This is a genomic window from Cryobacterium sp. M96, assembly GCF_002929845.1.
Classification (GTDB): Bacteria; Actinomycetota; Actinomycetes; order Actinomycetales; family Microbacteriaceae; genus Cryobacterium; species Cryobacterium sandaracinum.
In genome coordinates, this window is sequence record NZ_PJJS01000028.1 from 1 (window position 1) to 46,135 (window position 46,135).

42 protein-coding genes and 4 pseudogenes are annotated in these 46,135 nt (G+C 67.9%); 29 read left to right on the top strand and 17 right to left on the bottom strand.

The features are described 5' to 3' along the window. Window positions 1-251: 251 nt before the first annotated feature. The 11 genes and pseudogenes from CXY79_RS01625 to CXY79_RS01675 all read left to right on the top strand — a co-directional run bounded on the left by CXY79_RS01625 (window position 252) and on the right by CXY79_RS01675 (window position 11,069). A complete protein-coding gene (locus tag CXY79_RS01625) occupies window positions 252-620 on the top strand; it encodes a DUF4440 domain-containing protein (protein WP_104099425.1) in 369 nt (122 codons plus the stop codon). A 111-nt stretch (window positions 621-731) separates the two neighbouring features. Continuing rightward, window positions 732-1,967, top strand: coding sequence for a hypothetical protein (locus tag CXY79_RS01630; protein ID WP_104099426.1), 1,236 nt, complete (start codon window positions 732-734; stop codon window positions 1,965-1,967). Window positions 1,968-2,109: 142 nt separating this feature from the next. Continuing rightward, window positions 2,110-2,820 carry an ATP-binding cassette domain-containing protein gene (locus CXY79_RS01635; protein ID WP_134416535.1) on the top strand — a complete coding sequence of 237 codons (711 nt, stop codon included), beginning with the start codon at window positions 2,110-2,112 and terminating at the stop codon, window positions 2,818-2,820. Next, entirely contained in the window at window positions 2,821-4,911 is a 2,091-nt protein-coding gene (locus CXY79_RS01640) for a YhgE/Pip family protein (RefSeq protein WP_104099428.1), read from the top strand. A gap of 76 nt (window positions 4,912-4,987) precedes the next feature. Then, entirely contained in the window at window positions 4,988-5,581 is a 594-nt protein-coding gene (locus CXY79_RS01645; protein WP_104099429.1) for a TetR/AcrR family transcriptional regulator, read from the top strand. An 8-nt stretch (window positions 5,582-5,589) separates the two neighbouring features. Next, on the top strand, window positions 5,590-6,084 hold the full coding sequence (locus tag CXY79_RS01650; protein ID WP_233191138.1) for a DUF3151 domain-containing protein: 495 nt from the start codon (window positions 5,590-5,592) through the stop codon (window positions 6,082-6,084). Further along, the gene (locus CXY79_RS01655; RefSeq protein ID WP_104099431.1) at window positions 6,085-7,371 is read left to right on the top strand and encodes an adenylosuccinate synthase; all 1,287 of its coding nucleotides are present in this window, start codon (window positions 6,085-6,087) and stop codon (window positions 7,369-7,371) included. 227 nt (window positions 7,372-7,598) lie between these two features. Continuing rightward, entirely contained in the window at window positions 7,599-8,258 is a 660-nt protein-coding gene (locus CXY79_RS01660) for a GNAT family N-acetyltransferase (RefSeq protein ID WP_233191139.1), read from the top strand. Window positions 8,259-8,423: 165 nt separating this feature from the next. Then, window positions 8,424-9,476, top strand: coding sequence for a DMT family transporter (locus tag CXY79_RS01665; protein WP_369827918.1), 1,053 nt, complete (start codon window positions 8,424-8,426; stop codon window positions 9,474-9,476). Between the two features lie 211 nt (window positions 9,477-9,687). Further along, window positions 9,688-10,014, top strand: a pseudogene (locus tag CXY79_RS01670) (chorismate mutase); the annotation flags it as partial. A gap of 101 nt (window positions 10,015-10,115) precedes the next feature. Beyond that, on the top strand, window positions 10,116-11,069 hold the full coding sequence (locus CXY79_RS01675; protein ID WP_104099433.1) for an SDR family NAD(P)-dependent oxidoreductase: 954 nt from the start codon (window positions 10,116-10,118) through the stop codon (window positions 11,067-11,069). A 114-nt stretch (window positions 11,070-11,183) separates the two neighbouring features. Here the strand turns inward: CXY79_RS01675 and CXY79_RS01680 are convergent, their stop codons facing one another. From CXY79_RS01680 to CXY79_RS01690, 3 genes are all read right to left on the bottom strand, one after another. Continuing rightward, window positions 11,184-12,137: a hypothetical protein gene (locus CXY79_RS01680; RefSeq protein ID WP_104099434.1), complete on the bottom strand. Its 954-nt coding sequence runs from the start codon at window positions 12,135-12,137 to the stop codon at window positions 11,184-11,186. A 185-nt stretch (window positions 12,138-12,322) separates the two neighbouring features. Beyond that, window positions 12,323-14,632 (bottom strand): phosphoribosylformylglycinamidine synthase subunit PurL, encoded by a 2,310-nt coding sequence (gene purL / locus CXY79_RS01685; RefSeq protein ID WP_104099435.1) that lies wholly within the window; start codon window positions 14,630-14,632, stop codon window positions 12,323-12,325. A gap of 116 nt (window positions 14,633-14,748) precedes the next feature. Then, a complete protein-coding gene (locus tag CXY79_RS01690; protein ID WP_104099436.1) occupies window positions 14,749-15,210 on the bottom strand; it encodes a DUF3817 domain-containing protein in 462 nt (153 codons plus the stop codon). A gap of 152 nt (window positions 15,211-15,362) precedes the next feature. On the opposite strand from CXY79_RS01690, the gene mgrA reads away from it, so the two are divergent. The 5 genes and pseudogenes from mgrA to CXY79_RS01715 all read left to right on the top strand — a co-directional run bounded on the left by mgrA (window position 15,363) and on the right by CXY79_RS01715 (window position 19,354). Further along, a complete protein-coding gene (gene mgrA, locus CXY79_RS01695; protein WP_104099437.1) occupies window positions 15,363-16,388 on the top strand; it encodes an L-glyceraldehyde 3-phosphate reductase in 1,026 nt (341 codons plus the stop codon). A gap of 148 nt (window positions 16,389-16,536) precedes the next feature. Further along, window positions 16,537-17,055 carry a hypothetical protein gene (locus tag CXY79_RS01700; RefSeq protein WP_233191140.1) on the top strand — a complete coding sequence of 173 codons (519 nt, stop codon included), beginning with the start codon at window positions 16,537-16,539 and terminating at the stop codon, window positions 17,053-17,055. A gap of 121 nt (window positions 17,056-17,176) precedes the next feature. Then, a pseudogene (locus CXY79_RS01705) lies at window positions 17,177-17,449 on the top strand (IS1380 family transposase); the annotation flags it as partial. A gap of 359 nt (window positions 17,450-17,808) precedes the next feature. After that, window positions 17,809-18,141, top strand: coding sequence for a helix-turn-helix domain-containing protein (locus tag CXY79_RS01710; RefSeq protein WP_104099439.1), 333 nt, complete (start codon window positions 17,809-17,811; stop codon window positions 18,139-18,141). After that, the gene (locus tag CXY79_RS01715; RefSeq protein ID WP_104099440.1) at window positions 18,134-19,354 is read left to right on the top strand and encodes a type II toxin-antitoxin system HipA family toxin; all 1,221 of its coding nucleotides are present in this window, start codon (window positions 18,134-18,136) and stop codon (window positions 19,352-19,354) included. The genes CXY79_RS01710 and CXY79_RS01715 overlap by 8 nt, the downstream gene beginning before the upstream one ends. A 516-nt stretch (window positions 19,355-19,870) precedes the next feature. Here the strand turns inward: CXY79_RS01715 and CXY79_RS01720 are convergent. Continuing rightward, window positions 19,871-20,446 (bottom strand): annotated as a pseudogene (locus tag CXY79_RS01720) (wax ester/triacylglycerol synthase domain-containing protein); the annotation flags it as partial. A gap of 167 nt (window positions 20,447-20,613) precedes the next feature. Here CXY79_RS01720 and CXY79_RS01725 point away from each other — a divergent pair. Beyond that, window positions 20,614-20,979 carry a hypothetical protein gene (locus CXY79_RS01725; protein WP_104099442.1) on the top strand — a complete coding sequence of 122 codons (366 nt, stop codon included), beginning with the start codon at window positions 20,614-20,616 and terminating at the stop codon, window positions 20,977-20,979. 52 nt (window positions 20,980-21,031) lie between these two features. Here CXY79_RS01725 and CXY79_RS01730 read toward each other — a convergent pair whose 3' ends face one another. After that, window positions 21,032-21,583, bottom strand: coding sequence for a cob(I)yrinic acid a,c-diamide adenosyltransferase (locus CXY79_RS01730; protein WP_104099443.1), 552 nt, complete (start codon window positions 21,581-21,583; stop codon window positions 21,032-21,034). 457 nt (window positions 21,584-22,040) lie between these two features. Between CXY79_RS01730 and CXY79_RS01735 the strand changes: the two genes are divergently transcribed. Both CXY79_RS01735 and CXY79_RS16300 read left to right on the top strand, forming a co-directional pair. Then, window positions 22,041-24,848 (top strand): vitamin B12-dependent ribonucleotide reductase, encoded by a 2,808-nt coding sequence (locus CXY79_RS01735; RefSeq protein WP_104099444.1) that lies wholly within the window; start codon window positions 22,041-22,043, stop codon window positions 24,846-24,848. A gap of 21 nt (window positions 24,849-24,869) precedes the next feature. Continuing rightward, window positions 24,870-25,144: pseudogene (locus CXY79_RS16300) on the top strand (hypothetical protein); the annotation flags it as partial. Here CXY79_RS16300 and CXY79_RS01745 read toward each other — a convergent pair. Further along, a complete protein-coding gene (locus CXY79_RS01745; RefSeq protein WP_104099445.1) occupies window positions 25,077-25,727 on the bottom strand; it encodes a TetR/AcrR family transcriptional regulator in 651 nt (216 codons plus the stop codon). The pseudogene CXY79_RS16300 and the gene CXY79_RS01745 overlap by 68 nt on opposite strands. A 138-nt stretch (window positions 25,728-25,865) precedes the next feature. Between CXY79_RS01745 and pdhA the strand changes: the two genes are divergently transcribed. Genes pdhA through CXY79_RS01760 form a run of 3 tightly spaced genes read left to right on the top strand, consistent with a single transcriptional unit; the run spans window position 25,866 to window position 29,298 of the window. Further along, on the top strand, window positions 25,866-26,996 hold the full coding sequence (pdhA, locus tag CXY79_RS01750) for a pyruvate dehydrogenase (acetyl-transferring) E1 component subunit alpha (protein ID WP_104099446.1): 1,131 nt from the start codon (window positions 25,866-25,868) through the stop codon (window positions 26,994-26,996). Then, the gene (locus CXY79_RS01755; protein ID WP_104099447.1) at window positions 26,993-28,009 is read left to right on the top strand and encodes an alpha-ketoacid dehydrogenase subunit beta; all 1,017 of its coding nucleotides are present in this window, start codon (window positions 26,993-26,995) and stop codon (window positions 28,007-28,009) included. The genes pdhA and CXY79_RS01755 overlap by 4 nt, the downstream gene beginning before the upstream one ends. Further along, a complete protein-coding gene (locus CXY79_RS01760) occupies window positions 28,006-29,298 on the top strand; it encodes a dihydrolipoamide acetyltransferase family protein (protein ID WP_104099448.1) in 1,293 nt (430 codons plus the stop codon). The genes CXY79_RS01755 and CXY79_RS01760 overlap by 4 nt, the downstream gene beginning before the upstream one ends. Window positions 29,299-29,353: 55 nt before the next feature. On the opposite strand, the gene CXY79_RS01765 is transcribed toward CXY79_RS01760, so the two are convergent. The 7 genes from CXY79_RS01765 to kynA form a co-directional block, all read right to left on the bottom strand. Continuing rightward, complete coding sequence (locus tag CXY79_RS01765; protein WP_104099449.1) at window positions 29,354-29,686, bottom strand: cupin domain-containing protein; 333 nt, start codon at window positions 29,684-29,686, stop codon at window positions 29,354-29,356. A 10-nt stretch (window positions 29,687-29,696) separates the two neighbouring features. Further along, on the bottom strand, window positions 29,697-30,800 hold the full coding sequence (locus CXY79_RS01770; protein ID WP_104099450.1) for a tellurite resistance/C4-dicarboxylate transporter family protein: 1,104 nt from the start codon (window positions 30,798-30,800) through the stop codon (window positions 29,697-29,699). Window positions 30,801-30,859: 59 nt separating this feature from the next. Beyond that, window positions 30,860-31,558 (bottom strand): phosphoribosylformylglycinamidine synthase subunit PurQ, encoded by a 699-nt coding sequence (purQ, locus tag CXY79_RS01775; RefSeq protein WP_104099451.1) that lies wholly within the window; start codon window positions 31,556-31,558, stop codon window positions 30,860-30,862. Further along, window positions 31,558-31,827 carry a phosphoribosylformylglycinamidine synthase subunit PurS gene (gene purS, locus CXY79_RS01780; protein ID WP_104099452.1) on the bottom strand — a complete coding sequence of 90 codons (270 nt, stop codon included), beginning with the start codon at window positions 31,825-31,827 and terminating at the stop codon, window positions 31,558-31,560. Before purS ends, purQ begins: the two co-directional genes overlap by 1 nt. 39 nt (window positions 31,828-31,866) lie before the next feature. Continuing rightward, window positions 31,867-33,279, bottom strand: a complete 1,413-nt coding sequence (locus tag CXY79_RS01785; RefSeq protein WP_104099453.1) for a kynureninase — start codon at window positions 33,277-33,279, stop codon at window positions 31,867-31,869. A 173-nt stretch (window positions 33,280-33,452) separates the two neighbouring features. After that, window positions 33,453-34,457, bottom strand: a complete 1,005-nt coding sequence (locus CXY79_RS01790) for an amidohydrolase (RefSeq protein ID WP_104099454.1) — start codon at window positions 34,455-34,457, stop codon at window positions 33,453-33,455. Between the two features lie 178 nt (window positions 34,458-34,635). Next, window positions 34,636-35,490 carry a tryptophan 2,3-dioxygenase gene (kynA, locus tag CXY79_RS01795; protein WP_104099455.1) on the bottom strand — a complete coding sequence of 285 codons (855 nt, stop codon included), beginning with the start codon at window positions 35,488-35,490 and terminating at the stop codon, window positions 34,636-34,638. 136 nt (window positions 35,491-35,626) lie between these two features. Here kynA and CXY79_RS01800 point away from each other — a divergent pair, with 136 nt between their 5' ends. Continuing rightward, window positions 35,627-36,361 (top strand): TetR/AcrR family transcriptional regulator, encoded by a 735-nt coding sequence (locus CXY79_RS01800; protein ID WP_158250197.1) that lies wholly within the window; start codon window positions 35,627-35,629, stop codon window positions 36,359-36,361. A gap of 102 nt (window positions 36,362-36,463) precedes the next feature. Here the strand turns inward: CXY79_RS01800 and CXY79_RS01805 are convergent, their stop codons facing one another. The 4 genes from CXY79_RS01805 to purD all read right to left on the bottom strand — a co-directional run bounded on the left by CXY79_RS01805 (window position 36,464) and on the right by purD (window position 40,704). Further along, window positions 36,464-37,291, bottom strand: a complete 828-nt coding sequence (locus CXY79_RS01805; RefSeq protein WP_104099465.1) for a VOC family protein — start codon at window positions 37,289-37,291, stop codon at window positions 36,464-36,466. A gap of 298 nt (window positions 37,292-37,589) precedes the next feature. Next, window positions 37,590-37,973 (bottom strand): VOC family protein, encoded by a 384-nt coding sequence (locus CXY79_RS01810; protein WP_104099457.1) that lies wholly within the window; start codon window positions 37,971-37,973, stop codon window positions 37,590-37,592. 148 nt (window positions 37,974-38,121) lie between these two features. After that, window positions 38,122-39,042 carry a phosphoribosylaminoimidazolesuccinocarboxamide synthase gene (locus CXY79_RS01815; protein WP_104099466.1) on the bottom strand — a complete coding sequence of 307 codons (921 nt, stop codon included), beginning with the start codon at window positions 39,040-39,042 and terminating at the stop codon, window positions 38,122-38,124. Window positions 39,043-39,426: 384 nt separating this feature from the next. After that, window positions 39,427-40,704, bottom strand: coding sequence for a phosphoribosylamine--glycine ligase (purD, locus tag CXY79_RS01825; RefSeq protein ID WP_104099458.1), 1,278 nt, complete (start codon window positions 40,702-40,704; stop codon window positions 39,427-39,429). A 213-nt stretch (window positions 40,705-40,917) separates the two neighbouring features. On the opposite strand from purD, the gene CXY79_RS01830 reads away from it, so the two are divergent. From CXY79_RS01830 to purM, 6 genes are all read left to right on the top strand, one after another. Further along, window positions 40,918-41,277 carry a sterol carrier family protein gene (locus CXY79_RS01830; RefSeq protein ID WP_104099459.1) on the top strand — a complete coding sequence of 120 codons (360 nt, stop codon included), beginning with the start codon at window positions 40,918-40,920 and terminating at the stop codon, window positions 41,275-41,277. A gap of 119 nt (window positions 41,278-41,396) precedes the next feature. Continuing rightward, window positions 41,397-42,029, top strand: a complete 633-nt coding sequence (locus CXY79_RS01835; protein WP_104099460.1) for an NAD(P)-dependent oxidoreductase — start codon at window positions 41,397-41,399, stop codon at window positions 42,027-42,029. Next, window positions 42,026-42,478 carry a MarR family winged helix-turn-helix transcriptional regulator gene (locus CXY79_RS01840; RefSeq protein ID WP_104099461.1) on the top strand — a complete coding sequence of 151 codons (453 nt, stop codon included), beginning with the start codon at window positions 42,026-42,028 and terminating at the stop codon, window positions 42,476-42,478. The genes CXY79_RS01835 and CXY79_RS01840 overlap by 4 nt, the downstream gene beginning before the upstream one ends. A gap of 270 nt (window positions 42,479-42,748) precedes the next feature. Next, the gene (locus tag CXY79_RS16110) at window positions 42,749-43,147 is read left to right on the top strand and encodes a hypothetical protein (RefSeq protein WP_174720227.1); all 399 of its coding nucleotides are present in this window, start codon (window positions 42,749-42,751) and stop codon (window positions 43,145-43,147) included. Window positions 43,148-43,263: 116 nt separating this feature from the next. Continuing rightward, the gene (gene purF, locus CXY79_RS01850) at window positions 43,264-44,871 is read left to right on the top strand and encodes an amidophosphoribosyltransferase (RefSeq protein WP_104099462.1); all 1,608 of its coding nucleotides are present in this window, start codon (window positions 43,264-43,266) and stop codon (window positions 44,869-44,871) included. Further along, window positions 44,868-45,971: a phosphoribosylformylglycinamidine cyclo-ligase gene (purM, locus tag CXY79_RS01855; RefSeq protein ID WP_104099463.1), complete on the top strand. Its 1,104-nt coding sequence runs from the start codon at window positions 44,868-44,870 to the stop codon at window positions 45,969-45,971. The genes purF and purM overlap by 4 nt, the downstream gene beginning before the upstream one ends. Window positions 45,972-46,135 lie beyond the last annotated feature (164 nt).

Here is a 46,135-nt window from a genome sequence, read left to right on the forward strand (position 1 = left end):
ACGGCACGCTTGAGTGGACGTCGCCGACCGGGCGCACGTTCGTGAGTGAGCCGGCCACGGTCATCCGCTCGGCGTCGCCTGTGCCGAGACCCGCACCGGAACCGCGCACGCCTGCGGCTGAGTCCGAGCCCGAGCCCGATCCCGAGCTCGACCCGGCGCGGTACTGACGGGCGGCTCGCCCGGCCGCAGATCCAGAACTCAGTCCCGCTCCCAGAGGCTCAGTCGGTGCTTTGAGGGGCTAGCGTTGGGTCATGACTGCGATCACTGACGATCTGCCCGCCCGCCTCCTTCACGAAGAGCACGAAGGGTGGCAGGCGATTCTCGCCGGCCGCGGCGGAGACTATTACCGGCGAACGATGACCGCGGACGGACTGCTGATCCTGCCGGGCAGGATCGTCACCCGCAACGAAGCGATCGCCTTCTTCAAGGAGATGCCCGCCATCACGAGCTACCAGCTCCGCGAGCCGGCCGTGGTGCGCCAGAACGAACACGCCGGGGTGCTCGTCTACCGGCTCCTGGCCCACCGCGGCGACGAGGTGATCGAGGCGAACGCGGCCACGACCTACGTATTCGCCGACGGCGGCTGGTGCGTCGCGACGCACCAGCAGACCGCCCTGTAACGACCGGAGAGGGGCAGCTTTTCCGCTCCGCTGCGGACCGTCCGGCAGGGTTGTGAACGCCGGAACCCGGGGATACCGTGGTTAATAAACTGCCACAGAAAGGACTCCGCAATGGCTGATTTCGGTAATGAGGGGCTCGCGGACTTATACCGTCGATCCGGTTCGGTGTCGAGTGCCTACGTTGACGTGACCCAGGATGCGCAGAACCCCCGGCGAACCTCTTCCCTGCGCCAGCGCACCCTGCGGGAAGCGCTGACCGATGCCGGTGCCCCGGAGATCGACATCAGCACCATCATCGAGCTGATTGAGGAGCCGCCGGGCGTGGGCGGTTCGATAGGCAGGCTGATGTTCGTGCGGCAGGGCGTGGTCGAATTCAACGAGGTGCTCTCGGGGGAGCCGCTCGGCGAGTTGCTGGTCTCCTACGGGCCGGTGCCCGCTCTGATCCCCCTGCTGATCCACCGCCCACGGGACCTCAGGTACGTGGTGGCCGAGGCCGGGCGCGACGGCGGCGAGGTCACCCTCTACCGGCTCAGCCGCTCGCACCCGGTTTCCAAGGTGAAGGTGGAGGGCGACACGGAGTTTCTCACGAAGGTGGGTTCCGAAGACGACTTCCTTGCGAACGGGCGCTATCAGCACCGCACCGAGGAGGTGTGGAAGCGCAACGAGGGCCAGATCGCTGCCGCGATCGACGAGGTCGTGCGGGACAGTAAGGCCGAGCTGCTCGTGCTCACCGGCGACGTGCGTGCCCGCCAGTTGCTCGTCGACCAGCTCTCTCCCGCCAGCCGCGAGGTGCTGCACGTCGTTGCCACGAACACCCGCCCGGATGGTGCCACGCAGGAGGAACTCGAAGGTGACCTCAATCGCCACCTCGCGGCGATTCTCGCGCAGGAGGAGCACGACGCCCTCGAGCGGCTGGGGACGGGACAGGGCAGCGGCCTCTCCGAGCTCGACTTCGCGGCCGTGGTGCGGGCCCTGCAGCAGGGCCAGGTCGATGTGCTGATGCTGGCCCCGGACCGGATGGCGGGGACGACTCTGATCGCCCTCGACCGCGAGCCGTGGCTGGCAGCCACCTCGGCCGATGCCCTCGGCGCAAGTGAGCTCGGCTCGGTGCCGGCCGCCGACGCGCTGATCCGGGCGGCGATGCTGACGGATGCGCGGGTGATGGTGGTGTCTCCCGGGGAGCTTCCGGCGGAGACGAGCGCCGCCGCTCTGCTGCGCTGGTCGACCCTCCCGGCCCCGGCCGAAGCTCCCACCCCCGCGGAGGCCGAGCTCGCGAAGCTTCCCAGCCGCGGCGACGCGGTGACATTCCCGCGTCGTCGCGCAGCATCCGGTACTCCGGAGTCTTAGCCGCGGCCAGAACGGCGTTCAACGTGGCGAAGGCCACGTCACCGTCCGGGCGGCACCCGGGGCGCGCCGGCCTGAGCCGTGGCACGCGGCACGTCGATCCCTTGTGCTATACTGACTAGTCAGTACAAACGAGAGGATCGACGTGCAGTCGACAGTGAGGGCGCACGACCTGGCCCTGCGATTCAAGCGGGGCTCGGTTTACGGGCCCCTGAGCTTTGAGGCCGGTACCGGCCTCACCGTGCTCTGCGGCCCCACCGGCAGCGGCCGCACCAGCCTGATGCTGACCCTGGCCGGTCGCATGAAGCCGAGCGAGGGAACCCTCGAGGTGCTTGGCCACGAGCTGCCCCGCCGGGCCCGCCGGGTGCAGAAGCGCACCGGCATCTCCGGCTTCCACGACATCGACACCCTCGAGGAATCGGTCACCGTCGGCGCCGCAATCCGTGAGCGCACGGCCTGGATCTCCCCCTGGTGGGCGTTCATCCGCTCGGTCGACGACACCGAGGTGCGCCGCGTCTGCGCCCCCGTGTTCGGCGGCGTGCCGATTCCGGCTGCCGACACCGTGATCTGGGACCTCAATGAGGTGCAGACCGTGCTGCTGAGGGCCGCGCTCGCGGTCATGAACGAGCCGAGCATCCTCTTCTTCGACCAGGTCGAGCAGGTGCACGCACCGGAGTCCCGGCGCATCCTCTGGCAGCGCCTCGCCTGTGTCGCCGCCGCCGGAACCAGCGTGATCGCGTCCGCGACCGCGCCCGAAACCGAGATGTGGGCCGAGCTCGGCATCGACCCGGCCGTTGTCGTGATGACCAAGGCCGGGATGACCTCGGCCCTCCCATTGAATCAGGAGACCCGCTGAATGTTCGCCTTCCTCTCCTCCGGCACCGAACTGCACCGCTTCGGCAAGGGCAAGATGCCCAAGATCGCCCTCGTCGTGCTTATGTTCATCCCGCTCATTTACGGGGCGCTCTACCTCTGGGCCTTCTGGGCGCCCGACCACGAACTCGACCACCTCCCCGTGGCGCTCGTCAACGGAGACGCCGGCGCCAGCCGGGACGGCGAACCGGTCACCGCCGGCCAGGACCTGGTTGACGAGCTGGTCGACGGCCACGAGCTCGGCTGGACCGTGACGAACGGGGCGGATGCCGCCGCGGGCGTCAGGGACGGCGACTACTACTTCTCGGTCACCATCCCGAGCGACTTCTCGGCCAGCGCCGTCTCCGCCGGCACCGACACCCCGCTTTCGGCCACCGTGCAGGTCGACTACAACGACAGCAACAGTTTTCTCGCCACGACCATGGGCAAGCAGGCCATGGTTCAACTGCGGGACGCGGTCGCCACCGAGATCGGCGACCAGACCGTCAATGCGCTCCTGGTGGGGGTGAACGAGGCCGGTGACGGCATCCGTTCGGCAGCGGGTGGCGCCGGCCGGCTGTTCGACGGGCTCACCACAGCGTCGGCCGGGACCGGCTCCCTCCTGGTCGGCCTCGATGCCCTTGCCGAGGGAGCGCTCACCCTCGACGACGGCGTTGCGCGCCTCACCGACGGCGCCGGCACCCTGGCGACCGGACTGGACACGCTGTCCGACGGCGCCCGGGCGCTCGCCGGCTCCTCGGTGACCCTCTCCGACGGCACCGTGCAGGTGTCCGAGGGGATGCAGGCCGCCGCCACGGGTGCCGCGACCCTCTCCGAGAAATCGGTGCAGCTCGCCGACGGCGCCGACCAGATCGCCGCGGGAACCGGCACGCTGGCCGGCGGCACCGCCTCGGTGTCGACCGGACTGCACGACCTGCTCCTGCAGATACAGGCGGCACCGGAAGGCACCCCCGCGTCGGCGTTCCTGCCGGCCGTGGAGCACCTCGACGCCGGCGCCGGCGCCGTGAACGCGGGTGCCCAAGGCGCGCTCACCCAGACCCAGACCTATGCCGGGCTCAGCGACCAGTTCTCCACCGGAGCCGGGGAACTCTCCGGCAAGCTGATCGCCGGGGCTTCCGGCGCCGCCCAGGTGGCCACCGGTGCCGGGCAACTCTCGGCCGGCGCGGCCTCCCTGGCCGAGGGGGCCGCCACCGCGGCCTCCGGGGCGGACTCCGTACTCGCCGGCAGCGAGCTGCTGGGCGAGGGCACGGGGTCACTGTCCGACGGCACCCGGCAGCTCGTCGACGGCGGCGTGAGCCTGAACACCGGCGCCGCCGAACTCGCCGCCGGCAGCGGCACCCTCGCCGACTCCCTCACCACGGGCGGGCAAAGTGCGCCCGACCTCACCGCGGACCAGATTGCAAAGAAGACGGCCGTAATCGCCAGCCCGGTCACGCTCGTGCAGAAGTGGGAGAACGCCTCCGACAGTTTCGGCGAGGGGTTCGCACCCTTCTTCCTGGCCCTGGCCACCTTCGTCGGCGGGCTGATCACCTGGCTGATCCTGCGGGCTCTGCCAACCCGGGCCCTCGCCAGCGCCGCCTCCGGGCTGCGCTCGACCATGACCGGCTTCCTGCCGGCGATGGCCATCGGGCTCGCCCAGGTCGTGATCATGGTGCTCGTGCTGGTCTACGGCATCGGCCTGCAGCCCGAACACTGGTTCGGGATGAGCGCGTTCCTCTACCTGACGACGCTCGCCTTCCTGGCTCTGCAGCAGATGTTCATCATCCTGCTCGGCACCGCGGCCGGCCGTGTGGTCAGCCTCGTGCTGCTCATGCTGCAGCTGAGTTCGTCGGGCGGCACCTATCCGGTGGAGACCACGCCCGTGTTCTTCCAGGTGCTGCATCCGTTCATGCCGGCGTCGTACGTCGTGACCGGGCTGCGCGAACTGATCACCGGAGGCATCGACTCTAGACTGTGGGTTTCGGTTGCCGTCCTCGCCGTGATGCTGGTCGGCTCGATCGCGATCAGCGCCTGGAGCGCCGGCCGCCAGAGGATCTGGACCGTGGGCCGGCTGCACCCCGAACTGACCATCTAGCGCGGCCCCGGCACCGAACCGAACCTGCCGGCACCGAACCTGCCGGCACCGAACCTGCCCGTGGAAAGGAACTCCAATGGCACGCGCCACCGGAACGAAACGCGCCATCCTCGACGCCACGCTGGAGCTGGCCGCGACCAGGGGCATCAGCGGCACCACGATGGATGAGGTCGCCGAGCGGGCCGGGGTGGCCAAGGGCAGCCTGTATTACAACTTCAGCTCCAAAGACAAACTGTTTGAGAAACTGCTGCAGGAGGGGGTCGGCGCGCTCGCCGAAACCCTCCGCGCCGCGTCGGCCGGCCTGCACGGCAGCGCGGCCCTCGAGGCGCTGGTGCGCGCGCTGCTCGACCGGATCGCGGCGAACACAGCACTGTCCAAGCTGATGGCGGCGGAGATCTTCCGCACCGACCGCACCTGGCAAAAGACGCTCTTTGCGCTACGGCACGAGGCCCTCGCCGTGTTCGCCGACGCGATCGCGGAGGCGAAGCCGGGCAGCCGTGCCGACGCGACCTGCGGTCTGATGGCGTCGAGCGTGTTCGGTGCCGTGCTGATGGCGGGCCTGGAATGGCTCGTTTTCGAACCGGACCGGCCGCGGGACGAGGTCGCCGCGGCCATCCTCGGTTCCCTCTCCGGTGGCCTGTTCGGCGAGGAGCGGTCCGGGCCTTGTTAGGATCGAGTGTGACCGGCGACAATTTGATTGAGCAGCCCGAGACCCTTCTTCCCGCGGAACCGGAGGTGATCGAGGCGCTCCGCCGAGCCGATAGCGGCAGTATTTCCGGCGTGGTGGAGGCCCATCCGACGTCCTCCCTGGCGTGGGCCGTGCTGGCCGACGCCACGTACCTCGAGGGTCGAACCCTGGAGTCCTATGCCTATGCGCGCGTGGGCTACCACCGCGGCCTCGACGCGCTCCGCAAGGCAGGCTGGCACGGCCAGGGCCCGGTGCGCTGGACCCACGAACCCAATCGCGGATTCCTGCGGGCGCTCTATGCGCTGCGCCGGGCCGCGGGCGAGATCAATGAACAGAACGAGTTCGACCGTCTCACCACCTTCCTGAATGGCGCCGATCCCACGGTGATCAGCCGCCTTGATCAGGAGACCAGCACACCGGACGGCTACCGGGCCACCGACCCGGCCCCGCCCACCGAGGCGTTCTTTATCCGAGGAGAAAACTAAATGCCAGCGATCGTTCTGATCGGAGCCCAGTGGGGCGACGAGGGCAAGGGCAAGGCCACCGACCTCCTCGGCAGCCGGGTTGACTACGTGGTCAAATTCAACGGGGGAAACAACGCCGGCCACACCGTGGTCATCGGCACCGAGAAGTACGCGCTGCACCTGCTGCCGTCAGGCATCCTCACCGCCGGTGTCACGCCGATCATCGCCAACGGCGTGGTCGTCGACATTGAGGTGCTCTTCGAAGAACTTGACGCGCTGATCTCCCGCGGCGTGGACGTGTCCGGACTCAAGGTGAGCGCCAACGCTCACATCATCACCCAGTACCACCGCACGGTCGACAAGGTCACCGAGCGTTTCCTCGGCAAGCGCCAGATCGGTACCACCGGCCGTGGCATCGGCCCGACCTACGCCGACAAGATCAACCGCGTCGGCATCCGCGTGCAGGACCTGTTCGACGAGAACATCCTGCGCCAGAAGGTCGAGGGTGCCCTGGCCCAGAAGAACCACCTGCTGGTCAAGGTCTACAACCGTCGCGCGATCACGGTCGACGAAATTGTCCAGGACCTGCTCAGCTACGCCGAGCGTCTGCGCCCGATGGTCGCCGACACCGCCCTGCTGCTGCACGAGGCCCTCACCGCCGGAAAGACCGTGCTCTTCGAGGGCGGCCAGGCCACGATGCTGGATGTCGACCACGGCACCTACCCGTTTGTTACCTCCTCGAACGCGACCTCCGGCGGCGCCGTGACCGGCTCGGGCATCGGCCCGAACCGGATCGACCGGATCATCGCCGTCGTCAAGGCGTACACGACCCGCGTCGGCGCCGGCCCGTTCCCGACCGAACTGTTCGACGAGTCGGGCGAGTTCCTGCGCGCCAACGGTTTCGAGTTCGGCACCACCACGGGGCGCCCGCGCCGCTGCGGCTGGTACGACGCGCCCGTCGCCCGCTATACGGCCCGCATCAACGGGGTGACCGACTTCGTGCTGACCAAGCTCGACGTGCTGACCGGCCTGGACACGATTCCCGTCTGCGTCGCGTACAGCGTCGACGGCGTGCGCTTCGACGAGGTGCCCGTGTCGCAGTCCGACTTCCATCACGCAAAGCCCATCTTCGAGGACTTCCCCGGCTGGACCGATGACATCACCGGCGCCCGCACCTTCGAGGACTTGCCGCGGAACGCGCAGGCCTACGTGCTCGCGATCGAGAAGATGAGCGGCGCCCGCATCTCGGCGATCGGCGTCGGTCCTGGCCGCGAGGAGATCATCTCGCGCCACGATCTCGTCGACTGAGGCAAGCGCGGCTGTGGGCCGCGGGCCACGGGCTGTCAACGGCGGGCTGCGGGCGGTGCTGAAGGCCTCCGCTCGGTGCCCTGACGAATTCGACGGAGATTTTGCTGCTGGAGGGCGAAAACCGGCCCGCGGCATCCGGTTTCGCCAAAATCTCCGTCGAATTCGTTCGCGCCGACCTGACCGCTGCCGTTCATTCGGTGGCAACCTGGCGCTGCCACAGTGTCGGCATGACTGCCGAACGACCTCAGAGCATCGCCATCGTGGGCCACTATGTGCGGCTCGAACCTCTCACCCGTGCGCTGCTGTCCGAGCTGCACGGCGCGATCGCGCATCCAATGGTTTTCGACGGCGGTTTTGGCGGTGGCCCGGGCGGGCTCCGCACGGACCCGGCCGAGTTCACCGACTGGGCGGATGCCTACGTTCACTGGGCGGGACTGCCCTATGCGGTGCGCTTGGCCGGCGGCCCGCACGCCGGTGACCTCGTGGGCATGTCCACGCTGGGCGACCTGCACCTGCAACACGAGTCGGCCCACGTGGGCTGGACCGCTTACGATCCGCGGGTCTGGGGCACCGCCGTCAACGCGGAGACGAAGCTACTACTGCTCGGGCTGGCCTTCGACCATGGGTTCGGGCGGGTGAAGATCCAGGCGGATGTGATGAACGTGCGGTCCTGCGCGGCTATCGCGGGCATCGGGGCCACGTATGAGGGGATTATCCGCCGGGAGCGGCGGCGGGCCGACGGCAGCTGGCGGGACACCGTGATCTACTCGATCCTCGACAGCGAGTGGCCTCGGGTGCGGGCCGGGCTGCGGGCGCGGCTCGACGGGTACGGCGCGCCTTCGGTTCAGTACCGGGTGCGGCCGCTCGAGACGAGAGAAGTGGCCTGACGGCGGCACCGCCGGATGCCCGTTTGCGTGCTCCGGCGCGCTTCGGCGCGTCTTCCGGCGCGTTCCGGCGCGTTCCGGCGCGTTCCGGCGTGCTCCGGCGTGTGCAGCGGGCCGCGGTCGAGCGCGTCCGTGCGGAGTGTCGGCGGGGCGCGGTACAGTCGGCAGGTGAGAGACGTTCCCGCCGCCGGACGAACCCGGGTCACCCTGCAGTTCCTGGGCATGGGTGTGGTCTGGGGATCCAGTTTCCTGTTCATGAAAGTGGCCCTCGAGGGGGTCACGTTCGGCCAAGTGGCGTGGTCGCGGCTGGTGCTCGGCGGTTTCACGCTCGGCCTGATCGTGCTGACCAGCCGTCCGCGTGTGGCCAATGGGCCGGTGCTGCCGCGCGAGAAGATGGTCTGGCTGCATTTCCTGGTGATCGCGATCACCGGATGCGTCGTGCCGCACCTTCTGTTCGCGTGGGCGGAGCAGTACGTGTCGTCGAGTCTGGCCAGCATCTACAACGCCGTGACGCCGATCATGACCGCGGTGATGGCGACGCTCGCGTTCCGGGTGGAGCGGCTCGCGCGCGGGCAGGTGGCAGGCATCCTCGTGGGCATCGCCGGCGTGGTCGTGATCATCGCGCCGTGGCGCTACGCGGCCCTGACCGGCGACCTCTGGGGCCAGCTGGCCTGCCTGGGCGCGGCGGTCTGCTACGGCTTCACGTTCGGCTACACCCGCCGGTTCCTGAGCGGCCGGCCGATCGCCCCCGCGACTTTCGCGTTCTTGAACATCGGCATCGCCGGGGCGATCATGCTTGTGGCCACCCCGGTGGTGGCGGCGCATCCGGTGGCACTGACCGTGCCGATCGTGGCCGGACTGCTCACTCTCGGCGCGCTCGGCACTGGCGTGGCCTACATCTGGCACATCAACGTGCTGCGCGCCTGGGGACCGACGAACGCGTCGACGGTGACGTATGTCACACCCGTCGTCGGGGTGCTGCTGGGGGTGCTCGTGCTCTCGGAGACCTTCTCGTGGCACGAGCCGGCCGGGGCGGCGCTGGTGCTGCTCGGCATCCTGCTGACCCAGCGGCGGCTGCGCTTGCCTGGGCGGGCGGGGTCGGCGCGGCCGGTGAGGGCGGCCCGGTCGGCGGAGTCGTCTGGGTCGTCCGAGTCGTCTGGGTCGTCCGGGTCGTCCGGGTCGGCGGAGTCGCCCGCGCCGCTGCAGTGGTCACGGAGTTAATGGCGACCGGTATGGCGCCGGAATCGACACTTCCGGTCGAGATCGACTCGCGCGCCGGGCGAAGTCGACCGGAACTGTCGACCTCGGCGGAGCGGGCGTGGAATGCGTTGGAGCGGGTGACCGCTTCCGGGTGGTAGCCCGCGGCCTCCATCGAAGACGGCGGGCAGTGCCGGTCGTGCGGTCACCGCGCGCGAAACGGTATCGTCGAACCATGGCTGCACACGAGGAATTGCCCGCCGGCGCGGGGCAGGAAGCGATCGACGAACTGGGCAGCATCCGTCAGAGTATCGACAACATCGACGCCGCGCTGATCCACTTGCTGGCGGAAAGGTTCAAGTTCACCCAGCAGGTCGGACGGCTCAAGGCCGCGCACGGCCTGCCCCCCGCCGACCCCGAGCGGGAGCTGCTGCAGATCCAGCGACTGCGCGGACTGGCCGAGGAGGCTCGGCTCGACCCGGCCTTCGCCGAGAAGTTCCTGAACTTCATCATCGCCGAGGTCATCCACCACCACGAGAAGATCGCCGGCACCGAGTCGGCGAACGGGTCCGCGCCGCGAGCTGCGGGGGCACGAACGGATGTCGCACGGCCGGTCGTGGGCACCAGCCCCGATTCTTCCGCCACCACGTCGCCGGCCACCTCATGACTTCTCAGACCTCCGCGCTCCCCGGGGCGTCGCGCGCCCTTCCGGCCCAGTTCGGGAAGACCTTCGTCGTCACCGGCGCCAACGCCGGCCTCGGCTACTTCACCACCGAGCAACTCGCCGCCGCGGGCGCCCACGTCGTGCTGGCCTGCCGCAATCTCGCGAAGACGGAAGCCGCGGTCGCGGCCATCCACGCCCGGGTGCCCGGGGCATCCGTGTCGGCGATACCGCTGGACCTGAGCGACCTCACCCAGGTACACCGTGCCGCGGACGCGCTGCTGGAGCTGCCGCGGATCGATGGGCTGATCCTGAACGCGGGCATCGTGCACCCGCCGCGCACGCGCGAGCTGAGCCCCGACGGGCACGAACTGGTCTTCGCGACCAACTACCTCGGCCATTTCGCGCTCACCGCGCGGGTGCTGCCGGCTCTGCGGCGCACGCCCGGCAGCCGGGTCGTGGCGCTCGGGTCGATGATTTCGCGGCTGCTGGACTCGCCGCTGCTCGACCTGCAGTTGGAGTCCGGCTACAACCGGTGGAAGGCCTACGCGCAGTCGAAGATCGCCATGCAGGTGTTCGGCTTCGAGCTCGATCGACGGCTGCGGGCGGCCGGAGCCGGCGGCACTGACGGGGTGCAAAGCCTCGTGGCACACCCCGGTTACTCGATTTCGGGTCTGACGCCGGGCATCCGCGGGGTCAATCAGCCGTCGCGTGCGAGCCGATTCGCCGACACCCTGCAGTCCTTCGGTGCTCAGGGTAAGGACGCCGGGGCCTGGCCCACGGTGAGTGCGGCCGTCGACCCGGACGCCCGTGGCGGCGACTACTACGGCCCTCGCTACCTCACGCGCGGCCTGCCGACGCTGCAGGAGCCCACGCGCACCTCGCTCGACCCCGCGGTCGCAGAGTCGCTCTGGTCACGCTCGGAGCTCCACCTCGGCGCCCCCTTCTCGATCTAGCGGGCGCCCCGCTGCACGGCCCCGCGTGCGCTCAAAATGCCGCCATACGACGGGGAATGGCGGCGTTTCTAGCGCACGCGACCCCTGGAGAGGGTGTGGGGCTGGAGGTGGGATTTAGGGGATCCAACCGCGATCGAGAAGGGCGGTGCGAATTCGGGCGATGACCGCATGGGGAGAGTGGGATTTGTTGACACGGATGACCCGCCACCCTTCTTCCATGGGCTCGTCCAGCCGGTCGATGTCGCGGTGAAACTGTCGTTCGTCTTCGCGGTGCTGGCCGCCGTCATACTCGATCAGGACCTTGTAGCGCAGGTAGGCGAGATCACCCAAGGCCATGAAGGCGCCGTATCGATTGACGAGGGTCAGGTTCACTTCCGGCTCCGGCAGGCCTGCCCGCACGATGAGAAGTCGCAGCACTGTTTCCTTTGCAGAATCGGTGCGCGGACGGACCAGGGCGAGGGCCTCGCGGAGACGACAGGCACCGGGCAAGCCCGCGTGCCGCGCAACGGCCAGGTGAAGTTCCGCCATCGTGGCCGTAGGCCGCTGGCGGCGCACGAGGGAGTCGCCAATGATGATCAACTCATCGAGGGTGAGGACCGTCGACAGCTGGACCCACGCGTCGACCGCTGAAGCGACGGCGAGGTGTCCCACCGAAACGACGCGCACCCGGTCCAGCGGAATCAGATGTCCGCGCACGCCCTTGCCCCGGCGGCGCCGGGTCCGAATGCCTGTGCCTACATCCACGATTGACCGCTCGAGGAGTCGCGCGGGGAGAAGCAGCCCGTGGAGAAGCGCGGCCGTCGCGTGGCTGAAGAACTGATCTGACGGCATCCGCACCGCGTAGTCATAGGCCCGGGTGCGCGCTGCTGCACGGATCCGTGCCCACCTGTCCGCGTCGCTGATGGGGGCCGGTGACGGGCCGCGCCCCACAGGCGCCCGCACGCCGTGGAAGGGCCGCGCGAGGTCGCTGCGCCGCAGTCGCCCGGAATTGACTCCCCGCTGTCGAGCGTCGGCGACGGAAAACGGCCCATCACCGAGCTCGGCCGGCAGCTCAGAAGGCGGTCTCATCGCACGATGATGCCACCCACTGCGATTCGCACGGTGCTCTATCCACAGGCGCCGACCGCAGGCGCTCGCGCGTGCGCGGAAAGTGCCACTTTGATCCCGGCGATGGCGGCCGATTGGTCGCACGCAGGGGCGAAACGGGGTCGGTCGGTCGGAGGGGAGCGGGAGAACGGGCGGAGGAGGAACCCCTACTGCGCGAAACGGGAGGGGAGGGTGCTGCGGTGACGCGTCTGCAAGTCGGCGAGCGACACCGTGAAGTGGTCCTGGATCTCCAGGCTCGCCGAGGTCGAGTCCGTCACGCCGATGCGCAGCACCGGGTAGCCTCGCCCCTCGCAGAGGCCGAGGAACTTCACGTCGTCTTCCCGAGGAACCGATACGATCACGCGCCCGGCCGACTCCGAGAACAGGGCGACGGATGCGTCGATCCCGTCGCGCTCGCAGATGTCGCCGAGCCACACGCGGGCTCCGACCCCGAACCGAAGCACCGCTTCGGCCAGCGTCTGCGCCAGCCCGCCCGAGCTGAGATCGTGGGCGCTGTCGATGAGCGCCTCGATCGACGCCGCGTGCAGCAGCCCCGCCAGGGCGGCTTCGCCGGCCAGGTCGACGACGGGCGGCAGCCCGCCCAGGTGGTCGTGGATGACTTCGGCCCAGGCCGAGCCGTCCAGTTCCTCGCGGGTCACGCCGAGCAGGTAGATGTTGTGGCCGTCGTCCTGCCAGCCGCTGGGCACGCGGCGGGCGACGTCGTCGATCACGCCGAGCACGGCGACCACAGGGGTCGGGTGGATCGGCTGGTCGCCGGTCTGGTTGTAGAACGACACGTTGCCACCGGTGACCGGGATCTCGAGCGCCAGGCATCCGTCGGCTAGACCGTCGACGGTCTGGGCGAACTGCCACATCACCTCGGGGTTCTCCGGCGAACCGAAGTTGAGGCAGTCGCTGATGCCGACCGGCACCGCGCCGGTCACGGCCACGTTGCGGTAGGCCTCGGCCAGAGCGAGCTGCGCGCCGCGGTACGGGTCAAGCTGGCAATAACGGCCGTTCGCATCGGTGGCGATGACGAAGCCGAGGCCCGACTCCTCGTCGATCCGGATCATGCCCGCGTCGTCGGGGAACGAGAGGGCCGTGTTGCCCATCACGTAGCGGTCGTACTGGTCGGTGATCCAGCTCGGGTCGGCCAGGTTCGGCGAGCCGAGCAAGGCCAGGAACTGCTCGCGCAGCACCTCGGGTGAGGTCGGGCGGGGCAGCGCGGAGGCGCTGTCGGCCTGCAGCGCGTCGAGCCAGGTGGGGTAGGCGACCGGGCGGTCGTAGACCGGCCCGTCGACCGCGACGGTGCGCGGGTCCACGTTGACGATCTCCTCGCCGTGCCAGTCGATGATGAGCCGGCCGGAGTCGGTGACCTCGCCGAGCACGCTGGTCTCGACATCCCATTTGGCGGTGATGGCGAGGAAACCGGCGAGCTTCTCCGGGGTGACGACGGCCATCATGCGTTCCTGGCTCTCGCTCATCAGGATCTCTTCGGCCGTCAGGGTGGGGTCGCGCAGCAGCACCTTGTCGAGCTCGATGAACATGCCGCCGTCGCCGTTGGAGGCGAGCTCGCTGGTGGCGCAGGAGATGCCTGCGGCGCCCAGGTCCTGGATGCCCTCGACGAGCTTCTCGCGGTAGAGCTCGAGGCAGCACTCGATCAGCACCTTCTCGGCGAACGGGTCGCCGACCTGCACGGCGGGGCGTTTGGTGGGGCCGCCTTCGGAGAAGGTGTCCGAGGCGAGAATGGATGCCCCGCCGATGCCGTCGCCGCCGGTGCGGGCTCCGAAGAGCACCACCTGGTTGCCGGTGCCGGTGGCGTTGGCGAGGTGCAGGTCCTCGTGGCGCAACACTCCCACGGAGAGCGCGTTGACGAGCGGGTTGCCCTGGTAGACCTTGTCGAACCAGGTCTCGCCGCCGATGTTGGGCAGGCCGAGGCAGTTGCCGTAGAAGGAGATGCCGGACACGACGCCGTGCACGACGCGGGCGGTGTCGGGGTCGTCGAGACGTCCGAAACGGAGGGCGTCCATCACGGCGACGGGGCGGGCGCCCATCGAGATGATGTCGCGCACGATGCCGCCGACGCCGGTCGCGGCACCCTGGAACGGCTCGATGTAGGAGGGGTGGTTGTGCGACTCGATCTTGAACGTGACCGCCCAGCCCTCGCCGACATCCAGCACACCGGCATTCTCGCCCATGCCGACCATGAGGTTCTTCTTCATGGCGGGGGAGACCTTCTCGCCGAACGAGCGCAGGTATTTCTTCGAACTCTTGTAGGAGCAGTGCTCGCTCCACATCACCGAGTACATCGCGAGCTCGCCGCTCGTGGGGCGGCGGCCGAGGATCTGTCGGATCTCGGTGTACTCGCTCGGGGTCAGCCCCAGCGCGTCGAACGGCTGCTCTTTCTCGGGCGTCGCAATCGCGTTTGCAACGGTGTCGGCAATGCCGCGGGAGGGTGTGGTGGTAACAGCGGTCACGAGTGGCGTTCTCCCAGAGATAACGGATGCTTGACCTGGCGAGTCTACCCGCCGCGCCGCTCCAGCACCGGTTCCGAGGCCGCCCGGCTAAAGCCTGGCAGCGGCCTGGCCGCCCGCTAGCTGCGCCCGCCGGGAGGACCCAGCGACAGCATCACCGTCATGATCGCCACCGCGGCCACGGCGAAACTGCTGATCAGGATCACCGGACGGTTCAGCATCCAGCGCAGCAGCGTGCCCACCCAGGAGTGGTCGCGCGGGTCGTCGGTGGCGACGCGGCGCCAGTCGCCGTCGAGCCGGCCGCTGCGGTCGAGACGGATGTCGAACGGCACCGTTGCGTAGGGCACGATCGCCGTGGCGACGGCGAGCACCATCAGCCGGACCGGCCAGCGCTGGTTCAGGCCCACCAGCACGGCGGTCAGGGCGTAACTGATGAAGACGAACCCGTGCAGGGAGCCGGCGATCCGCACCGGGGTGCCGCCGGCATCCGCCACGTATTTCAGCAGCATGCCGCCGATCAGGAGGGTCCAGGTCACCGCCTCAGCGATGGCGATGGTGCGGTAGAAGAGGCGGGGAGACACGGGGGAACACTCCAGGGGGTGGGGAACGGGACGAAAGAAGGGGGAGCTTCGATCTTCGCAGGGTTGCGGGGGAGCCGCGCATCGGCCGAACGGATGACACGGCGGATCAGTGGGGCAGAGGGCTACCCAGCCGACTGTGCGAGTCTGAAGGGATGACGTACCTTCCCGCGGACACCCGCTACGACTCCATGCCCTACCGCCGCACCGGGCGCAGCGGCCTCAAACTACCCGCGATCTCGCTGGGCCTCTGGCAGAATTTCGGCGGCACCGCACCGATGGAGACGCAGCGCGCCATTCTGCGCCGCGCCTTCGACCTGGGCGTCACCCACTTCGACCTGGCCAACAACTACGGCCCGCCCAAGGGCAGCTCCGAGAGCAACTTCGGCGTGCACCTCGCGCAGGATTTAGCCCCGCACCGCGACGAGCTGGTCATCTCGACCAAGGCCGGCTACGGCATGTGGTCGGGCCCGTACGGCTCGTGGGGTTCCCGCAAGTACCTGCTCTCGAGCCTCGACCAGTCCCTCGGCCGCATGGGCCTCGACTACGTCGACATCTTCTACTCCCATCGGGCCGACCCGGATACCCCGCTCGAGGAGACGATGGGTGCGCTGCACACGGCCGTCACGAGCGGTCGGGCGCTGTACGCCGGCATCTCCTCGTACTCGCCCGAGCGCACCCGGCAGGCCGCCGCGATCCTGGCCGAGATGGGCACGCCGCTGCTGATCCACCAGCCCTCGTACTCGATGTTCAACCGCTGGGTCGAAGACGGACTGCTCGACACCCTGGACGATCTCGGCGTCGGCTGCATCGCCTTCTCCCCGCTGGCGCAGGGGCTGCTCACCGACCGCTACCTGAACGGGGTGCCCGAGGGGTCTCGAGCCTCGCAGGCCGGCTCGATGAGCCGCGACATGGTGAACGACCAGACGGTGGGGCGCATCCGTGCCCTGACCGAGATCGCGGATGCCCGCGGTCAGTCGCTCGCCCAGCTCGCCCTGTCGTGGGTGCTGCGACGCGAAACCGTCACCACGGCGCTCGTCGGCGCCTCCTCGGTGAAGCAGTTGGAGACGAACATCGCCGCGATCGACAACCTCGCGTTCACCGACGCCGAGATCACGGCGATCGACGAGCACGCCGTCGACATGGGCATCAACCTGTGGGAGCCGTCCAGCGCCGTCTAGCCCGGGCGACATCGACGGATGATTCGGGCGGGCCGCTGCGGCGCCCGCGCCGTGATCGCCGGGCAACTTTCCTGGACAGGTTATTAAAAGCAGAGTTATCCTTTTAATAAATCACACGATGAGATCGAGGAGACTGCTAGTGGCAAGAATGAGTGTGGAAGTGGAACTCGAGAAGGGCCAGGTGACGAAGTACCGGCGTCACGAGAACGGGCGTGGACTGGTGTCGCCCGGTGCCCAGGTGAACCCGAGCGCCTACGTGTCGAGCGCAACGTATGTGGAAAGTGACGCCCAGGTCGGGCCTGAATCGTGGATCGGGCAGGGGAGCTGGATCGACCACGGGGCGATCATCGGCGCGCGGGTCTTCGTCGGCGCGAACGTGCATGTCGGGGCCGATGCGATTGTCGGAAACGAGGCGCGCCTGGCCAGCAACACGGACATCGGCCGTGGGGCTTTCATCGCCGACGGTGCGGTCATCGACCACGAAATTGCGGTCCCGGAGTTCACCGACGTCAGTGCACGGCCGACCACCCGAGCACGCACTGTTCCACCGGGGGGCCTGTCGGCGGCATCCGGTCCCGACCGTGCCGGATGGCGGCGAACCTGGGGTGCTCGACGCACGCCGTCACCTCGCCTGCCGGTCCCCCCGGTGTTGGTCACGGTGTCCTAAGCCTCAATCCACCGGTGAGGCTGGGGAGTTGACGGCGCGTTAAACAGAGAATGCCTTCCAGATCAGGAAAAATAGAACTCACTCAGGGTTCATTTCGACTGACACGAAAGGCATCTCGTAGATGCAATTTTTCCATAGGCCCACGGCCTTGTCAGCGTCCCTCGATGACACCAATCTCGTGTCGGCCGCCGGACTCGTCCCTGCGATGATGTTGGCCGCCTCCACGGGCCTGGGCGAGCTTGCCAGCCGGTGATTGACGTTGCCGGGGTACCTCGGGGCGAACGCAGGGTTGAAAGTCACCGCGTTGGTCGCGGGGATGCTCGCCGGCGCGGACTCGATCGATGACATGGCTCTGCTCCGCCACGGCGGGATGAAGAAACTCTTCGCCGATGCCAGACTTCAGGCGCCTGCGCGGAGATCGAAGGGGCCATTCGCCCGGCTCGCGCGGCCGCCTGAAACCACTCACCCCTGGAGTCAACTGAACTCGAGGCAGTCCCTCGTGAGTCTTGTGAGTCTGGTGCGATTTGTGAGTCGTGTGAGCTTGGGCCGCACCCGACATTCCTGCCAAATGTGGGCACGCGTGAACCTCTCCGCCCGTAAAGGCACCGGAGTCTGCCCGCCACACGCCCGACACGCGGCACACTCGTCCGGTGCGCTGCGATCCGCCGCAGACGGGAAACCAATTTAAGGCGAAGTATCAAATGCTTTATAAACGTTAGTGTATAAAATAATAGACGTTAAGGAGGAGAGTCAATGGTTGAGAAGCGATTAACCCCCATCCCCGTCCGGCGTGCTCTCCGTGAACTTGGCACAGACATTCAGACGTGGCGGAAACTTCTCGGGTTGACTGCTGCGCAGGTCGCGGACCGCGCGGGCATGAGCCGGGCAACCCTCCACAAGCTGGAATCAGGGCAGGGAGGCGTCAGCCTCGAGACCGCGCTGCGTGTCTTCCGGGCACTTGGAATCATGGACACGGTCGTTGAGAGCGCCGACCCTTATCGCAGCGACATCGGCCGGCTTCGCTCCGAGGAAGTTCTCCCGCAGCGTGTGCGTCAGAGCCGGCCGAAGAAACAGGCCGATGTCTGACGCGGAAGTCTGGGTGCAAATAGACGGTGTCGACGTCCGCGCGGGCACGGTCTACGCGCATCGTCGACGCAACTCCGAGAGCGCCACTTTCACCTACGACATCGATTATCTGGCCAGACCAGACGCGTACTCGCTCGATCCGGGACTACCCCTCTCATCCGGGTCTTTCAACACTGCGGACGGGCGTCGCCTTTTCGGGGCGTTCACGGACTGCGCTCCCGACCGCTGGGGACGCAAACTCATCGAAAGATCCGAACACCACCGTGCCGCACAAGGCGGTGGAGCTGCACGCAGTTTCGGCGAACTTGATTACACGCTCGGTGTTCGCGACGACCTTCGTCAGGGTGCCTTCCGGTTCCGTCGTCCGGGGACCACTGATTGGCTGGGGCCGGCGGCTGCAAGCGTGCCGCACCTGGTCGGCCTGCCGAGACTTCTCCACGCTGTTGAATCTGTTGAGAGCGACCATCCCGATGACGAATCGTTGCGGCTACTCCTGCGTGCGGGAAGCTCTATCGGTGGTGCCCGGCCCAAAGCTTCCGTTGTCAACGGCCGGGGTGCATTGCTCATTGCGAAGTTCCCCCGTGTTGCCTCCGACGAATGGGACGTCATGGCGTGGGAGCAGCTTGCTCTGACGCTGGCCAGCCGGGCAGGCATTCGAACGCCGCGCACTGAATTGATGAGTGTCGCAGGCCGGAACGTGCTGCTGCTCAACAGGTTCGACAGAGTCGGGGATAGTCGCATCGGATATGTGAGCGCTATGACGATGCTCGAAGCAGTTGACGGCGAGCACCGCAGCTACTTGGAAATCGCCGAGGTCATTGAGCAGTCATCCTCATCTGCGACGCGTGACCTTCGCGAGCTGTGGCGCCGGATCGCGTTCTCAATCCTGATCTCTAACACCGACGACCATCTCAGAAACCACGGGTTCCTCCGGTCGGACACCACACGCAGCTGGGATTTGTCTCCCGCGTTCGACCTCAACCCCAACCCGGCGGCGGGACCCAAGGAGTTGTCCACGTCCATCGACTACGACACCTTTTTCGCGGACACCGCCGCCCTCCTAGACGTGGCTCGGTACTTCCGTGTGAAAGACGCCGTCGCATTGCTATCAGAAGTCAAGGCCGCTGTCTCCGGGTGGGTCGTGGAAGCCCGCCGACTCAATATCCCGGAAAGCGAAATTGACCTGATGGCTGGCGCGTTCGTTGCCGGATGAGCCTAGAAGGCTGGACGGACCGAGTGTTCAAGTACTCGACGCCGGTAGCGGGGGTTTCGCGATCTGATTCATCTGCTCACGCTGACGCTGAAGAGCCGGAGCGAGCACGGTATCCGCGATTTCCGAGACCAGGCGTGGAACTAGTCGGATAAGCCGTTCGAGGGGCATTGTTGCGCGGAGGCTAACCGCGCGCAACAGAGACTCGGTCGATGGAGCTCTCCCTCGCTCCATATCCGCTGAGGGTTCTGCGAGGATTGAATCCCATTAGATACTGACCGGACTCGCACGGCCGACCATTGGCGTCGTGCAGATCGTCGGGAACAACGTTATTGGTGGATGGCACAGCCCGCGCCCGCAGTAGTTTCTGCCCGACGTGCCCGACTTCTAGGGCTGGATGCCGGCCAAGGAATTTATTGCGGGGACTCGGGCGACTCGTCGCGATCGGCCGGCGCATCCTGGGCGGTCTCGTCGGAACGTTACCCGGCAGCGGCCCCGACGCGACTTTCCCAAATTGCCTCAGTAGAACCTTCGTGCAGGGCCTTGGCCAGTGGCAGGAGAGTTCGGCAGTGCGCCACCGATCGCGGTGAGCACGACGTCGTTGACCGTGGCTTTCTGGGCGTGACCGGCGTTGCGGATCCCGTCTAGCGTCACCGTGACCGTAGCGAGGCTTCGTCGCGGGCCGGTCGGCCGGTTGAGCGACGTTGGCCTCAGGCGCGTCCACCGCACCGACCGCAATTCCCGGGCCGCATCGCGGAGGCGGCGCAGCAGAGCGGGGAGAGCTCGCAGTGAACCTAGCCGGCGGGTCCAGGCGTCGATGGCGAGCTGGCGAATGGAGGCTTGCGGCCGCGGGAAATCGGATTCACGCGTCTTCGGGCCCACGGCCCTGGGCGTCCCGGTAGCGTCCGACTGGTTTACGAGCCCGCCCAGCACGACCAGGCCGGCCACGCCGTCGGCGAGCACGTGGTGAAAGACGACGATCAACGCGGCTTGGTGCCGCGCTACTCCGGTGACAAGAGTGGCTGCCCAGAGCGCACGGGTGCGCGGCAGCGGAGTGACGAGCAGCACTGCGGCTAGATCGAGTACCGCCTGCTCGCCCCCGGGGGCCGCTCAGCCGGGGCGAACAATCTGCTTTCCCGCAAGCACGCCTGGTGGCCCTGGCTGAGTGCGGAACGCATGCCATTCTGGACGCGGTGATGGGCCCGTGCACGACGTCGGAAATTGAACTCTCCCGAGAGCTGGCAGGACGCTTTGAACCGGGCATGGTGGTCCTCGCCGACCGCGGCTTCTCCGGCTTCCGGTTGTGGGCTCAAGCGGCAGCGACGGGCGCTGACCTGCTCTGGTGGGTCAAGACGAACCTCCGCCCTCGGCATCAGGAGACCCTCGCTGACGGGTCCTGGCTGGCGACGATCATCCCGACCTCGGGCCCGGGGCGGAAATCGACACCACCATTGACCGTGCGGGTCGTGGACTACACGATCGACGACGGACGTGACAACCCTGACGCCGACCGGCTGCTGACCACGATCCTTGATCCGGCCGAGGCCTCCGCGATAGAACTCGCGACCGTGTACTACCCCTCCACGAGCCAGAAATCACCACTCAACCGCTTAACTGAACGGTATTGAGGCTAAGCGGAGGAGGAACCGGCGAGGGAGAGAATTCAATTTTGAGTCGTCCTCAGTCGTGGCTGGCAGGCTCTGTTTCGGGGCCCGCCGAGTGCCGGGCAAGCACGTAGAGCAGGTCGGAGAGCCGGTTGAGGTAGTGCCGCGCGTCGTCGCTGACCGGATGCCCGACCACACCGGCCCGCACCGTGTGCCGCTCGGCCCGCCGCACCACCGTTCTGGCCAGATCGATGGCGGCCTCGGTGGGCGTCGACCCGGGGATGAGGAAAACCGGCCGCAGCGGCCGGGCGGTCACCAGCCCGTCGATGATTCCCTCCAGCTCAGTGACCATGTCCGGAACGACCAGCGATATGCGCGGGACGAGGCGGTCGCGGTGAGCTGGGTTCACGACCAGATCAGCTGCGACGACGAACAAATCGCGCTGCACGCGGAACAGGATCGCGGCATGCTCGGGCTCGGCGCATCCCGCTCGCGCCAGACCGAGGGCAGACACCGCTTCGTCGATGTCGCCGACCGCGTCCATGAGTTCATCACCCTTGGAGACCCTGCCGCCATGAAGCATCCCGGTGCTGCCGGCGTCGCCGGTTCTGGTGTAGATTCTTGCCATTTCGTGGCCTCCCGTTGATCGCCGGACTAGGTTGACGAAGCTGGGCCGGTACCGGACAAATCCATCGTTTCATGCATTCGCGTGCCGGTGCGGCTGTCTGCCGTCGGTGCGCGGGTGCCCGGCCACCGTCGGGATGCTGCACACCGCACGGAACACCACCCCTCTATCGACGTGGTTGCGCCGCGGCGCTCAGATTTTCCCCTTCAGCAGCGCAACGTTTTTTGGTGGGGATCTGATGCGGGCCGTCGTCCTGGCCGACGGCGCGGCACTGATCGGCCGGCCTGTGCGTGCAGCCCTGCTCCGCACCGCCAGGCGGGCTTTTTTCTGCAGCACTGCCCGTCGAGGACACGCCCGAGCCGAAGCAGAAAAATACAATCACTACATGTAGTGGTTCACTGAGGAGTTGACGCCCACTGGTAGTAATTCGGCATTCGGGTGTCGAGAGTGGGGAGCGAACGTGAGTAGCAGGAATCAGAACGCCGAAGCCGGGTCTGACGGAAGCGATCAGGGTGCGCATAGTGCCGGACTGGCCATCGAGCGCCACTTCAGCACGCCCGGGGTCCACCCGTACGACGAGGTGGTCTGGGAGCTTCGCGATGTCGTGCAGACGAACTGGAAGAATGGCGAAACCGTCTTCGAGCAGAAGGGTGTCGAGTTCCCGGACACCTGGTCGGCGAACGCCTCCACCATTGTGAGCACCAAGTACTTTCGCGGGGCCATCGGGTCGCCCGAGCGGGAGTCCAGCCTCAAGCAGCTGCTCGACCGGGTGGTCACGCGGTATGTGGTTGCCGGGTCGGCGAACGGGTACTTCGCCGGGGACGGCGACGCGGAGGTCTTCGGTGCGGAACTGACCTGGCTGCTCCTGCATCAGGTCTTCTCGTTCAACTCCCCGGTGTGGTTCAACGTCGGGACGCCATCGCCGCAGCAGGTCAGCGCCTGCTTCATCCTCTCGGTCGAGGACACAATGGAGTCCATTCTCGGCTGGTACCGCGATGAGGGGATGATCTTCAAGGGCGGTTCTGGGGCGGGGGTGAACCTGTCCCAACTGCGTTCCTCCAAGGAACTGCTCTCCTCCGGCGGAACGGCCAGTGGGCCCGTCTCGTTCATGCGCGGCGCCGATGCCAGCGCGGGCACGATCAAGTCCGGCGGGGCGACCCGGCGTGCTGCCAAAATGGTGGTGCTCGACGTGGACCACCCGGACATCGTGGAATTCATCGAGGCCAAGTCGAGGGAGGAAGGCAAAATCCGTGCTCTGCGGGATGCCGGCTACGACATGGACCTCGGCGGTGCGGACATGGCGAGCGTGCAGTACCAGAACGCCAACAACACCGTTCGGGTCAGTGACGAGTTCATGCGAGCCGTGGAAAACGGCACCAGCTTCTCCCTCACCTCCCGGCAGGACGGAAGCGAGATCGAGTCAGTGCACGGACCGGGCCTGTTCCGTCAACTCGCCCAAGCGGCGTGGGACTGCGCCGACCCGGGAATCCAGTACGACGACACCATCAACGACTGGCATACCAATCCCGAATCGGGTCGGATCACGGCGTCGAATCCCTGCTCGGAGTACATGTCGCTCGACAACTCGTCCTGCAACCTGGCCTCGCTCAATCTGCTCAAGTTTCTGCGCGCCGACGCCGTCCCGGGGGAGGACGTGTTCGACACGGATGCCTTCGTTCGGGCGGTCGAGCTGATCACCACGGCGATGGACATCTCGATCTGCTTCGCCGACTTCCCGACGCCGGCCGTCGGTGAGACGACCCGCGCGTTCCGCCAGCTGGGCATCGGCTACGCCAACCTCGGTGCTCTCCTGATGGCCGCCGGTCACGCCTACGATTCCGAGTCGGGCAGGGCCGTGGCCGCCGGGATCACCTCCCTGATGACCGGAACCGCCTACCGGCGTTCGGCCGAACTGGCCGGGGTGGTTGGCCCGTACGAGGGCTTCGCGCGCAATGCGGAGGCCCACACGAGAGTCATGCGCAAGCACGAGGCAGCCGACATCGCCCTGCAGACCTCGGGTGGCATGAGCGGCGAGATCCATGATCGCGCGTCGGCGGCCTGGAAGCAGGCCCTGATGTTGGGGGAGGTGTCCGGCTGGCGAAACGCGCAAGCCAGTGTTCTCGCTCCCACCGGCACGATCGGCTTCATGATGGACTGTGACACCACGGGAATCGAACCGGATTTCTCACTGGTGAAGTTCAAGAAGCTGGTGGGTGGCGGCTCCATGCAGATCGTCAACCAGACCGTGCCCCGAGCGCTGCGCGGCCTGGGGTACCCGCGGGAGGCCGCCGAGGCGATCGTCGAACACATCGCCCTGCACGGACAGGTCATCGGTGCCCCCGGGCTCGAACCGGAACACTACGCGATCTTCGACTGCGCCATGGGGAAGAGGGCCATCGCGCCGATGGGCCACGTGCGCATGATGGCCGCGGTTCAGCCGTTCCTCTCCGGAGCCATCTCCAAAACCGTCAACCTCCCGCAGAGCGCAACGGTCGACGAAGTGGAGGAGGTCTACTTCCAGGGCTGGAAGCTCGGGCTCAAGGCGGTGGCCATTTACCGCGACAACTGCAAGGTCGGTCAGCCCCTATCGGACGGCAAGGCCGCCCCGGCGTCCGTGCCGGTCGTGCAGCCCGCGTCGCCGATCCGGCGGCGACTTCCGAAGTCCCGCACGTCGATCACCACGTCCTTCGCCGTCGCCGGCGCCGAGGGGCATCTCACGGCGGGGTTGTACCCCAACGACGAACTCGGCGAGATCTTCCTCCGGCTGGGCAAACAGGGTTCTACTCTGTCCGGGGTCATGGACGCATTCTCCATCGCGGTCTCGATCGGCCTACAGTACGGGGTGCCGCTGCCGACCTACGTCGAGAAGTTCACCAATCTGCGCTTCGAACCGGCGGGGATGACCGATGACCCGGACATCCGGATGGCGCAGTCGATGATGGACTACATTTTCCGCCGCCTGGCCCTGGATCACCTGCCGTTCGCTACGCGCTCGTCGATGGGGATCTTCACGACCGCCGAGCGCGTTTCCCAGCTCGATGCGGGTGGCTCTGAAGCAACGGAAACGGCGCCACCGAGCCAGGTGCTGCCTCCGGCCCAGCCGCCTGCAGGGGCGACTCGAGCGGTGCATTCCTCGGCGGAACTACTCGAGGCTCAGCAGGGTCTCAGCCTGGATTCGCCGCTGTGCATGTCGTGCGGCACCGCCATGCGTCCGGCCGGTTCGTGCTACGTCTGCGAAAGCTGTGGCAGCACGAGCGGCTGCAGCTGAGGCCCATCGCTGCCTGACGGCGGTGGGCTGTCGGCGCCGATCTTCGACATCGTGCTCAAGGGCCTCACCATTCGCGGTTCGATCGGGGGCACCCGCCGTGACCTTGTCGAAGCCCTGATTTCCACAACCGTGGAGTGCTCCACCCGGCTGTCGCCACTGGCCGCCTCGAGGAGCTGACCGACGTCCTCGACGAGATGCGCCAGGGCAGGATCGACGACCGGGTCGTCATCACGTACTCGGCGCACCCGCTGCCGATGCGGCGCCGGACAGGGGGCTCGCCGTCGTCAACTGGATGACGGCCAGCGCGGACCGAGCGTGGACCGCGGCCTCGGCGGCGGTCACCGGTTCGAGCAGCCCGAGCAGCCGCCGCCGGTAGTCTTCGCCCAGCAGCAGTGCGTAGAGCTGCTCGGCATGGGCAGCGGCCGCCTGGCCGTGCTCGGCCCGAATGTGGTCTGCGAGGCGCGCGATGTGGCGCATGTCGCCGTTGTCGTGCAGCCGTCGGGCGAGTTCGGGAAAACGCAGCGACTCGGCGATCACGAGGCGGTGTAGTCCGATCATCTGGGCCGAGTGCAACCCGTACACGATACGCGCGGCGAGTGATTCCAGCGTCTCCGTGCGGAGAGGCTCGCCACTGACGTTCGCGGCCAGGCGTCGCTGCATCTCGGTGAAGACGCCATCCTTGTCACCGAAGTAGGTGTAAATGGTGCGCTTGGTGACGCGGGCCGCGGCGGCAATCCGGTCCACCGTCGCCTTGCCGAAGCCATATTCGAGGAAGACCGGCAACGCGGCGTCGAGGATCTGGCCTCGACGCTCGACGCGCCCCGCCTCCGTGGGTCGGCCGCGCTTGCGAACCGGGCTCGCTGGGGTCGCTGAGTCCATGTCCGGCCCTTCGGATTTTCAAAAAAACGTTAAACGCAAACGTACTCTCGGATGTAGAATGAAACTAATTCGTATCATTAAAATTCGATGCGACTCTTCGATCTCCGACCTCACGAAGGCCGAGCAGGGAGTTCTTTCATGACCACTCGAGCGCGTACATCCGTGGCGACCCAGTCCCGACCAACCACCTCCCCGGGTCGGCCGACCCCGGGCGCAAAACCCGATGTCTCCCCGGCCGACCGGGAACTCTTGACCGGGTTCTATCGCCAGATGATGCTCATCCGCCGGTTCGAAGAGCGAGCCGCACGGGCCTACACGCAAGCGCTGATCGGCGGCTACTGCCACCTGAATCTCGGCGAGGAGGCTGCGGTCGTCGGGCTCATGTCCGCGCTGCGCCCGAGCGACTACCTCTTCACCAACTACCGCGAGCATGGCTACGCGATCACCCGCGGCATCCACCCCAACCGGGTGATGGCCGAACTGTACGGCCGATCCGACGGGGTGTCCAAGGGGTGGGGCGGCTCGATGCACATGTTCGACTTCGAGAAGCGGATGCTGGGCGGCTACGGCATCGTCGGCGGCCAGATCCCGCTGGCGACGGGGGCCGCCCTGGCCATCGACTACCGCGCCGGCGACGAGATCGTGCTGTGCACGATGGGCGATGGCACCACGAACATCGGAGCATTCCACGAGTCTTTGAACATCGCGTCTCTCTGGAACCTTCCGATCGTCTACGTCATCATCAACAACAGGTTGGGAATGGCCACGACGGTCGACAAGGCTTCGGCTGAGCCGGACCTCTACAAGCGCGCATCCGCGTACCGGATGGCGTCGGAACGCGTCGATGGGCTCGATCCCGTCGCCGTGTTCGAGGCCGCCCAGCGTGCCGTTGCTCAGGCTCGCAGCGGTAAGCCCTTCCTTCTCGAGGTCGTGACGGAACGACTGCGTGGGCACTCCGTCGTCGACCCGGCCAAGTACCGCTCCGACGAGGAGATGTCCCTGGTCAAGGAACGAGACCCGGTGCACACCTTCGCCGCCAAGCTGGTCGCGGACGGTCTGCTTGACGAGCAGGAACTGGCGAAGATCGACGAGGAAGTAACCCTTCAGGCAACCGAGGCGGCGGCGTTCGCCGAGAACAGCCCGTTCCCGGATGTGTCGACCCTGTTCGACTACACCTACGCCACAGCCGTGGCCAATGACTCCCATCGGTTGCCCGGGCAGCCTCTGTTCGAGCCGGCACCGATCCCCGACTACGGAGTCAACCAATGAGCATCATGACCTATCGCCAGGCACTGCACGACACGCTGCGTTCCGAGATGCTGCGTGACGAGAATGTGTTCCTGATGGGTGAGGAGATCGGTCTCTTCGAAGGCGCGTACAAGATCACCGCGGGCATGCTCGACGAGTTCGGCGAGAAGCGCGTGCGGGACACCTCGATCGCCGAAGAGGGTTTCACCGGTGCCGCCATCGGCGCCGCGATGCTCGGGCTCCGCCCCGTGGTCGAGATCATGACCATCAACTTCTCCCTGCTCGCGCTCGACCAGATCGTGAACCACGCCGCCAAGATCTACGGCATGTTCGGTGGACAGGCCCGAGTGCCTCTCGTCATCCGCACGCCGGGTGGCGGCGGACAGCAGCTGGGTGCGACCCACTCGCAGAACATCGAGCTCTTCTACGCCTTCGTCCCCGGGATGAAGGTCGTCGCACCCAGCACGCCGGCCGACGCCAAGGCGCTTCTGATCGCGGCGATCCGGGACGATGACCCCGTGCTGTTCCTGGAAAACCTGTCGCTCTACAACATCAAGGGCGAGGTGCCTGACGGCGACGTGTCGGCCGAAATCGGCAAGGCTGCCGTCACCCGCAAGGGAAGCGACATCACTCTGATCGGCTATTCACGGATGGCCCACGTCGCGTCGCAGGTCGCGGCGCAGCTCGCGGAATCGGACGGCCTCGACATCGAGGTCATCGACCTGCGCAGTCTGCGTCCACTGGACCGCGAAACGGTTGTGGAGTCCGTCAAGAAGACGCATGCCGCCGTCATCCTCGAGGATGACTGGCTGACCTATGGAATCGGCGCTGAGATCGCGGCCACGATTTCCGATGGCGCCTTCGACTACCTGGACGCGCCCGTTCGACGCGTCGCGATGGCAGAGGTGCCGCTCCCGTACTCAAAACCTTTGGAGACGGCCGCGTTGCCGTCGGCGGAGGACGTCATCGGCGCCATCCGTCAGACCCTCGACGCCGTCGGTCGCCGCCGCTACCCGATGGGTGAAAAATCATGATCGAAATCACAATGCCCCGCCTCTCCGACACGATGGAGGAAGGCGCGATCGCGATCTGGCACAAGCAGCCCGGTGACCGGGTCGAGGTCGGGGACCTGCTCGTCGAGATCGAGACCGATAAGGCCACAATGGAGTACGAAGCCTATGAGGCCGGCACACTCTCGGAGCATCTCGTGGCAGAGGGGAAGCTGGTCTCCATCGGCGAGCCCATCGCACTGCTGGACGACGGCAAGCCGAGTGTCATGCCGGGGGCGACGCCGGCCGCCGCTGCCGACGCACCGGCGGCTACGCCGGCGGCCGAGGCCGCACCGGCAGTTCCTCCGATCGATGGCAATGCGGACGGGAACGCCGCCGGGCGCGGTGAGCGCCTCTTCGCGTCACCGTTGGTGCGCAAGCTCGCGCGGGAAAACCATCTCGACCTGAGCCAGGTGCGCGGCACGGGCCCCGGCGGCCGCATCATCCGCTCGGATACCGACGCACTGCTCGCCCAGGCGACCGCGCCCGGTGCCGACTCCGCCGTCCCTAACGCGACCGTGGTCGCTCCGAGCGCGGCAGCCGCCGCACCCTCACCGGACGCCCTCGACAAGCGCGCGTCCGAGGCGATCCCGCTGAGCAACATGCGCCGCATCATCGCGCGGCGGCTGGGTGAGAGCGCCCGCACCATTCCGCACTTCTTCGTCACCGCCGCGGCCGACGCCGAGAACCTCGTGCAGTTGCGCACCGAGCTGAACGCGCAACTCGTTCAGGCCGGTCGGCCGAAGGTGAGCATCAACGACCTGCTGATTCGGGCGAGCGCGCTCGCCCTCCGCGAGCACCCCGAGGTCAACGCGTCCTACATCGACGACGCGAGCGTCGAGATGCTGGTGCACCACCGCGTCAACATCGGTGTGGCTGTCGCCTCGGGCAACGGCCTCGTGGTTCCCGTGATCGAGGACGCGGACCAGAAGACCGTCAGCCAGCTCGGTACGGAAGCCAAGCAGCTCGTCTCCCTGGCCAACGCCAAGAAGCTCACAGCCGGTCAGATGTCGGGCGGCACGTTCACCATCAGCAACCTCGGCATGTTCGGTGTGGAGCAGTTCACCGCGATCATCAACCCGCCCGAAGGGGCGATCCTGGCCGTCGGCGGCACCGCCCGCGAGGCTGTCGTGGTCGGGGACGAGATCGTTGCCCGGCACAGGATGCGCTACACCCTGTCGGCGGACCACCGGATCATCGACGGCGCTGTGGCCGCACAGTTCCTGCAAACGCTGACCCGACTGATCGAGAACCCGTGGACGATCATCGCCTGATCACCGGCACGGGGGACCGCTGCGCGCCTGTCGCGGCGGTCCTCGATCTGGCGTTCTAGCCCTTCTTGGCAACGGTCATCAGGACCGTGGAATCTACGACCGCCTCAAGGCTGTGCCGTGCGTCCGGAACGATCAGGAAATCACCGGCGCGCCCCTCCCAGACGTCGTCGCTGGCTCTTAGCCGCACGCGCCCGCTGAGGACGTAGACCGTCGCCTCACCCGGATTCTCATGCTCGCTCAGGGAGATTCCGGCCAGCAGCGCGATGACGGTTTGACGCATCACCTTCTCGTGGCCGCCGAAGACCGTTCCGGCTGCGCGACCACTGGTGCCGGCTGCGGCTGCCTTCAGGTGTTCGCGGGCGAACGCCTCGATCGAAATTTTCTGCACGGGTCGGTTCTCACTTTCTCGGTTGGCCGGTGACTGCGGGCTCAACGGTCAGGTGCCGCGGGTCAGGGGATCCACGAAACAGTCCACCTGCCCGCAGCGGCTGGCGGACCATCGCGGTGAACATGACCAACCACACCACGAGAGCCACCCAGAGTGAGACGGTCCCGATCTGCCCGACCAGTGGAAGGTCATCGGCCTGGCCCAGGTAGATTCCGGCGACCGCGTACATCCCGACGGGAAATGCGATGCTCCACAGCGTCGCTTCGTAGCGCAGTGGCACTCGGTGTGTGACGTGACGCCAGAACCCCACCGCGATGAGCACGGGGATGAGCCAGGTGGCGAACGCCCAGAACATGACGGAGACGCCCGCAACGAGCCCCCGGGTCGCGGTCACCATCGGGGCGTCCGCCATTTCGACGATGCGGGCACCGGCCAGCACCGTGATCGCGCACGCGCCCATAGACACCCAGTAGGGCGGGTCCAACTGCTCAGGCCGGATGTCATAGAGCACCAGCCGTAAGGATACGAAAACACCCGCGGCACCGTAGAGGAAGATGCCCACCGACCAGGACAAGATCGCGAGGACTGCGAGCAGTGCCCTGGCATCGCCCGACACGGGCTCCAACGAGGCCGCCACGACGGCGACCGACTGGCTGGCGACGACCCAGATGAACCAGGTCCCGTTCGCGGCGTTGAGCACGGGGCGCACGCTGCGGCCCAGGACCGCGAACCACGGGAGAGCGTAGCCGAGCAACAGCCAGGTGATTCCGGACACGCCGAGGAGAACTGTCGCCAGGCCGAACCAGCCCTCGATGGCGAGACGGGCAGCCAGGACGTTGGTGCCGGCGACGAAAGTGAAGAACTGGAATCCGCGGTGGGGATCGTGCATGTCCGCAAGGAAGGCCGCGGAATAGGCGATGAGCCGCCACCCGGTAAGCGCCACGAGAATCAGGTAGGCCGCGGCACACACGACCATGAGGATGAAGCTGAGCGTCTGGACGCCGATCAGGTGCATCCCGACCGAGATGATCCCCGTGGCCATGACCAACGCGAAGTAGCCAGGCGGCATCCCTCGGACAGCGGCACCCACACGCACACCGCTGTTAGACGTCACCCTGACAGGCTAGCGCGCCGGCGCTCCGGCGCGCCGACAACCGCATGGTGCGGACGCTGTTACGCGCTGACGAGCATCCGTTCGATCACGGAGGTGAAGAAGGTGATCCCGTCGGTGCCGCTGCGCATGGCGTCGACGGTGTCGGGGCCGAAGCCCGGCTCGACCGCGTGCTCGGGGTGCGGCATCAGGCCGACGACGTTGCCGCGCATGTTGCTGATGCCGGCGATGTCGTTGAGCGAGCCGTTCGGGTTCATGCCGACGTAGCGCACGACCACGCGGCCCTCACCCTCGAGGCGCTCGAGCGTGTCGGCGGAGGCGATGAAGCCGCCCTCGCCGTTTTTGAGCGGGATGGTGATCTCCTGGCCGGCCGCGAAACCACCGGTCCAGTCGGTGAGGGCGCTCTCGACGCGCAATTTCTGGTCGCGGCAGATGAACGAGCCGTGGTCGTTGCGGATCAAGCCGCCCTCGAGCAGGTGCGCCTCGGTCAGCATCTGGAAGCCGTTGCAGACACCGAGCACGGGCATGCCGCTGTTGGCCGCGCTGATGACCTCCGCCATGATCGGAGAGAGGCTCGCGATGGCGCCGCAGCGCAGGTAGTCGCCGTAGCTGAAGCCGCCGGGCAGTACGAGCGCGTCCACGCCGTGCAGGTCGTGCTCGCCGTGCCAGAGGGCGACGGGCTCGGCGCCGGCCAGGCGGATCGCGCGCGCGGCGTCGCGATCGTCGAGCGAACCGGGGAACGTGACGACGCCGATGCGCATCAGTGAGTCTCTCCGGCGGGTGCCTCCAGCACGTGGATGCCGATGACATCCTCGATCACCGTGTTGGACAGCACGGTGTCGGCGAGTTCTTGCACCTCGGCGAGCACGGCGTCGTCGACGTGGCCGTCGATGGTGAGTTCAAACCGCTTGCCCAGGCGAACGCTGGTGAAACGGGTCTTGCCGAGGCGACCCAGGGCGCCGGCGACGGCCTTCCCCTGCGGGTCGAGCAGCTCGGCCTTGGGCATAACTTCTACGACGATTGTTGGCATAGCTCACTCCGGAGGCGTTGGGGGGTGGATTCCACGATCCTACAGGCCGACCCCCGGGCCGCCGAGCGCACCGGCCAGGCCGGTGCCCAGGCCGGTGCCGAGACCACTGTTGGCCCCGCCGGCAAGTCCGCTCTGCCCGAGCAGCACACCGCGCAGCACGTCCCGGATCGCCGCGACCCCCTCGAAGGTCTCGACGAAGCTTGTGCTCAGCGGGGACAGGCCGATGCGCAGTGCGTCGGGCGTGCGGAAATCGGGGATCACGTCGTGCTCCCACAGAATCTGCGTCACCTGCCGCATGGCGGGGTGGTTCACGGTCACGTGACCGCCGCGGTGCGTGGGCTCTCGCGGCGACGACACAGTCACGCCCATCGGGGCAAGCCAGGCATCCACGAGGGTCAGCGCGAACTCGGTCAGCGCCACCGACTTGGCGCGCACCTGGTCGATGCCGGCCTCCTCGATCATCGCGAGCGAATCCTGCATGGCCAGCATCCCCACGATCGGCGGGGTTCCGCTCATGAAACGACGGATGCCGTCGGCCGGCACATACCCCGGGCCCATCGTGAAGACATCCTTCGTTCCCATCCAGCCCTGAATCGGCTGGGTGAGAACGTCTTGCAGGTCGCTGCGCACATAGGCGAACGCGGGGGCGCCGGGGCCGCCGTTCAGGTATTTGTAGGAGCAGCCGACGGCCAGGTCCACGTCGCACAGGTCGAGTTCGACCACCACGGAGCCGACCGAGTGGCTGAGGTCCCAGAGCACGAGGCTGCCCGCGGCGTGCACCACCGCGGTGATCTCGCGCATATCGGCAAGGAAACCGGAGCGGTAGGCCACGTGGCTGAGCAGCACGAGCGCTGTCTGCGGGCCCACGGCCTGCCGCACCTGCTCCACTGTGACGCCGCTCGCGGGGTCGGAGTGGATCCAGTGCAGCGTCATGCCACGTTCGGCCGCGATGCCCTCGAGCAGGTAGCGGTCGGTGGGGAAGTTGTCGGTGTCCAGCACGATCTCGGTGCGCGTCGGTTCCGCGTCGACGCGAAGGTAGTCGACGGCCGCCCGCGCCAACTTGTAGAGCAGCACGGTGGTCGAGTCGCCGACGAAGACCTGGCCGGGCGCGGCACCGAGGGCGGCGCGGCCGATGTCGTCGCCGATTTTCAGCGGAAGGTCCAGCCAGGCCTCGTCCCAGCCGCGGATCAGGCGGGTGCCCCAGTCGTGGGTGAGGAACTCGGTGATGCGGGCCACGCTGGCCCGGGTGGGCCGGCCGAGGGAGTTGCCGTCGAGGTAGGCGACGAGGCTCGGGGTGTGCCCGGTCGCGCCGGTCGCGCTGTCGGGTTCGATGCCGACGAACTGCCGCCGGTAGTGTCCGAGCCCGTCGATGCGGTCCATCCGGCGGGCGAAGGCGAGCTGGGCATCCTGGCTGCCGTTGCCGGCGGGGCTGGTGTCGGTGTGGGGGGTCATCTGGATTCCTCGAGGTCGAACGGATGATGGGCAGCCATCTCTCGCAGCGATGCGCGCTTCCCGGGGACTCGCCGACACCGTGCCGCGCTGGAAGTATCCCACCCACGCGGGTGACCGCGCGACTACGGAAAGCGCGGACGGCCGTGCGGCGGTGGATGCGGTCGGGGGTGCGCTCAGGAATCCGGCGGGTCGAGGGTGCTGAGGTCGCCGAGGTCGCCGAGGTCGGCCGGGCTGATCGCCCGGGCGGTGCCGAGCCAGGCGCTGAACGCGGCCGGGTCGGCCGGGCGCTTGCCACGCAGCACCGTGACCAGGCGCTCGGTGCCTGTTGGGCCGCGCAGCACGGTCCGGAAGCCGCCGAGGTTTCCCATGGTCAGGCTCCGCAGCACGTCGTCGCCGCTCAGGCCGGCGCCGAGCAGCGCGTTGATCTCCCGCCGGTTCAGCCCGAGCGGCAGCGGGCCGTTGCCGAGGTCGGTGCCGTAGAGCACCTGTCCGCCGGCCCGGTGGAAGCGGCGCAGATTGTCGACCGCGCGATCGAAGTCGTCGGTCGGCTCGCCCCAGCCGTGGATGTCGAGGGTGCTGATCCATGCCATTCGCCTGGCCATGGCCGCGATCACCTCGTCGCCCAGCCGCTCGCTGAACGGCGTGTGCGCCAGGGCGTCCACCCCGGCCTCGAACGCGCGGAGCGCCTGTCCGGCCCCCTCGGCGTGGGCGAGAACGGGGGCCCCGCGATCGTGGGCGTGCCCGACTATGGCCGCGAGAACCGCGCGCGGCAGCACTGGCCCGGCGTCGCCGTTCAGCGTGACCTTGATCACGGATGCCCCGAGCGCCAGCTGGTCGTCGACGGCGGCCGCGGCATCCGTCGCCTGGGCCACGAAGCGCACGCTGCCTGCCGGGGCCCAGGACCGTTCGCTCGGGTAGCCGCCCGGCGCGGCGAGAAACTGCCCCGCGAACACGGTCTCGGGAAGGACCGCGCTCGCGGGACGCCCAGCTCGCTGGGGCTCTCCCGCGCCCAGCTCCACCCGCCGAGGTCGAGCACCCGGGTCGGACTCGACCGGAAGCGTCGACCTCGGCGGCGTCCACCCGCCGAGGTCGAGCACGCGGGCGATGCCGGCCGCGGTGAGCGGGGCCGGGTCGATCAGCGCGAGGTGCACATGCGCATCGAGGAAGCCCGGGAGCACGGTCCTGCCGACCGTCCTGCCGACGGTCCTGCCGACCGTCCTGCCGACGGTCCTGCCGACCGTCCTGCCGACGGTCCTGCCGACCGTCCTGCCCGGCACCGATCCGCACGGCACCGGTTCGCCCGGCACCGATCCGCCTGGCACCGATCCGCCTGGCCGGCCGCCGGTCATCCGTGCCTCATGTGCCGAGTTCGGTGCGCACGGCGAACAACTCGGGGAAGAAGGTCAGCTCGAGCGCCTTCTGCAGGAAGGCGGCCCCGCTCGACCCACCGGTACCGGTCTTCATGCCGATGATGCGCTGCACGGTCTTGAGGTGACGGAACCGCCAGAGCTGGAAGTTGTCCTCCAGGTCGACGAGTTCCTCGCAGGCCTCGTAAGCACCCCAGTGCTCGCCCGCGTTCTCGTAGATCCCGCGGAAGGTGGCCACGAGTTCCGGATGCAGCACCCACGCCTCCGTGACGTCGCGCTCCAGCACGGGTGCCGGGATAGCGAACCCCTGCCGGTGCAGGTAGCGCAGAAACTCGTCATAGATGCTGGGGGCCGCAAGCATCTCGGAGAGGAGCGCGTGAGCATCCGGATCGCTCTCGAACACGCTCAGCATGCGCCGGTTCTTGTTGCCGAGCGCGAACTCGACGGCCCGGTACTGATACGACTGGAACCCGGACGAGTTGCCCAGGAAATGCCGGAACTCGGCGTATTCGCTGGGCGTGAGCGTGGCCAGCACCGACCACTGCTCGGTCAGGGTGCGCTGGATGTGCTTGACCCGGGCGATGCATTTGAGGGCCGGGGCGATCTGGTCCTGGCGCAGGAACGCGGTCGCGGCGCGCAGCTCGTGCAGCACGAGCTTCAGCCAGAGCTCGGTGGTCTGGTGCTGGATGATGAACAGAAGCTCGTCGTGGTGCTCGGGTGAGCTGACCGGCTTCTGCGCACCGAGCAGGGTGTCCAGATCGAGGTAGGAGCCGTAACTCATCCGCTCCCGGAAATCCGTCACGATCTCGGGATCGAACTCGCGGGTGTTGTGCTCGACCGACATGGTGCTCCGTTTCGTTCGGGTGCTGACTGCATTGTGCGGGACAGCCCCGGCCCGGCGCAACTGGCTGACACCTGCCAGGGGGAGGCGTGGAGGTGAGCCTCCGCGATGCCAAGGTTCGGGACCTAGACTCAGGGTCATGACTTCGCCCGAATCGACCCCGCAGGATGGGGCGCAGCCTCGACGGCGTGACGCCCGGCAGAACCGTGAGCGTCTCCTCATTGAGGCGCGGGCACTGATCGCGGTGCACGGCGTTGACGCTTCGCTGGAGGAGATCGCCCGCCGCGCCGACGTGGGCGTAGCCACGCTGTACCGCAATTTTTCCACCCGGGACGACCTGGTCAGGGCCCTGCACGACATCTCCCTCGCCGAGCTGGCCTCGGTGCGCGACGAGATCGCGGCTGCCCCCACCGCGTGGGACGGCATCGTCGTCTACACCGAACGCGTCGCCGAGTGGCTCGTCGCCGACCCGTCGCTGCCGCCCATCCTCAAGCGCATGGAGACGGTCGACCCAGCGCGCGGCAAGGCGGCCTCGTTCAAAGCGGTGCTGTCGGCCCTCGTCACGCAGGCCAAACGCGACGGCGACCTCCGAACGGATGTCGATGCGGTCGACCTCGCGGTCCTCGTCACCATGGTGGGCTCGCTCGGCACCCTCGGCGGCGGTTACACCGGCCAGTGGCGGCGCCAGCTGTCGATCGTGCTCGACGGGCTGCGGGCCGTCGACCGGGGCCGGCCCAAGCTGCCGGGACGTCCGCTGGGAGCCAAGGAATACCAGGCGGCCGTGCACGGCCTGAGCCGCCGTGCCACCCGGGCGGCCTCCCGCGGCACGGGTGCGGCGCCGGGAGCCGGTGCTGCGCCCGAGGCCGGCGCATAGGACATCTGCGTTCGGCGTCGGCGGGGTGAGCCGCGCTGACGCCGTGCGCTGACGCCGTGCGCTGACGCCGTGCGCTGACGCCGTGCGCTGACGCCGTGCGGGCTACTTCGTGCGCACCACGATCTGGTTGCCCCACGGGTCGTCGAAGCCGAGGGTCTGCCCGTCGTGACGGGTCTGCACGCCGAAGTGGGACATCCGTTCGTTGAGGGCACCGATGTCGTCGGAGCCCGGCAGGATGATATCGACCTCGCCGAGCCCGAGGGCCAGTCGGCGCTTGCCGGCGCCGGCGCTGTTCCAGGTGTTCATGGCCATGTGGTGGTGGTAGCCGCCGGCCGAGACGAACAGGGCCTGGCCGCCGAGGGTCGCCGTCGCCTCGAAGCCGAGGCGGTCCACGTAGAACTCGCGGGCCGTGCCCACGTCGCCGACGGAAAGGTGCACGTGCCCGACGATGGCGTTGCCGACCGACGGATGCGCCTGACCGTCCCGGGTCAGGTGCTCGCCGATGAAGGTGTTCGGGTCGAGGTAGAGGGTGGCCATCTCGACCTGGCCGTGGGTCCAGCTCCACTCGGTGCGGTCGCGGTCCCAGTACAGCTCGATGCCGTTGCCCTCCGGGTCGGTGAAGTAGAAGGCCTGGCTGACCAGGTGATCGGCACTGCCGGTGAACGATCCCGGATGCGTTGTGCCCACCGAGTAGACGGCCGCGGCGAGCTGCGCCTGCGTATCGAAGAGGATGGCGGTGTGGAACAGCCCGCTCGAGCGGGGCTCGGCGGCGGCCAGCTCCGGGGCGTGCTGCAGAACAACGATCGGTGTGGTTCCGCGCCCGAGCACGGCGACCGGCCCCTCGTGGCTCTGTAGCTCGAGGGTCACCGCGTCGCGGTAATACGTGATCATGGCGTCGAGGTCGCCCACCCGCAGGGTCACCGCGCCCATGCCGGTGGATGCGGGCAGCAGATCGTTCGCAAATCGATTCACACTGGCCCCAACGGATGATCCGGGCCCGGTATTCCGGCCGTGCGCCGCGTGGCGGGGGCTTACTCAGGAGATCCGGCGGCACGGTCGCGATCGGACGCCATCCGCCGCGGAAACAGTGGCCCCGGGGACGGCCTTGGTCGGGATCTCCTGAGTTAGCCCCAGATTGGAGTCGGGAGGTGGAGTCGGGAGTTGTAGGGGGATCGGGAGTCGGGAGCGGGTCGGAGCGCAGAACGCGACCCAGCAGTCAGGGCGCTCGCTACTGCTCGTCTTCGTGGAGCTGGATCAGGTTGCCGCAGGTGTCGTCGAAGATGACGGAGGTGCCGTAGGCATCCGTGCTGGGGGCGCCGGCGAACTGAACGCCCAGGGTGCGGAGTCTCTCGTACTCGGCCTGCACATCCGGTGTGCCGAACACGATGGCCGGCAGCCCGAGGCTGCGGATGCCCTGAGCGTACTTCTGGTAGACCTTGTTGTCGCTCGGCTCGAGGAGGAGGCCGACCCCGTCGGGGTCTTCCGGGGACTTCACGATGTACAGCTGGTGCTCCGGCATGGACATCAGCTTCTCGAATCCGAGCACGGACGTGTAGAAGTCGAACGCGGCGGACGGATCGTTCACGTGGACGCTGCACATCTTGATTCGCATGGCCGGAGCGTATCAGTTTGCGGCCCGTGGCCGCCGGGCCGTGACGCCTCGCGACGGCACGCCCGGCTGCGGGGAAACCCAGCGACGGTGCGGTGCCCGCGGAGAAACGCGGGCCACCGCAGCCGCGCCTACGCCGCGCCGGCCTCGCCTACGCCGCGCCGGCCTCGGAAGCCGCGTGCGTCAGCCGCGCCAGCAGTTCCAGGTAACGGGCCGCGGTCTGCCCGATGATCTCCGCCGGAAGTGCCGGCGGTGTGCCGGTCAGGTCCCAGTTGGCCGCGAGCCAGTCTCGAACGATCTGCTTGTCGAAACTGGCCATCCGTTGTTCCGGGGTCGTGCCGGACTGCCAGAGCGAGGCGTCCCAATAGCGGCTCGAGTCGCTGGTGAGCACCTCGTCGGCGAGCGTGATGGCGCCCGTGAGGCGGTCGGCGCCGAACTCGAATTTCGTGTCGGCCAGGATGACCCCGGCTTTCTCGGCGATCGCCGAGGCGTGGCCGAAGATCTCCAGCGACAGGCGGCGCAGCTCGTCGGCAACGGAGGCCCCGACCAGCTCCACCGTGCGCTCGAACGAGATGTTCTCATCGTGCTCGCCCATCGGGGCCTTCCACGCCGGGGTGAAGATGGGTTCGGGCAGGCGGTCGCCGTTCTGCAAGCCGGCAGGCAGTTGGATGCCGCACACCGTCTGGGTGGACTGGTATTCCTTCCAGCCCGATCCGGTCAGGTACCCGCGCACGACGCATTCGATCGGGAACATGTCGAGGGTCTTGCAGAGCATGGCGCGCCCGGCAACGGCGGATGGGAGCAGGCTGGTCACAGCCCCGTTGACGGTGTGGTCCGGCACGAGGTGGTTGGGGAAGCCCACGAGCTGGTCGAACCACCAGAGGCTGAGAGTGGTGAGCAGTTCGCCCTTGCCCGGGATGCCGGGCTCGAGAACGTGGTCGAACGCGCTGACGCGGTCGCTGGCGACCACGAGCACGCGTGCGGCGGTCGCGAGGTCGGCCGCGGCATCCGGAACATAGAGGTCGCGCACCTTGCCCGAGTAGGCGTGACGCCATCCCGGCAGGTCGGGCAGAGCGGATGCGGCGGGCTGGTCTAGTGCGGTCACGGCTATATTCTTGCGCACCGGCCGGTGCCCGCGCCAACGCGGTGCCGGCGTGGGCTCGTGCCGGGCTCGTGCCGGGTTCGTGCCGCCCGCGGCGTGCCGCGCTTCCGCGCCGAGGATCCCAGGGGAAGGGGCTAACTCAGGAGATCTGCGCTGCCGGTGTCATCCGGCCTGGTGTTCTCGGGTGTTCTCAGCGCTCGCCGAATGGATCTCCTGAGTTGGCCACGGAAACAGCGGGCGGCGACAGCTCAGCCGGGCCAGTGAGACGAGGGCTCGGCGGGCTCGGCGGGCGACGCGGGCTCAGCGGGCGACACCGGCGACGCGGGCTCAGCGGGCGACACCGGCGACGCGGGCTCAGCGGGCGACAGCGGCGACGCGGGCCGCGATGTCGGTGCGGAACTGGCAACCCTCAAGCGTGATCAGGGTGAGCGCCTCGTAGGCGCGGGCGCGGGCATCCGTAAAGCCGTCGCCGACCGCGACGACGCTGAGCACGCGTCCGCCGGTGGACACGAGGGTGTCGTCGACGACGGCCGTCGCCGCATGCGCAATACTGACGCCGGGCACAGCGGATGCCGCGGCCAGGCCGGTGAGAGCGCGTCCGGTGACCGGCGCATCCGGATAGTTCTCGCTCGCGAGCACGACCGTGACGCAGGCGTCAGCCGAGAATACCGGGCGGGCCAGGCCGCCAAGGCCGCCGGTGGAGGCCGCGAGCAGCAGACCCGACAGTGGCGTGACCAGGCGCGGTAGAACCACCTGGGTCTCCGGGTCGCCGAATCGGGCGTTGAATTCGATCACCCGGATGCCCTCGGTCGTGAGAATGAGGCCGCAGTAGAGCAGACCGATGAAGGGGGTGTCCTCGGCGGCGAGCTTGCGCACCGTGGGCAACGCGATCGTTTCGATGACCTCGTCTATGAAAGCCTGTTCACTGCCGAATTCGGCGTCGAGCCAGGGCAGCGGCGAATAGGCGCCCATGCCGCCGGTGTTCGGGCCGAGGTCACCGTCACCGAGGCGTTTGTAGTCCTGGGCGGGGGAGAGCGGCAGCACGCTGTGGCCGTCGCTGAGCAGGAAGAGGGAGACCTCCTGCCCGTCCAGGAATTCTTCGATCAGCACGCTGCCGTGCTGAAGCCAGTAGATGGCGTGGTTGATCGCGGCCGTACGGTCCACGGTGACGAGCACGCCCTTGCCGGCGGCGAGGCCGTCGGCCTTCACCACGTAGGGCGCCCCGAACTCATCGAGTGCGGACGTGGCTTCGGCGAGCGACCCGGCGCGTTCGGCGCGTCCGGTGGGCACGCCCGCGGCGTCCATGATGCGTTTGGCGAAGGTTTTGCTGCCTTCGAGGGCGGCTGCGGCCCGGTCCGGACCGAATACCGGGATGCCCCGGGTGCGCACCGCATCGGCGACCCCGGCGACGAGCGGCGCCTCCGGCCCCACCACGACGAGCTCGATGCCGTTGAGGTTCGCGTAGTTCGTGACCTGCTCGGGGTCGGCCGGGTCGAGCGGAATCACCGGCACATCCCGGGCGATGCCGGCATTGCCTGGCGCCGCCACGATGTCGTGGCGCGGCTCCTCGCGGAGCAGCGCGGTGATGATGGCGTGCTCGCGGGCACCGGAACCGAGGACCAGAATCTTCACCCCGTCAGATTAGCGGATGCCGCGTAGCCCCGCGCGGGCGGCGGGCGGCGGGCGGCGGACAGCGGGCACTGGCGCAAGAGCGCTGCGCCCGTGCTGCGCCGATACGCGCATGGTGTGCCAGGCGCGCAGCGGCACAGCATGCGCGCGGGGTGGGCTGGCGGCGCAAGAAGCGGGCGGCCGGCACGGACCGCAGACAGGAGGCAGACTGGTGGCGTGGCACGAGCGAGGATTGACGACGGCGTGGGGCGCGCGGCGGTGCGCGAATACGCGGCGCAGCAGGGTGAGGCGAGCCGGGACATCCGTGCCCTGGCGGTTCGGTACACGCTGCAGCTGCTCGCCGAGAAGGCCACCGGCAACACACTCGAGGTTCGCGTGCCGCCGTTCGGGGCCGTGCAATGCATCGCCGGTCCGCGCCACACCCGCGGCACACCGCCGAACGTCATTGAGACGGATGCTCCCACCTGGCTCGCCCTCGCCACCGGAACGCTCTCGTGGGCTGATGGCATCGCATCCGGTCGCATCGCCGCCTCCGGCCAGCGCGCCGACCTGGTCGGGCACCTACCGCTTCTCTGACGCCTCCCACCTCCGTCTCGGACGCGACCCCCCTTTTTCTCCCTCGTTAGTTTTCCCCGTCGTTGTGGTTTGGTGGCAGCATCATCCGATCACAACATTTAGCGACTAAACTAATTCTCATGACAGTGATTGCTTTGTTCGGTGCGACCGGTAAGACCGGTCATCGCGTGCTGACGCGCGCTCTTGCCGCGGGATGCGAGGTGCGGGCTCTGGTGCGTGATCCGGCCAAGCTCGTCACCACGTCGCCGGCTCTGACGGTCATTCGCGGTGACGTGTTGGACGCGGATGCCGTGGATCAGGCGGTGGCGGGGTCAAACGCCGTGCTCAGCCTGTTTGGGCAGGTCAAGGGGTCGCCGCCGACCCTGCAGACCGAGGGCAACCAGCTCATCGTGGACGCGATGGGGCGGCACGAAGTAAAGCGGATCGTCACCCTGTCGGGCGGCGGGCTAACCGCTCCACTGGACCGGCCCGGGCCCGCAGACCGCGTCATCAGGTTCTTGCTGAAGACCCTGTCCGGGCATGTTCTCGCCGACGCGGAGCAGCACCTTCGGGTGCTCGAGGCGTCCGGGTTGGAGTGGACGGTCGTTCGTGGTCCGCGGTTGACCGAGAAGCCGGGTGCTGGAACCTACCGGGTGGGATGGGTGGGCGTTGACGCGAGCACCCAGATCAGTCGAGATGATCTCGCGGACTTCATCCTCACCCAGGTGGAGGATCGCACCTTCATCGGGCAGATGCCGTTTATCAGCGCATGACACAATCGGCGCGCCTGCTCACCTCGCACCGGTCCAGGCAGATGGGGGAGGTCCTGGCGGCGGTCGTTCGTCTGTCGCGGTCGATCGCGAGCCCGCGATCGACTCCGTTCGGCAGCACGGTCCTCACACGCACCCAGCTGGATGTCCTCTTCGTCCTCGCTCACGCGCAGGACTCTGTCACTCCGGGCCGGCTTGCCGCACTGTTGCACGTCACACCGGGGGCCATCACTCAACTCGTCGACCAATTGCGCGAGCATGACCTGGTCGAGCAGTTCGCATCCGACCAGGACGGACGGGTGCGGCTCCTCAGGCTCACCGGATTCGCGCGTTCCCAGGTCGAGGCGTTCGAAACTCTCGCGATAGAACGCTCCGCACCATGGTTCGACACGCTGACCGATGACGCACTGACCGAGCTCGCTGGACTGCTCGCACAGGTCAAGGGATCCTGAGGGGTGCGGTCATTGTGACAGGCGCGACCGGGTCGCTCGGCTCTGCCGTGGTGGATCGTCCACCGGCCGCCGCGGTGATCGCCGAACACTGAACCTCCGTGTCCGCGGAAGTCCACCGCGCCACCCTGACGCGCCGCCGCGGCTGCCGCACGACGAGGTCTATGTTCGCGCTCCCGCGTACCGCAATCCCATTCATCCGGGCAGGCTGGCATCCGCCGGGCAGAGCCAACACACAGCCGCAGGACCGATCTGGCGTGCGAGAATGAACGCGTGATCTCAGACCAACAGCCCGAGCAGGAGTCCGATTCCGGCACCGGTGAGAGTGCCGGCGAATCGATCGTCGACAAGTCCACCGTCACCGTGCGGCGCTCGCCCCGCTTCTTCAACTTCATGCTCCTCGGCGCCCTGATCGGTGCGATCGCGGCCCTGGTTCTCACGGTCGTGTTTCCCGAGAACGCCGAGTTCGGGGCTACCCAGGTCTTCGGATTCCTGTTGCTCGCGTTCCTCACGCTGGGCGTCGCCCTGGGTGCCGTCGTCGCCATCATCATCGACCGTGTCATCTCCCGCCGCGGGAAGACGGTTGTCGTCGATAGAATGGCAGCTGTCGGTCCGAGCGATTCCGAGTCTCCGGATGCCGTATCCGACTCGTCGAATTCTGATCGGGACTAGCCCAACCCGCCCTTCCCAACAACACGGCTCACCGGACCGAAGCGGAGAAGCTCCCGGTCACCCCACAACTCTCAGCACACACTTCCCCGAGCACTGATAGTAGAAGAGGCACCGATTTGGCTGGCGGCGACGGACTTTTAGGCCATGATCTACTCCCCGGAGAGAAGGGGCCGCAGGATGCCTGCGGCGTTTTCGGCGTCTGGGCTCCTGGTGAGGAGGTGGCTAAGCTCAGCTACTTCGGCCTCTATGCCCTGCAGCACCGGGGCCAGGAATCGGCCGGGATCGCCACGAGTGACGGCTCGAAGATCCTGATCTACAAGGACATGGGCCTGGTCTCCCAAGTCTTCAACGAGGCCGCGCTGAGCACACTGATCGGCCACATCGCCGTCGGGCACACCCGCTACTCGACCACCGGGTCGTCCAGCTGGCAAAACGCCCAGCCCACCCTGGGCCGCACCTCGGGCGGCACGGTCGCCCTCGGCCACAACGGCAACCTCACCAACACGGCCGAGCTCCTGCAGCTCGTGCACGAACGCTACCCGAAGGTGGAGGGCGAGCTCGCCCGCGGCAACACCACCGACACCGCAGTGATCACGGCCCTCTTCACCGGCGATCTCGACCACACCCTCGAAGCCACGGCGCTCGAGGTTCTGCCGCGTCTGCGCGGCGCCTTCAGCCTCGTCTTCATGGACGAGACCACCCTCTACGCCGCCCGCGACCCGCAGGGGGTGCGCCCGCTGGTGCTCGGCCGCCTCGAGCGTGGCTGGGTGGTCGCATCCGAAACCGCCGCCCTCGACATCGTGGGCGCCAGCTTCGTGCGCGAGGTCGAGCCGGGCGAGCTCATCACCATCGACGAAGACGGCCTGCGCACGCAGCGCTTCGCCGAAGCGAAGCCCGCCGGCTGCGTGTTCGAGTACGTCTACCTGGCCCGGCCCGACACCACCATCGCCGGCCGCGGCGTGCACGAGGCGCGGGTCGAGATGGGCCGTCGCCTCGCCCAGGAGTACCCCGTCGAGGCCGACCTCGTCATCCCGACCCCCGAGTCCGGCACGCCGGCCGCGATCGGGTACGCGCAGGCATCCGGAATTCCGTTCGGCCAGGGTTTGGTGAAGAACTCCTACGTGGGGCGCACCTTCATCCAGCCGTCGGAGACCATCCGCCAGCGGGGAATCAAGCTCAAGCTCAACCCGCTCAAGGCCGTGATCAAGGGCAAACGGCTGATCGTCGTCGACGACTCGATCGTGCGCGGCAACACCCAGCGTGCCCTGGTCAGCATGCTGCGGGAGGCCGGTGCGGCCGAGGTGCACGTGCGCATCTCGAGCCCGCCGATCACCTGGCCCTGCTTCTACGGCATCGACTTCGCCTCCCGCGCGGAACTGATCGCGACCGGCCTCGGCGTCGACGAGGTGCGCCAGGCCATCGGCGCCGACTCGCTCGGGTACCTCTCACCGGAGGGCATGATCGCCGCCACCGAGCAGCCGCCCGAACGCCTATGCACGGCCTGCTTCACCGGGGTCTATCCGATCCCGCTGCCCGACTCAGCACACCTGGGCAAGAACCTGTTGGAACGTCCGGCCGCCGCCTCGAACGGATGCGACCCGGGCCCCGACTCGGAATTCGAGCCTCTGCTCGCCCCCACCTCACTGCGCCAGGAAGCACTGCGCGAAGAATCCTTGGTCACACAGGGTAAGCCCCCGATCGGCGACCCAGGAAGACAAGAATGAGCAACGCATCCTATGCGGCGGCCGGAGTGGACACCACGGCCGGCGACCTCGCCGTCTCCCTGATGAAGGAGGCCGTGTCGAACACGCACGGTCCCGAGGTGCTCGGCGGGTTCGGCGGTTTTGCCGGCCTCTACGACGTCTCCTTCCTCACCGGCTACACGCGCCCGCTGCTGGCCACGTCAACGGATGGCGTCGGCACCAAGGTTGCGATCGCCCAGGCCATCGACAAGCACGACACGATCGGCCAGGACCTTGTGGGCATGGTCGTCGACGACATCATCGTCGTCGGGGCCCGCCCGCTCTTCATGACCGACTACATTGCGTGCGGCAAGGTCGTCCCCGAGCGGATCGCGGACATCGTCGCGGGCATCGCCCGTGCCTGCGCCGCCACCGGCACCGCACTCGTCGGCGGCGAGACCGCCGAACACCCCGGCCTCCTCGGCGTTGACGACTACGACGTGGCCGGCGCCGCCACCGGGGTGGTGGAAGCCGACCAGGTGCTCGGCGCGGAGAAGGTCCGCCACGGTGACGTCGTCGTGGCGCTGGCCTCTTCCGGCCTGCACTCCAACGGCTACTCGCTCGTGCGGCACATCCTCGCCAACCGCGGCATCGGCTACACCGACACGTCCGCCGATTTCGGAGGCGTGGTCGGCGAGGTCCTGCTCGAGCCGACGCGGCTCTACACCGGGCCGCTGCTCGGCGTGATCTCCGACCCGGAGCTCGCCGGCGTCGTGCACTCGCTCAGCCACGTCACCGGCGGCGGCATCGCGGCGAACCTCGCTCGCGTGCTCCCGCTCGGCGCCTGGGTGGAGGTCGACCGGTCCACCTGGTCGCCGTCCCCGGTCTTCCGGGTGCTCAGCGAACTCGCCGGCTCCTCGCTCGAGAGCGCGGAGGGCACCTGGAACCTGGGTGTCGGCATGTTCGCCGTCGTCGCGGCCGAATCGGCGTCATCCGTCATCGCGCGCCTCGCCACCGAGGGAGTGCCGGCCTGGGTGGCCGGCCGTGTCTCGACCGCCCCGCACGACCTCGCGGGCTTTGAGCAGGGTGCCAAGGGCGTGAACGGCGGCGCCGTGCGCCTGGTCGGCGGCTACGCGCTCTAGCCAGGCCGCCCGGCGGGGCGCCTCGTGGGGCGCCCCGCCGGGCGCCCCGTGCGCGTAAATGGCCGCCATCGGTGAAACGATGGCGGCCATTTGCGCGCACCCGCTGAGGCACGGGGCCGCGGAGGAGCAAAGCTCGGCGAGCCGAGCCGAGCCGAGCCGAGCCG

Excerpts from the sequence above, each read along its gene's own strand:
- CXY79_RS01675 (WP_104099433.1), top strand. The coding sequence starts at position 10,116 with ATGACTTCTCAGACCTCCGCGCTCCCCGGGGCGTCGCGCGCCCTTCCG.
- CXY79_RS01715 (WP_104099440.1), top strand. The coding sequence starts at position 18,134 with ATGTCTGACGCGGAAGTCTGGGTGCAAATAGACGGTGTCGACGTCCGC.
- CXY79_RS01835 (WP_104099460.1), top strand. The coding sequence starts at position 41,397 with ATGACAGTGATTGCTTTGTTCGGTGCGACCGGTAAGACCGGTCATCGC.
- kynA (WP_104099455.1), bottom strand. The coding sequence starts at position 35,490 with ATGTCGGTCGAGCACAACACCCGCGAGTTCGATCCCGAGATCGTGACG.
- CXY79_RS01840 (WP_104099461.1), top strand. The coding sequence starts at position 42,026 with ATGACACAATCGGCGCGCCTGCTCACCTCGCACCGGTCCAGGCAGATG.
- CXY79_RS01700 (WP_233191140.1), top strand. The coding sequence starts at position 16,537 with ATGAGTGTGGAAGTGGAACTCGAGAAGGGCCAGGTGACGAAGTACCGG.
- CXY79_RS01805 (WP_104099465.1), bottom strand. The coding sequence starts at position 37,291 with ATGGGCGCGGTGACCCTGCGGGTGGGCGACCTCGACGCCATGATCACG.
- CXY79_RS01645 (WP_104099429.1), top strand. The coding sequence starts at position 4,988 with ATGGCACGCGCCACCGGAACGAAACGCGCCATCCTCGACGCCACGCTG.
- mgrA (WP_104099437.1), top strand. The coding sequence starts at position 15,363 with ATGACGTACCTTCCCGCGGACACCCGCTACGACTCCATGCCCTACCGC.
- CXY79_RS01760 (WP_104099448.1), top strand. The coding sequence starts at position 28,006 with ATGATCGAAATCACAATGCCCCGCCTCTCCGACACGATGGAGGAAGGC.
- CXY79_RS01810 (WP_104099457.1), bottom strand. The coding sequence starts at position 37,973 with ATGCGAATCAAGATGTGCAGCGTCCACGTGAACGATCCGTCCGCCGCG.
- CXY79_RS01640 (WP_104099428.1), top strand. The coding sequence starts at position 2,821 with ATGTTCGCCTTCCTCTCCTCCGGCACCGAACTGCACCGCTTCGGCAAG.
- CXY79_RS01630 (WP_104099426.1), top strand. The coding sequence starts at position 732 with ATGGCTGATTTCGGTAATGAGGGGCTCGCGGACTTATACCGTCGATCC.
- CXY79_RS01725 (WP_104099442.1), top strand. The coding sequence starts at position 20,614 with ATGGTGGTCCTCGCCGACCGCGGCTTCTCCGGCTTCCGGTTGTGGGCT.
- CXY79_RS01800 (WP_158250197.1), top strand. The coding sequence starts at position 35,627 with ATGACTTCGCCCGAATCGACCCCGCAGGATGGGGCGCAGCCTCGACGG.
- purS (WP_104099452.1), bottom strand. The coding sequence starts at position 31,827 with ATGCCAACAATCGTCGTAGAAGTTATGCCCAAGGCCGAGCTGCTCGAC.
- pdhA (WP_104099446.1), top strand. The coding sequence starts at position 25,866 with ATGACCACTCGAGCGCGTACATCCGTGGCGACCCAGTCCCGACCAACC.
- CXY79_RS01680 (WP_104099434.1), bottom strand. The coding sequence starts at position 12,137 with ATGAGACCGCCTTCTGAGCTGCCGGCCGAGCTCGGTGATGGGCCGTTT.
- CXY79_RS01660 (WP_233191139.1), top strand. The coding sequence starts at position 7,599 with ATGACTGCCGAACGACCTCAGAGCATCGCCATCGTGGGCCACTATGTG.
- CXY79_RS01655 (WP_104099431.1), top strand. The coding sequence starts at position 6,085 with ATGCCAGCGATCGTTCTGATCGGAGCCCAGTGGGGCGACGAGGGCAAG.
- CXY79_RS01745 (WP_104099445.1), bottom strand. The coding sequence starts at position 25,727 with ATGGACTCAGCGACCCCAGCGAGCCCGGTTCGCAAGCGCGGCCGACCC.
- CXY79_RS01730 (WP_104099443.1), bottom strand. The coding sequence starts at position 21,583 with ATGGCAAGAATCTACACCAGAACCGGCGACGCCGGCAGCACCGGGATG.
- CXY79_RS01710 (WP_104099439.1), top strand. The coding sequence starts at position 17,809 with ATGGTTGAGAAGCGATTAACCCCCATCCCCGTCCGGCGTGCTCTCCGT.
- CXY79_RS01785 (WP_104099453.1), bottom strand. The coding sequence starts at position 33,279 with ATGACCCCCCACACCGACACCAGCCCCGCCGGCAACGGCAGCCAGGAT.
- purM (WP_104099463.1), top strand. The coding sequence starts at position 44,868 with ATGAGCAACGCATCCTATGCGGCGGCCGGAGTGGACACCACGGCCGGC.
- purQ (WP_104099451.1), bottom strand. The coding sequence starts at position 31,558 with ATGCGCATCGGCGTCGTCACGTTCCCCGGTTCGCTCGACGATCGCGAC.
- CXY79_RS01755 (WP_104099447.1), top strand. The coding sequence starts at position 26,993 with ATGAGCATCATGACCTATCGCCAGGCACTGCACGACACGCTGCGTTCC.
- CXY79_RS01625 (WP_104099425.1), top strand. The coding sequence starts at position 252 with ATGACTGCGATCACTGACGATCTGCCCGCCCGCCTCCTTCACGAAGAG.